57 protein-coding genes and 1 tRNA gene (1 of these 58 cut by a window edge) are annotated in these 55,045 nt (G+C 66.9%); 26 read left to right on the top strand and 32 right to left on the bottom strand.

Going from position 1 to position 55,045, the window contains the following annotated elements; genetic code table 11:
• A protein-coding gene (locus tag AC6H42_RS00305; protein WP_497547120.1) for an LpxL/LpxP family acyltransferase crosses the window boundary here: on the top strand, window positions 1-554 show its 3' portion. Its footprint begins 349 nt before the window's first position; the window shows 554 of its 903 coding nt (coding positions 350-903); its start codon lies beyond the left edge, outside the window; the stop codon is at window positions 552-554.
• Between the two features lie 33 nt (window positions 555-587).
• On the top strand, window positions 588-1,472 hold the full coding sequence (dapF, locus tag AC6H42_RS00300; protein ID WP_057158405.1) for a diaminopimelate epimerase: 885 nt from the start codon (window positions 588-590) through the stop codon (window positions 1,470-1,472).
• Here dapF and AC6H42_RS00295 read toward each other — a convergent pair.
• Window positions 1,469-3,109, bottom strand: a complete 1,641-nt coding sequence (locus tag AC6H42_RS00295; RefSeq protein ID WP_373888208.1) for a tetratricopeptide repeat protein — start codon at window positions 3,107-3,109, stop codon at window positions 1,469-1,471. The two genes, dapF and AC6H42_RS00295, sit on opposite strands and share 4 nt — an antisense overlap.
• A 485-nt stretch (window positions 3,110-3,594) precedes the next feature.
• On the opposite strand from AC6H42_RS00295, the gene AC6H42_RS00290 reads away from it, so the two are divergent.
• From AC6H42_RS00290 to AC6H42_RS00245, 10 genes are all read left to right on the top strand, one after another.
• Window positions 3,595-4,671 (top strand): porin, encoded by a 1,077-nt coding sequence (locus AC6H42_RS00290; protein WP_057158408.1) that lies wholly within the window; start codon window positions 3,595-3,597, stop codon window positions 4,669-4,671.
• A 207-nt stretch (window positions 4,672-4,878) separates the two neighbouring features.
• Entirely contained in the window at window positions 4,879-6,174 is a 1,296-nt protein-coding gene (locus tag AC6H42_RS00285; protein WP_497547119.1) for a porin, read from the top strand.
• A gap of 109 nt (window positions 6,175-6,283) precedes the next feature.
• Window positions 6,284-6,958 (top strand): DUF484 family protein, encoded by a 675-nt coding sequence (locus AC6H42_RS00280; RefSeq protein WP_057158410.1) that lies wholly within the window; start codon window positions 6,284-6,286, stop codon window positions 6,956-6,958.
• 7 nt (window positions 6,959-6,965) lie between these two features.
• Window positions 6,966-7,907 (top strand): tyrosine recombinase XerC, encoded by a 942-nt coding sequence (locus AC6H42_RS00275; RefSeq protein ID WP_057158411.1) that lies wholly within the window; start codon window positions 6,966-6,968, stop codon window positions 7,905-7,907.
• Between the two features lie 119 nt (window positions 7,908-8,026).
• On the top strand, window positions 8,027-9,082 hold the full coding sequence (locus AC6H42_RS00270; protein ID WP_497547118.1) for a CobW family GTP-binding protein: 1,056 nt from the start codon (window positions 8,027-8,029) through the stop codon (window positions 9,080-9,082).
• Window positions 9,083-9,207: 125 nt separating this feature from the next.
• Window positions 9,208-9,660 carry an RNA polymerase-binding protein DksA gene (gene dksA / locus AC6H42_RS00265; RefSeq protein ID WP_056401310.1) on the top strand — a complete coding sequence of 151 codons (453 nt, stop codon included), beginning with the start codon at window positions 9,208-9,210 and terminating at the stop codon, window positions 9,658-9,660.
• A 154-nt stretch (window positions 9,661-9,814) separates the two neighbouring features.
• Window positions 9,815-11,215: an STAS domain-containing protein gene (locus tag AC6H42_RS00260; protein ID WP_497547117.1), complete on the top strand. Its 1,401-nt coding sequence runs from the start codon at window positions 9,815-9,817 to the stop codon at window positions 11,213-11,215.
• A gap of 112 nt (window positions 11,216-11,327) precedes the next feature.
• Window positions 11,328-11,876: an ATP-dependent protease subunit HslV gene (gene hslV / locus AC6H42_RS00255; RefSeq protein WP_057158414.1), complete on the top strand. Its 549-nt coding sequence runs from the start codon at window positions 11,328-11,330 to the stop codon at window positions 11,874-11,876.
• Entirely contained in the window at window positions 11,873-13,210 is a 1,338-nt protein-coding gene (gene hslU / locus AC6H42_RS00250; protein WP_057158415.1) for an ATP-dependent protease ATPase subunit HslU, read from the top strand. The genes hslV and hslU overlap by 4 nt, the downstream gene beginning before the upstream one ends.
• A gap of 18 nt (window positions 13,211-13,228) precedes the next feature.
• Window positions 13,229-13,420 (top strand): hypothetical protein, encoded by a 192-nt coding sequence (locus tag AC6H42_RS00245; protein ID WP_057158416.1) that lies wholly within the window; start codon window positions 13,229-13,231, stop codon window positions 13,418-13,420.
• A 202-nt stretch (window positions 13,421-13,622) separates the two neighbouring features.
• Here the strand turns inward: AC6H42_RS00245 and AC6H42_RS00240 are convergent, their stop codons facing one another.
• The 17 genes from AC6H42_RS00240 to gpmA form a co-directional block, all read right to left on the bottom strand.
• Window positions 13,623-14,159, bottom strand: coding sequence for a type II secretion system protein N (locus tag AC6H42_RS00240; protein ID WP_157201182.1), 537 nt, complete (start codon window positions 14,157-14,159; stop codon window positions 13,623-13,625).
• Window position 14,160: 1 nt separating this feature from the next.
• Window positions 14,161-15,381: a type II secretion system inner membrane protein GspF gene (gene gspF / locus AC6H42_RS00235; RefSeq protein WP_057158418.1), complete on the bottom strand. Its 1,221-nt coding sequence runs from the start codon at window positions 15,379-15,381 to the stop codon at window positions 14,161-14,163.
• Window positions 15,382-15,386: 5 nt separating this feature from the next.
• Window positions 15,387-16,808, bottom strand: coding sequence for a type II secretion system ATPase GspE (gspE, locus tag AC6H42_RS00230; protein ID WP_057158419.1), 1,422 nt, complete (start codon window positions 16,806-16,808; stop codon window positions 15,387-15,389).
• Complete coding sequence (gspD, locus tag AC6H42_RS00225; protein WP_057158420.1) at window positions 16,808-19,009, bottom strand: type II secretion system secretin GspD; 2,202 nt, start codon at window positions 19,007-19,009, stop codon at window positions 16,808-16,810. The genes gspE and gspD overlap by 1 nt, the downstream gene beginning before the upstream one ends.
• Window positions 19,010-19,018: 9 nt before the next feature.
• Window positions 19,019-19,795 carry a type II secretion system protein N gene (locus tag AC6H42_RS00220; RefSeq protein WP_057158421.1) on the bottom strand — a complete coding sequence of 259 codons (777 nt, stop codon included), beginning with the start codon at window positions 19,793-19,795 and terminating at the stop codon, window positions 19,019-19,021.
• The gene (locus AC6H42_RS00215; RefSeq protein WP_057158422.1) at window positions 19,792-20,334 is read right to left on the bottom strand and encodes a type II secretion system protein M; all 543 of its coding nucleotides are present in this window, start codon (window positions 20,332-20,334) and stop codon (window positions 19,792-19,794) included. The genes AC6H42_RS00220 and AC6H42_RS00215 overlap by 4 nt, the downstream gene beginning before the upstream one ends.
• Window positions 20,331-21,596, bottom strand: a complete 1,266-nt coding sequence (gspL, locus tag AC6H42_RS00210) for a type II secretion system protein GspL (RefSeq protein WP_057158423.1) — start codon at window positions 21,594-21,596, stop codon at window positions 20,331-20,333. The genes AC6H42_RS00215 and gspL overlap by 4 nt, the downstream gene beginning before the upstream one ends.
• Window positions 21,597-21,662: 66 nt before the next feature.
• Entirely contained in the window at window positions 21,663-22,718 is a 1,056-nt protein-coding gene (gspK, locus tag AC6H42_RS00205; protein ID WP_497547116.1) for a type II secretion system minor pseudopilin GspK, read from the bottom strand.
• Complete coding sequence (locus AC6H42_RS00200; RefSeq protein ID WP_057158424.1) at window positions 22,718-23,368, bottom strand: PulJ/GspJ family protein; 651 nt, start codon at window positions 23,366-23,368, stop codon at window positions 22,718-22,720. Before AC6H42_RS00200 ends, gspK begins: the two co-directional genes overlap by 1 nt.
• Window positions 23,365-23,781, bottom strand: a complete 417-nt coding sequence (gene gspI / locus AC6H42_RS00195) for a type II secretion system minor pseudopilin GspI (protein WP_373888209.1) — start codon at window positions 23,779-23,781, stop codon at window positions 23,365-23,367. Before gspI ends, AC6H42_RS00200 begins: the two co-directional genes overlap by 4 nt.
• 1 nt (window position 23,782) lies before the next feature.
• Window positions 23,783-24,280 (bottom strand): type II secretion system minor pseudopilin GspH, encoded by a 498-nt coding sequence (gspH, locus tag AC6H42_RS00190; protein ID WP_057158425.1) that lies wholly within the window; start codon window positions 24,278-24,280, stop codon window positions 23,783-23,785.
• Between the two features lie 9 nt (window positions 24,281-24,289).
• Window positions 24,290-24,736, bottom strand: coding sequence for a type II secretion system major pseudopilin GspG (gene gspG / locus AC6H42_RS00185; protein ID WP_057158426.1), 447 nt, complete (start codon window positions 24,734-24,736; stop codon window positions 24,290-24,292).
• Between the two features lie 74 nt (window positions 24,737-24,810).
• Complete coding sequence (locus AC6H42_RS00180; protein ID WP_497547115.1) at window positions 24,811-26,970, bottom strand: amidohydrolase family protein; 2,160 nt, start codon at window positions 26,968-26,970, stop codon at window positions 24,811-24,813.
• A 13-nt stretch (window positions 26,971-26,983) separates the two neighbouring features.
• Window positions 26,984-27,748: a HesA/MoeB/ThiF family protein gene (locus tag AC6H42_RS00175; RefSeq protein ID WP_057158428.1), complete on the bottom strand. Its 765-nt coding sequence runs from the start codon at window positions 27,746-27,748 to the stop codon at window positions 26,984-26,986.
• 4 nt (window positions 27,749-27,752) lie between these two features.
• Entirely contained in the window at window positions 27,753-29,249 is a 1,497-nt protein-coding gene (locus AC6H42_RS00170) for a S41 family peptidase (RefSeq protein WP_057158429.1), read from the bottom strand.
• Between the two features lie 22 nt (window positions 29,250-29,271).
• Complete coding sequence (locus AC6H42_RS00165; protein WP_082552216.1) at window positions 29,272-30,837, bottom strand: murein hydrolase activator EnvC family protein; 1,566 nt, start codon at window positions 30,835-30,837, stop codon at window positions 29,272-29,274.
• Between the two features lie 7 nt (window positions 30,838-30,844).
• Window positions 30,845-31,591 (bottom strand): 2,3-diphosphoglycerate-dependent phosphoglycerate mutase, encoded by a 747-nt coding sequence (gene gpmA, locus AC6H42_RS00160; RefSeq protein WP_057158430.1) that lies wholly within the window; start codon window positions 31,589-31,591, stop codon window positions 30,845-30,847.
• Between the two features lie 105 nt (window positions 31,592-31,696).
• Here gpmA and AC6H42_RS00155 point away from each other — a divergent pair, with 105 nt between their 5' ends.
• The 8 genes from AC6H42_RS00155 to AC6H42_RS00120 all read left to right on the top strand — a co-directional run bounded on the left by AC6H42_RS00155 (window position 31,697) and on the right by AC6H42_RS00120 (window position 38,532).
• On the top strand, window positions 31,697-32,098 hold the full coding sequence (locus AC6H42_RS00155) for a rhodanese-like domain-containing protein (RefSeq protein WP_057158431.1): 402 nt from the start codon (window positions 31,697-31,699) through the stop codon (window positions 32,096-32,098).
• A 14-nt stretch (window positions 32,099-32,112) separates the two neighbouring features.
• Window positions 32,113-32,373: a glutaredoxin 3 gene (gene grxC, locus AC6H42_RS00150; protein ID WP_057158432.1), complete on the top strand. Its 261-nt coding sequence runs from the start codon at window positions 32,113-32,115 to the stop codon at window positions 32,371-32,373.
• 125 nt (window positions 32,374-32,498) lie between these two features.
• Window positions 32,499-32,975 carry a protein-export chaperone SecB gene (secB, locus tag AC6H42_RS00145; RefSeq protein ID WP_057158433.1) on the top strand — a complete coding sequence of 159 codons (477 nt, stop codon included), beginning with the start codon at window positions 32,499-32,501 and terminating at the stop codon, window positions 32,973-32,975.
• 112 nt (window positions 32,976-33,087) lie between these two features.
• Complete coding sequence (locus tag AC6H42_RS00140) at window positions 33,088-33,531, top strand: SH3 domain-containing protein (protein ID WP_057158434.1); 444 nt, start codon at window positions 33,088-33,090, stop codon at window positions 33,529-33,531.
• 10 nt (window positions 33,532-33,541) lie between these two features.
• The gene (locus tag AC6H42_RS00135) at window positions 33,542-34,570 is read left to right on the top strand and encodes an NAD(P)H-dependent glycerol-3-phosphate dehydrogenase (RefSeq protein WP_057158435.1); all 1,029 of its coding nucleotides are present in this window, start codon (window positions 33,542-33,544) and stop codon (window positions 34,568-34,570) included.
• A 174-nt stretch (window positions 34,571-34,744) separates the two neighbouring features.
• Window positions 34,745-35,221 (top strand): hypothetical protein, encoded by a 477-nt coding sequence (locus tag AC6H42_RS00130; RefSeq protein WP_497547114.1) that lies wholly within the window; start codon window positions 34,745-34,747, stop codon window positions 35,219-35,221.
• A gap of 12 nt (window positions 35,222-35,233) precedes the next feature.
• A complete protein-coding gene (locus tag AC6H42_RS00125; protein ID WP_497547113.1) occupies window positions 35,234-37,255 on the top strand; it encodes a hypothetical protein in 2,022 nt (673 codons plus the stop codon).
• A gap of 17 nt (window positions 37,256-37,272) precedes the next feature.
• Window positions 37,273-38,532: a hypothetical protein gene (locus AC6H42_RS00120; RefSeq protein WP_497547112.1), complete on the top strand. Its 1,260-nt coding sequence runs from the start codon at window positions 37,273-37,275 to the stop codon at window positions 38,530-38,532.
• A 37-nt stretch (window positions 38,533-38,569) separates the two neighbouring features.
• On the opposite strand, the gene AC6H42_RS00115 is transcribed toward AC6H42_RS00120, so the two are convergent.
• The 8 genes from AC6H42_RS00115 to petA all read right to left on the bottom strand — a co-directional run bounded on the left by AC6H42_RS00115 (window position 38,570) and on the right by petA (window position 44,004).
• Entirely contained in the window at window positions 38,570-39,112 is a 543-nt protein-coding gene (locus tag AC6H42_RS00115; RefSeq protein WP_497547111.1) for a hypothetical protein, read from the bottom strand.
• A 99-nt stretch (window positions 39,113-39,211) separates the two neighbouring features.
• Window positions 39,212-39,625, bottom strand: coding sequence for a cupin domain-containing protein (locus AC6H42_RS00110; protein ID WP_057158693.1), 414 nt, complete (start codon window positions 39,623-39,625; stop codon window positions 39,212-39,214).
• A 200-nt stretch (window positions 39,626-39,825) separates the two neighbouring features.
• Window positions 39,826-39,901: transfer RNA gene (locus tag AC6H42_RS00105), tRNA-Thr, on the bottom strand.
• A 19-nt stretch (window positions 39,902-39,920) separates the two neighbouring features.
• Entirely contained in the window at window positions 39,921-40,454 is a 534-nt protein-coding gene (locus AC6H42_RS00100; RefSeq protein ID WP_057158440.1) for a ClpXP protease specificity-enhancing factor, read from the bottom strand.
• Between the two features lie 2 nt (window positions 40,455-40,456).
• Window positions 40,457-41,068 (bottom strand): glutathione S-transferase N-terminal domain-containing protein, encoded by a 612-nt coding sequence (locus tag AC6H42_RS00095; RefSeq protein ID WP_050409980.1) that lies wholly within the window; start codon window positions 41,066-41,068, stop codon window positions 40,457-40,459.
• 116 nt (window positions 41,069-41,184) lie between these two features.
• A complete protein-coding gene (locus tag AC6H42_RS00090; protein ID WP_057158441.1) occupies window positions 41,185-41,949 on the bottom strand; it encodes a cytochrome c1 in 765 nt (254 codons plus the stop codon).
• 31 nt (window positions 41,950-41,980) lie between these two features.
• Window positions 41,981-43,393: a cytochrome b gene (locus tag AC6H42_RS00085; protein WP_057158442.1), complete on the bottom strand. Its 1,413-nt coding sequence runs from the start codon at window positions 43,391-43,393 to the stop codon at window positions 41,981-41,983.
• Between the two features lie 2 nt (window positions 43,394-43,395).
• Window positions 43,396-44,004, bottom strand: coding sequence for a ubiquinol-cytochrome c reductase iron-sulfur subunit (gene petA / locus AC6H42_RS00080; RefSeq protein ID WP_057158443.1), 609 nt, complete (start codon window positions 44,002-44,004; stop codon window positions 43,396-43,398).
• Between the two features lie 206 nt (window positions 44,005-44,210).
• On the opposite strand from petA, the gene mscL reads away from it, so the two are divergent.
• The 3 genes from mscL to AC6H42_RS00065 all read left to right on the top strand — a co-directional run bounded on the left by mscL (window position 44,211) and on the right by AC6H42_RS00065 (window position 46,582).
• A complete protein-coding gene (gene mscL / locus AC6H42_RS00075; protein ID WP_057158444.1) occupies window positions 44,211-44,630 on the top strand; it encodes a large conductance mechanosensitive channel protein MscL in 420 nt (139 codons plus the stop codon).
• A gap of 71 nt (window positions 44,631-44,701) precedes the next feature.
• Window positions 44,702-45,868 (top strand): S1C family serine protease, encoded by a 1,167-nt coding sequence (locus AC6H42_RS00070; protein WP_497547110.1) that lies wholly within the window; start codon window positions 44,702-44,704, stop codon window positions 45,866-45,868.
• Between the two features lie 21 nt (window positions 45,869-45,889).
• Window positions 45,890-46,582 carry a DUF2461 domain-containing protein gene (locus tag AC6H42_RS00065; protein ID WP_057158446.1) on the top strand — a complete coding sequence of 231 codons (693 nt, stop codon included), beginning with the start codon at window positions 45,890-45,892 and terminating at the stop codon, window positions 46,580-46,582.
• Here the strand turns inward: AC6H42_RS00065 and AC6H42_RS00060 are convergent.
• On the bottom strand, window positions 46,579-47,493 hold the full coding sequence (locus AC6H42_RS00060) for a LysR family transcriptional regulator (RefSeq protein ID WP_497547109.1): 915 nt from the start codon (window positions 47,491-47,493) through the stop codon (window positions 46,579-46,581). The genes AC6H42_RS00065 and AC6H42_RS00060 overlap by 4 nt on opposite strands.
• Before the next feature lie 85 nt (window positions 47,494-47,578).
• On the opposite strand from AC6H42_RS00060, the gene AC6H42_RS00055 reads away from it, so the two are divergent.
• From AC6H42_RS00055 to AC6H42_RS00045, 3 genes are all read left to right on the top strand, one after another.
• The gene (locus tag AC6H42_RS00055; RefSeq protein ID WP_497547108.1) at window positions 47,579-48,673 is read left to right on the top strand and encodes a tartrate dehydrogenase; all 1,095 of its coding nucleotides are present in this window, start codon (window positions 47,579-47,581) and stop codon (window positions 48,671-48,673) included.
• Window positions 48,674-48,840: 167 nt separating this feature from the next.
• Window positions 48,841-49,047, top strand: a complete 207-nt coding sequence (locus tag AC6H42_RS00050) for a hypothetical protein (RefSeq protein WP_057158449.1) — start codon at window positions 48,841-48,843, stop codon at window positions 49,045-49,047.
• A gap of 39 nt (window positions 49,048-49,086) precedes the next feature.
• Window positions 49,087-49,848 (top strand): GIN domain-containing protein, encoded by a 762-nt coding sequence (locus AC6H42_RS00045; RefSeq protein WP_057158450.1) that lies wholly within the window; start codon window positions 49,087-49,089, stop codon window positions 49,846-49,848.
• 10 nt (window positions 49,849-49,858) lie between these two features.
• Here the strand turns inward: AC6H42_RS00045 and AC6H42_RS00040 are convergent, their stop codons facing one another.
• The 5 genes from AC6H42_RS00040 to AC6H42_RS00020 all read right to left on the bottom strand — a co-directional run.
• Window positions 49,859-50,809 carry a type II secretion system F family protein gene (locus tag AC6H42_RS00040; RefSeq protein WP_057158451.1) on the bottom strand — a complete coding sequence of 317 codons (951 nt, stop codon included), beginning with the start codon at window positions 50,807-50,809 and terminating at the stop codon, window positions 49,859-49,861.
• Window positions 50,806-51,798 carry a type II secretion system F family protein gene (locus AC6H42_RS00035; RefSeq protein WP_057158452.1) on the bottom strand — a complete coding sequence of 331 codons (993 nt, stop codon included), beginning with the start codon at window positions 51,796-51,798 and terminating at the stop codon, window positions 50,806-50,808. The genes AC6H42_RS00040 and AC6H42_RS00035 overlap by 4 nt, the downstream gene beginning before the upstream one ends.
• Before the next feature lie 21 nt (window positions 51,799-51,819).
• Window positions 51,820-53,187 (bottom strand): TadA family conjugal transfer-associated ATPase, encoded by a 1,368-nt coding sequence (locus AC6H42_RS00030; protein WP_082552217.1) that lies wholly within the window; start codon window positions 53,185-53,187, stop codon window positions 51,820-51,822.
• A 22-nt stretch (window positions 53,188-53,209) separates the two neighbouring features.
• Complete coding sequence (locus AC6H42_RS00025; RefSeq protein ID WP_057158454.1) at window positions 53,210-54,385, bottom strand: CpaE/TadZ family protein; 1,176 nt, start codon at window positions 54,383-54,385, stop codon at window positions 53,210-53,212.
• 29 nt (window positions 54,386-54,414) lie between these two features.
• A partial coding sequence (locus AC6H42_RS00020) for a TadE/TadG family type IV pilus assembly protein (RefSeq protein ID WP_497547107.1) occupies window positions 54,415-55,045 on the bottom strand: 631 nt, incomplete at its 5' end.

The raw sequence follows: 55,045 nt of genomic DNA, 5'->3' as shown, positions 1-55,045 counted from the left end.
TGCTGTGCCCGCACTTCGTGTGCCTGGACGTGGCCGGCGCGGCGATCGCCATGCAGGCGTCGGCCTCGTCCATGTACGTGCAGCAGAAGAACGCCGTGTTCGACAAGGTGCTGCGCGACGGCCGCGCCCGCTTCAAGCCGGTGCGCCTGTTCACGCGCCTGGACGGCATCAAGCCCATCCTGCGCGCGCTGAAGGAAAAGCTGCCCTACTTCATGCTGCCGGACATGGATTTCGGCGAAAAGGACGCCGAGTTCGTGCCTTTCTTCGGCGTGCAGGCGGCCACCCTGTCGGCCACCGCGCGCATCGCGGCGGCCACCGGGGCCCAGGTCATGCCGGTGATCAGCACCTTCCTGCCCGATTATCAGGGCTGGCAGGTAAAATTCTACGCGCCGTGGGACAATTACCCGGGTCCGGACATGGTGGAAGCGACGCGCCGCATGAACGCCTTCATCGAGGACCGCGTGCGCGAGGCCCCGGCCGAATATTTCTGGACGCATAAGCGCTTCAAGACGCGTCCCAACGGCGAGCCCTCCTTTTACGGCAAGGCCCGCTAAGCCAACGACACAGAGCACTCACTAGAGCACCCCATGAAACTCAAATTCACCAAGATGCACGGCGCCGGCAACGACTTCGTGGTCATCGACGCCATCAGCCAGCCGATCGACTTCACGCCCGCGCAATGGAAACAGCTGGGCGACCGGCGCTTCGGCGTGGGCGCGGACCAGATGCTGGTGGTGGAGAAGCCGACCCAGCCGGGCTGCGACTTCCGCTACCGCATCTTCAACAGCGACGGCGGCGAGGTCGAGCAGTGCGGCAACGGCGCGCGCGCCTTCGCCAAGTTCGTGTCGCAAAAAGGGCTGACCGACAAGCGCAGCATTTCAGTGGAAACCATGGCCGGCATCATCGCGCCGCGCCTGGAAGAGAACGGCAGCGTGACGGTGGACATGGGCGCGCCGGTGCTGGAGCCGGCCCGCGTGCCGTTCGACGCGGACGGCCTGGACGGCGTGGCCGAGGGCCGCGACACGCTGTGGCCGCTGACCCTGGAACTGGGCGGCGAAAAAGAAACCGTGCTGGTATCGGTGGTGTCGATGGGCAATCCGCACGCGGTGCAGCTGGTGGCCGACGTGGACAGCGCGCCGGTGGAGCTGACCGGGCCGCTGATCGAGCACCATCCGCGCTTCCCGCGCCGGGTCAACGCCGGCTTCATGCAGCTGCTGACCCGCCAGCACGTGCGGCTGCGCGTGTTCGAGCGCGGCGTGGGCGAAACGCTGGCCTGCGGCACCGGCACCTGCGCGGCGGTGGTGGCCGGCATCCGGCGCGGCCTGCTCGATTCGCCGGTGACGGTGGAGGCGCGCGGCGGGCAGCTGTCGATCGCCTGGGCCGGCGAAGGCCAGCCGGTCTATCTGACCGGCCCGGCCGTGACCGTGTTCGAAGGCGAGATCGAGATCCAGGATCCCGCCGCGGGCGCCTAGAAACCGGGCGCCAGCCCGGCCGCCGCGCCGCCCTGGCCCGCCGCCTCCGCCTCCGGCAGCCAGGTCTTCAAGCGGTACAGGCGCTGGCGGTAATTGCCTTCCGGGCCGTCCAGGCCGGCGTCGACGTTGTCGAACAGGCGGCCGATGCGGTCCAGCGCGTGGCGCTGCTGGGCATTGCGCACCAGCACCAGGCGGCGCTTGCCGCGCCCGTAGCTGGCGCGGATATCGACCACCAGGCAATGGCCGCGGTCGGCCGCCTTCACATCCAGCAGCAGCGCCTCGGCCCGGCTCAGGCCGAACCATCCCGCCAGTTCCACGCGCGCCGCCAGCAAGGGCTGGCTGTTCAGCAATTCCCGGCTGACGCCCGGCAGGCTGGCGGCCCAGCCGCCACCGTCGGTCAGCGGCGCGATGCGGCGCAGCGCCGCCTGCGCTTCCCCGCTGCCCTGGGCGGCTGCCTTTTGCAGCCAGTACGCGGCGCGCACGTCGTTTTCCTCGCCGCCGCGCCGGGTGCGCCAGGCGTGGATGCCGCATTCGAGCTGCGCCGCGCTGTGGCCCATGTCGGCCGCGCGCTCCAGGCAGGCTTGCGCTTCGCTCACGCTGCGCTGCGAAAATTCCGGTTTGATATAGATGCGCGACAGCGCGAACCACGCGTCGGCCAGGCCCTGCTCGCCGGCCTGGGTCAGCCAGCGGATGGCGCGCTTGAAATTGACGGCCGGAATGCCCTCGCGCAGCCGCTCGCCTTCCCGGTTCATGCGCGCGAACCACAGGCCCAGCGCCAGCTGGGCGGTACGGTCGCCGCCGTGCGCGGCCAGCTCGCGGCAGTGCAGCTCGGTGCCGTCCGGCTCCAGGCCGGCGTCGGCGTCGGCGTAGGCGTCCAGCTGGCCCAGCGCCTGGGCGCAGCGCGCCAGCAGCTGCACCTGCTGCGGCGCGGCCTGCCAGCCGGCGTTGCGCGCGGCCTCGGCATCCGGCGGCGCCGCGCGCAGCAATTGGCGCACCAGCGGCAGCGCCTGCTCCAGGAAGGCGGCGCGCGACAGCTTGCCCCAGGCTTCGTCCAGCGCCACATAGGCCAGGCTGTTGACGGGGATGGGCGCCGCCGCCGGGACCGGGGCTGGCGGCTGGGCTGACGGCTGGGGGCGGGCTGGTGCGCCGGGGCCGGCCTGGGCCGGCGCCCTGGCCGCCTGCGCCGGCTGCTGCTGGGCCAGCAAGCGCAGCGCCTCCGGCAACCCGGCCCGCACCGCCGCGTCGAGTGCCTGCATGGCCTTGGCGCGCAGCGCGCCGTGGGCGCTGGCCGCCGCCACGCCAAGCGCGCCCAGCGCACCGAGCGCGCCGGCCGCATCGGACTCCCCGGGCGGCGCGCTCAGCACCAGCTGCGCCAGCACCAAGCCGGCCGGCACCACGCCGGCCTCCCAGGCGCGTTCATACCAGGGCAATACCGCTTCGCGGCTGTGCTGTGCGTATTCGTAGCCGACATGGCTGCCGATCAGCCGCCACGCTTCGTCGCGCCCCTGGATGGCGGCGCGGTGCAGCCAATGCAGGGCGGTGGGCGGGCTTTGCGGCAGGCTGGCGCCGCCGAACAGATACAGTTTCCCCAATGCCAGCTGGCACTGGGCGTCTCCCGCGCGCGCCCCTCGGATCATTACTAGTTCTTCACGATTTGCCATCGTTCCACTATTAATATGATTCATTCAAGAAAACGCAGCGTCTTTGCCGCGCCGGCCATAGACCGGGTGGCTTGCTATTTGGTTGATCTTGCCACATTCCAACAATCACAGTAAGGCCAAGTGTAGTTTTCATACCAATCGGATTTACAGCCAATTGCTAAGTATTTGATATTGCTCAACTATTGCGGGGCGGTTGCGCGTGTACGCTGAACCCCATGCCATTAACTAAACGAAAGGAAATCTTGCCGAAGCGCATGCAATGGACAGCTATTCAAGCGTTTCAAAAATACAACAAGAAACCACATTTTTTTGGCTTTCGACCAATACTAACCCTCATAATCGACCAATCCTTCACGGTAGGCGCAGCCAGCAATTAAGGTTTAGACCAGATGAGTGTCGAGTGCACTTCGCGATTTCGCTCTTTGATCGATGAACTAATAGTTAACTAAAAGGAAGAACAAATGAAAAAATCATTAGTGGCCCTGGCACTCATGGGCGCCTTCGCTGGAGCCCATGCGCAATCATCCGTCACTATTTACGGCACGCTGGATGCCGGCGTTTCAAAAACCACCGGCACCACCGCCCAGATCGGCAAACGCGACAACAACAAACTCGGTTTCCGCGGCGTGGAAGACCTCGGCAACGGCCTGAAGGCGCTGTTCCACCTGGAGATCCGCTACGAGCCGGACACCGGCACCATCGAGAACACCGCCGGCACCAACAGCCGTCCGCTGTTCCAGGGCCAGAGCCGGGTCGGCCTGCAAGGCGACTTCGGTACCGTGCGCCTGGGCCGCGGCCTGACCCCGTTCCAGGAAACGTCGACCGCTTTCGAACCATGGAGCGGCGTGCCTGCGGTGGCCGGCTACCAGACCAACCTGCAAGTGGCCGGCTACACCAGCGATCCGCTGGCGCCGCCGGGCTCGTCCGGCAACCGCTTCTCCAATGCGGTCTGGTACAACACCCCGGTGATGAACGGCTTCCAGCTGAACGTGGCGGTGGCCGCCAAGGAATCGCTGGGCAACACCACCGCCATCATCGGCCGCGGCACCGCGCTGGCGCCGCAGTACACCGTCAACTCGATGGCCTCGGCCAACCCCTTCGGCGCCAGCGCCACCTACACGCTGAACCAGTTCGCCGCCTACGCCGCGTATGAGCGCAACGCGATCGAAACCAAGCTGTGGTCGGTGGGCGCGTCGTACAAGCCGATGCCGGCCCTGAAGCTGATGGCCTCGTACCAGAAGCAGGACATGGACCACACCATCGTGGCCGGCGCGGCCAACCACGAAACCGACGCCTGGCTGGTGGGCGCCAACTACACCATGGGCCCGGGCAAGCTGCTGCTGGGCTATGGCCAGAAGTCGCCGGACCGCATCCTGAAGACCAAGCAGGCCTCGATCGGCTACGAGTACAACATCTCGACCCGCACCTATATCTACTTCGACCTGTCGAACCGCAAGATGCCGGTGCCGGCCGCCGTCACCACGCTGAACGACAGCTCGGTGAACCACTACTCGGTCGGTATCCACCACAACTTCTAATGCGCAAGCAAGCCCGTGCATAGCAACGAACGGACCTGGCAACAGGTCCGTTTTTTTTGCTTTGTGACTTTTTCGCAACTCCGGATCAATCAGCAACATAGCTTTCTGTACAAGGCTGGATAGCCGTGTCATATTGGTTGCACCTAATTAGTACGCACGTACTATTTTGAGAATAATAAAAAAACAACTCAATCTTTTGGAGACTGCATGAAAACTAAACTGCTCGCAGCGGGTATTGCCGCCTGTTTCGCCGTGCCTGCCATGGCCCAATCCTCGGTCACCATCTACGGTATCGCCGATGCCGGCGTGATGTACGTGAAGAACGGCGGCCAGGACGCCAAGACCAAGCTGGTCAGCGGTATCGCCGACGGCTCGCGCCTGGGCTTCCGCGGCATCGAGGACATGGGCGGCGGCTACAAGGCCATCTTCAACCTGGAAGCGCGCGTCGAGCTCGACACCGGCCGCCAGCAAACCGGCAACCTGAGCAGCAACCCCACCTTCGCGCTGACCGAAGGCCTGAACTTCACCGTGCCGGCAGCGGCCGGCGGCGCGGCCACGGCCGAGAAGCTGCGCGCCGGCGTGCAAGCCGCGCTGAACCCGGCCATCAACGTCAACATCAACGGCGCCCTGTTCGACCGCACCTCGATGGTCGGCCTGATCACGCCGGTGGGCGCAGTGCTGCTGGGCCGCATGTACACCCCGGGCTACGAAGTGCTGAACGCCGGCGACGTGTTCGAGTCGGGCACGGCGGCCGGCTGGGGCGGCATCGTGGGCGGCACCGGCGGCCTGCTGACGGCCGGTATCGCGATCCGTTCCGACAAGTCGATCCAGTACCGCATGGAACTGCCGAACGGCCTCAAGGCGTCGGCCATGTACGGCACCGAGAAATCGGGCTACATCGGCATGGACAAGCGCTCGTGGGGCGCCAACGTGCGCTACGTGGCCAACGGCTGGGACGTCGGCCTGGGCCACAACCACGGCACCGACCAGGTCGGCGCGCGCGGCCTGGTGACCACCACGCTGGCCGGCTCCTACGCCTTCGACAACTGGAAGCTGTTCCTGGGCACCCACAAGCAGAAGAACGAGAACTCGGTCATCATCCGCTACGCGGGCGACCTGCTGGCGCCGACCTTCGCCGCCTTCCCTGCTCCGCTGAGCACGCTGCTGGCCGGCCAGGCCAACGCCGCGCTCAAGCGCAACTTCCTGCTGGACGCGATCAGCTACCAGGTCGGTTTCCACTACAAGGTGGGCGCGGGCCGCATCATGGCGTCCGTGGTGCGCCAGGACGACAAGCGGGCCGACGCCAGCGACGCCACCCAGTACGGCATCGGCTACGACTACAACCTGTCCAAGCGCACCGACGTGTACCTGGTGGGCGCCTACATCAAGAACGAGAACGACGGCCAGTACGCGATCGGCGCGGCCAGCGCCTCGGGCGGCTTCACCTCGAAACCGGGCGAGTCGAGCAAGGGTATCCAGATCGGCATGCGCCACCGCTTCTAAGCGCGGCGGGGCCGCTGCACGCCACACCGAAAGACGCCTGCGGGCGTCTTTTTTATTGGCGCCTCGGTTAGAATGGCGCTTGCCTCTCCACCACACTTACGCTGAAACAATGGATTCCACCGCCGTACTGCAATACCTGACCGACCATCCGCACTTCTTCGAAGAGCACGCCAGCCTGCTGGGCGAGGTCAAGCTGTCCAGCCCGCTGACCGGGCGCGCCGTTTCGCTGCAGGAGCGCCAGATGGAAGTGATGCGCGACAAGTACAAGGCGCTGGAACTGCGCATGGCCGAACTGTCGCGCCACGCCAAGGAAAACGAGACCATCGCCGGCCGCTTCCACAGCTGGACCCAGGCCCTGCTGCAAGTGCGCCAGGACGGCGCCATGCCGCGCGTGCTGGCCGACAGCCTGAAGAGCAGCTTCCACGTGCCGCAGGCCACGCTGCGCCTGTGGGGCGCCAAGCCGGAATACGCGGACCAGTGGTTCACCAACGGCGCGTCGGATGACGCGCGCATCTTCGCCAACAGCCTGATGGCCCCGTACTGCGGCGCCAACAACGACTTCGAAGCGGTGCGCTGGCTGGAAGACGCGGGCCACGTGCAGTCCACCGTCATCATCCCGCTGCGCAAGCCGGGCGCGGCCGCGCCGGGCGGCAAGAGCGCCACCTTCGGCCTGCTGATCCTGGGCTCGCCAGATTCGGAGCGCTTCACCTCGCTGATGGCGACCGATTTCCTGGTCCACATCGGCGAAACGGCCAGCACCGCGCTGGCCCCGCTGCTGGCCTGAGGCCGCCATGGGCGAGCGCGGCAAGGCCGAGTGGGCGCACGCTTACCTCGAGCAGCTGCGCACCCAGCGCAAACTGTCGCCGCACACGCTGGACGCCTACCGGCGCGACCTGGCCGAGCTGGCCGCGCTCAGCGGCGAAACGGCGTGGAACGCGCTGGCGCAGGCCGACCTGCGCCGCTACGCCGCCCGCCTGCACGGCAAGGCGCTGGAGCCGCGCTCCATCGCCCGCAAGCTGTCCAGCTGGCGCGGCTTCTTCGACTGGCTGGCCGGGCAGACCGCGCTGGCCGCCAATCCCGTGCAGGGCGTACGCGCCCCCAAGCGCGCCAAGACGCTGCCCAAGGCGCTGTCGGTGGACGACGCGGTGCGCCTGGTGTCGGCGCCGGCGCGCCTGGCTTCCTCCGGGCCGGGCGCAGCGCCCGAACCGGCCGAGCTGTGCAACCGGGCCATGTTCGAGCTGCTGTATTCGAGCGGCTTGCGGGTGTCCGAACTGGCCGGACTGGACCTGCACTACAGCAAGGACGCGCTGGGCTGGCTGGAACAGGGCAACGCCGACGTGACCGTGCTGGGCAAGGGCGGCAAGCGCCGCACCGTGCCGGTGGGAAGCGCCGCCATGGCCGCCATCGCGGCCTGGCTGGCGGTGCGCCCGGCGCCGGCCGACGGCAGCGCCGCCCTGTTTACCAGCGCGCGCGGCAGCCGCGTGTCGGCGCGCGTGGTGCAGCTGCGCCTGAAGGCGCACGGCCTGGCCACCGGCGCGCCCTCGGCGGTGCACCCGCACATGCTGCGCCATTCCTTCGCCTCGCACGTGCTGCAGTCCTCCGGCGACCTGCGCGCGGTGCAGGACATGCTGGGCCACGCCACCATCGCTTCCACCCAGGTCTACACGGCGCTGGACTTCCAGCACCTGGCCCAGGTCTACGACCAGGCCCATCCGCGCGCCAAGATTAAATAGACTATGTAAAGTAAGCATGCGCTGCGTCAAGGACGGCGTTTGGCCGCTTTGACAAAATTCCGGCATAATCGCTCGATCCCGGCCCCCAGGGGCGCTCAACTACTGATCGGCAAGCTGACATGGCAATGATACCCACCACCATCCTCACCGGTTTCCTCGGCGCGGGCAAGACCACCCTGCTCAACCGTATCCTGCAGGAAAGCCACGGCATGCGCATTGCCGTCATCGAGAATGAATTCGGGCAGGAAAACATCGACAACGAGATCCTGGTGCAGGACAGCAAGGAACAAATCGTCGAGATGAACAACGGCTGCATCTGCTGCACCGTGCGCGGCGACCTGATCGTGGCGCTGTCGAACCTGGCGCAAAAGCGCGCCGCCGGCGAGCTGCACTTCGACCGCGTGGTGATTGAAACGACCGGCCTGGCCAACCCCGGCCCGGTGGCGCAGACCTTCTTTATCGACGACGAAGTGGGCAGCCACTACATGCTGGACGCCATCGTCACCGTGGTCGACGCGCGCCACGCCATGCAGCAGCTGGACGACAACGAAGAAGCGCAGCGCCAGGTGGGCTTTGCCGACAAGCTGCTGCTGTCCAAGACCGACCTGGTGGACCAGGCCGTGCTGGACCAGCTGCTGCCGCGCCTGAAGCGCATCAACCCGCGCGCGCCCATCAGCCAGTCCAACTTCGGCAGCGCGCCGATTTCCGAGGTGCTGGACCTGAAAGGCTTCAACCTGAACGAGAAGCTGGAACTGGACCCGGACTTCCTGGCCGCCGAAGAACATGACCACGACCACGGCCATGAGCACGACCACGAGCACGGCGAACACTGCAAGCACCCCAGCCACGCCCACGACCATCACCACAGCCACCACGCCGACGACATCGCTGCCTTCGTCTTCAAGAGCGCGCGCCCGTTCGACAGCGCCAAACTGGACGAATTCCTTGGCGGGCTGGTCGATGTGTACGGTCCTCGCATGTTGCGCTACAAAGGCGTATTGTTGATGCAGGGCGCCGAACGCAAGGTGGTATTCCAGGGCGTGCACCAGCTGATGGGCAGCGATCTGGGCGCAAAGTGGGCCGAAGGGGAAGAACGTGGCAGCAAAATGGTATTTATTGGCAAAAATCTACCGAAAGACATCTTTATTCGCGGATTGGAACAATGTTTGGTATAAACTAACCGGGTTTTGTGGGGTGCCGGTTAGCAACTAGGTAACGACTTAGGTGCCGGCGCGGTTGCCGAGTTCATCGCGCAACTGATAAATTTGAAAACTCTGTCGTATCGAAGGTAAGCGAAGTGATGACTAAAACTAATAAATCGACCCCCGCCGCTATCGAAGAAGTCCGCCTCCTCACGGAAGAAGAAATTCTGAAGATGGGCGAAGCAGACTACATGAACCCGGCGCAAATGGCATTTTTCAAGGCCAAGCTGCAAGCCCTTGAAAAAGAGCTGCTGAAGAATGCCGGCGAGACGACCGAACACCTGCGCGAAACCGTGCTGGTGCCGGACCCTGCCGACCGTGCCACCATCGAGGAAGAACACGCCCTGGAACTGCGCACCCGCGACCGCGAGCGCAAGCTGCTGAAGAAAGTGCAGCAATCCATCGTCGCCATCGATAACAACGAATATGGCTGGTGCGAAGAGACTGGCGAACCGATCGGCATTCCGCGCCTGATCGCCCGTCCGACCGCCACCCTGTCGCTGGAAGCACAGCAGCGCCGCGAACTGAAGCAGAAGCTGTACGGGGACTAAGCAACCGCCCGGCTGCCTCCGCAGCAGCCGCCCCGGCGCATGGGCGCAGGCGGACGGCTCACCTTAAAAAAAGCATGCAGGCAAGGCCGCATGCTTTTTTTGTTTGTGCCTTGCTCTTCGGCTACACTAGGAGACCAGCATAGCGAGGAATGCCGTGGGCCTGTTTTCCCTGTTCAAGAAAGGCAAGCCGGACGCCGCCGCCCCGGACGGCGACGACGATGCCGCGCGCCTGGCCGCCAACAGCGAAGCCCAGCGCGCCGCGGCCAACAGCCAGCTGCAGCGCGACATCGCACGCGCCACCGCGCTGAAGATCGACGCCATCGAAGCGGCCATGGAAGCGGACATCTTCAACATGCCGGAGCCGGCCTGGGGCAGCCGCCCGCCGCGCCCGGCCCTGTCCGCGCCGGCCGCCGCGCACCTGGCCGCCGGCGACGCCGACACCCCCGCCACCCTGCCCCTGCTGGACGCCAGCACCACCGAGCTGCTGGCCGACGACGAGATCCCGGCCCCGGTGGCGGCCGACGCCACCGCGCCGGTGGTGGAGGAAAGCGCCATCCTGTACGCCAACGGCCAGGCCGCCATCGCCGTGCAGATGCTGAACGGCGCGCTGGCCGAAGCGGCCGCGTCCGGCCAAGGCGCGCAGCAGGACCGCACCGTCTGGTGGCTGCTGTTCGACCTGTACCAGGCGCAAGGCCGGCAGGAACTGTTCGACAGCCTGTCGATCGACTATGCCAGCACCTTCGAAACCTCGCCGCCGGCGTGGCGCGGCGCGGCGGCCGGCGGCGAGGGCGGCAACGGTGCGGCGGCCGCCCGCGATGGCGCCGCCTATGCCGGCGTCACGCCCGCGCTGTCGTTCGGCCCGGCGCTGGACGGCAGCGCCGCCGCCATCCTCGCGCGCCTGCCGGCGCTGGACGCCGCCGCCCCCCTGCGGCTGGACTTGAGCCGCGTCGCCAGCGCCGACGCCGACGGTTGCGCGCTGCTGCTGGCGGCCCTGCAACACCTGCAGAAGCAGGGCCGCGAGCTGATCGTGGTGGCCGCCGCCGAGCTGGCCGCGCTGCTGCAGGCCGGCCTGCAGGTCGGCCGCCGGGAAGACGGCGCCGCGCCCTGGCTGCTGCTGCTGGAACTGCTGCAGCTGCTGAACCGCGAAAAGGACTTCGAGGAAAGCAGCATGGACTACTGCGTCACGTTCGAAGTGTCGCCGCCGCCGTACGCCCCGCCGGCGCCGCGCCAGGTGGCCACGGCCGCGCGCCAGGCCGCGCCGGCGGCCGCGGCGGCGTCCGACCGCTTCATGCTGCCGCCCGTGGTGGAGGCCAGCTGCGGCGCCCTGCTCGACGCCATCGGCGCCTATGCCGAACAGTACCCGGCGCTGATCTTCGACTGCTCGCGCCTGGCGCGGCTCGACTACGCCGCGGCCAACCAGCTGCTGGCGCGCCTGCAGCAACTCGCGCCGCACGGCAGAAGAGTAGAATTCCGGGAAGTGAACCATCTGGTGGCGGCGCTGCTGCGGCTGCTGGGCTACGCCGGGCTGGCGCGCATCTTCGCCCACAAGTACTAGGCCGCAGCCGCGTCCTTGACTGGACCGTCTTGCAATTGTCCGGCCAGACCCCATGTCAGGGGCTGGCGCCTTGCGCGCATTGAACGTCGAGCGTCATTACATTGAGGTCAACATGGAACAATTTCACGGCACCACCATCCTGTGCGTGCGGCGCGGCAGCCAGGTCGCACTGGGCGGGGACGGCCAGGTAACGCTGGGCAACATCGTCATGAAGGGCACGGCCCGCAAGGTGCGCAAGCTGTACCAGGGCAAAGTGCTGTGCGGCTTTGCCGGCGGCACCGCCGACGCCTTCACGCTGCTGGACCGCTTCGAAGCGAAGCTGGAAAAACACCAGGGCAACCTGCTGCGCGCCTCGGTCGAACTGGCCAAGGACTGGCGCACCGACCGCGTGCTGCGCCGCCTGGAAGCGATGCTGCTGGTGGCCGACGCCACCTCGACCCTGGTCATCACCGGCAACGGCGACGTGCTCGAGCCCGAGAAGGGCATCGGCGCCATCGGCTCCGGCGGCACCTATGCGCAGTCGGCCGCCCTGGCGCTGCAGGAAAACACCGAGCTCACGCCGGCCGAGATCGTGAAGAAATCGCTGACCATCGCCGGCGAGCTGTGCATCTACACGAATATGTCCCACATTATCGAAACGCTGGACGGGAAAGCAGAATGAATATGACTCCGCAAGAAATCGTCGGCGAACTCGACAAGCACGTGGTTGGCCAGGGCAAGGCCAAGCGCGCCGTGGCCATCGCGCTGCGCAACCGCTGGCGCCGGCAGCAGGTGGAAGAGCCGCTGCGCCATGAAATCACGCCGAAGAACATCCTGATGATAGGCCCGACCGGGGTCGGCAAGACCGAGATCGCGCGCCGCCTGGCCAAGCTGGCCGACGCGCCCTTCATCAAGATCGAGGCAACCAAGTTCACCGAGGTGGGCTATGTGGGGCGCGACGTCGACACCATCATCCGCGACCTGGTCGACATCGGCATCAAGCAGACCCGCTCGGCCGAGATGGCCAAGGTGCGCGCGCGCGCCGAGGACGCCGCCGAGGACCGCGTGCTGGACATCCTGCTGCCGCCGCCGCGCGATTTCGGCTTCGCCAACGCGGCCCCGGCCGAGGACGGCAAGCCCGACACCACGCGCCAGACCTTCCGCAAGCGCCTGCGGGAAGGCGAGCTGGACGACAAGGAAATCGAGATCGAGCTGGCCGACACGGCGCCGCAGATGGAAATCATGGCCCCGCCCGGCATGGAGGAAATGACCGAGCAGATCAAGAGCATGTTTTCCGGCATCGGCGGCGGGCGCAAGAAGGCGCGCAAGGTCAAGATCAAGGAAGCGATGAAGCTGCTGCTGGACGAAGAGGCGGCCAAGCTGGTCAACGAAGACGAGATGAAGCAGAAGGCGATCCAGAATGTGGAGCAGAACGGCATCGTGTTCCTGGACGAGATCGACAAGATCGCCTCGCGCTCGGAGATGGGCGGGGCCGACGTGTCGCGCGCCGGCGTGCAGCGCGATTTGCTGCCGCTGGTGGAGGGCACGACGGTGAACACCAAGTACGGCATGATACGCACCGACCACATCCTGTTCATTGCGTCGGGCGCCTTCCACCTGGCCAAGCCGTCGGACCTGATACCGGAGTTGCAGGGGCGCTTCCCGATCCGGGTCGAGCTTGAATCGCTGTCGATTGCCGACTTCGAGCGCATTTTGACGGCCACCGACGCCTGCCTGACCAAGCAATACGAAGCGCTGCTGGCCACCGAGGGCGTGACGCTGGCGTTCGCGCCGGACGGCATCACGCGGCTGGCCGAGATTGCCTACCAGGTCAACGAGCGCACCGAAAACATCGGCGCGCGGCGGCTGTACACGGTGATGGAAAAGCTGCTCGAGGAGATCTCGTTCAGTGCCAGCGAAGGCGGCGCGCAGACGCTGACGATAGACGCCGGCTATGTCAATGCGCGGCTGGACGCGCTGGCGGTCAACGAAGACCTGTCGCGCTACGTGCTGTAAGGCAAGAGGGGGGGAACGATGGCAAACAAGGCATTGGCGACGCGGCAGAAAATGCAATTCCGCGTCGAACCCTCGCAAAAGCCGCGCAACCCCTACGCGGCGCTGGCCAAGAACCGCGCCGCCGGCCCGCACGCCAAGCCGGTCTCGGCCCAGCGCCAGGCCGCCAAGGCCGCCCTCAAGAAAATCGACCCCGCCAAGTCCGACGACTAGCGACCTGAGCCGCATTACGCCTTACTTCGGGGTCAGACCCCGAAGAGGGTCGAATGCGGCTCAGGCCGCTTGGTGAAAACACCGGATTCCCACCTCGCCAACTTGCGCTAATGCATGGGGCGACTTGCTGTGCCCTATGGTGGAGCGGACTGAGCCGCACTCGGGGTCTGACCCCGAAGTTGGGGGATGCGGCTCAGCTTGCTTATCGGGTTCCGCTGACGGGGGTGGGCATTTGGGGGGGCGGCTGCGGCGCCGGGGGCGCGGGGGGCGGGACCGGCTGCAGTTGCTGTTGCACCGGCGGCATCGGCAGCGGGGCGGCGGTGGCGCTGGATGAGCTGGCGCTTTCCGGCGGCGGCAGGTCGAGCCGCTTCTGGATGCCGCCTTCGGACAGCACCACGTACAGGCCCTGCACTTCCTGCACCTTGACATTGCTGGCCACTTCGGCGCCCACCGGGTAGGCCTTGGCCGCTTGGCCGTCGACCGCGATGATGGCCACGCTGCCGCGCCCGTTGGCGGCAGCCACCACGCCGCGCAGCTGGTAGTTGCTGGCGGCGGCGACGGCGATGTCGCCGCCGAACAGGTTGCGCGCGGCCGCCACCGACGCCTCCGGCGGCGCCTGCATCGGCACGGCGGCGAGCGCGCGCTGCTCGGGTTTGAACAGCAGCATGCCCCAGTAGGCGCACGAGGCGGACACGGCCACCACGGCTACAAAACTTGCTACGACAGGCAATCGATTCATATCAGTGCACCAGCTGGTTAATTTCAATAATCGGCATCAGCACCGCCAACACGATCAGCAGCACCACCACGCCCATGGCCAGGATCAGCGCCGGTTCCAGCAGCCCGGCGATGGTCAGCGTGCGCCGCTCCAGGTCCGCTTCCTGCGCACTGGCTGCGCGGTTCAGCATGGCCGGCAGCTCGCCGGTGATTTCGCCGGCCCGTATCATGTGGATCAGCATCGGCGGGAAGTGCTTCTGCGCCGACAGCGCGCGCGCCAGGCTGACGCCCTCACGCACCGCGTCGCTCGCCTCTTCCACCAGCTGCTGCATGGCGACGTTGGTCAGCGTGTCGCGGCTGGTTTCCAGCGCGCGCAGGATCGGCACGCCGGAACCGGTGGTGATGGCCAGCGTGCTGGCAAAGCGCGCCGTGTTCAGGCTGCGCTCGAATTTGCCGTACAGCGGCGCGGTCAGCAGCCAGGTGTGCCAGCGCGTCTTGAGCGCGAGGTTCTGCAGCGCGCGCCGCCACGAGAACCAGGCGCCGATCAGCAGCACCAGCACGATCAGCCCGTAGTTGCGCACGAAGTCGGACACGGCCAGCATGAGCACCGTCAGCACCGGCAGCTTTTGCTTGGTGTTGGCGAACACGGAGACGATCTGCGGCACCACGTAGGTGAGCAGGAAGATCACGATCGAAAACGCCACCACGGTGACGATCGCCGGGTAGGTGAACGCCAGCTTGACCTTCTGCACCAGCGCGTTGCGGCGCTCGATGTAGTCGGCCAGGCGGGTGAGCACGCGCGACAGCTGGCCAATCTGCTCGCCCGAGGCCACCAGTGCGCGGTAGATTTCGGCGAAGTCGCGCGGATGGCGCGACAGCACTTCGGACAGCGCGGCGCCGCCGATCACTTCGGAGCGGATCGAGGCGATCAGGTCGCGCACGTAGGGCCGCTCGGCCTGCTCCAGCAGCGCCGAGAAGGCTTGCTCGAGCGGCAGGCCGGCTTCCAGCAGGCTGGCCAGCTGGCGCGTAAACAGCGCCAGCTCGGTGGTCGACAGGCGCTCGCCGAAGCCGCGCCGCGTGGTCTTGCCGCTGGCGTCGACCTGGGCCGAGATGGCTTCCACCTTGAGCGGCGTGAGGCCTTGCGCGCGCAGGTCGGAGCGGGCCGAGCGCGGGCTGTCGGCGTTGACCACGCCCTTCCTGGTGGCGCCGCCGGTGTCGACGGCTTCGTAGCGGAATGCGGGCATCGACGTCAGTCCTTCGCCACGCGCAGCAGTTCGGCCTGCGTGGTGGTGCCGTCGCGCAGCCAGCGTTCGCCGTCTTCGCGCATGGTCTTCATGCCGCCCGCCTGCGCGGCGGCGCGCACTTCGGCTTCCGAGGCGCGGTTGTGGATCTGGGCGCGGATTTCCTCGGTGGTGCGCAGCAGCTCGTAGATGCCGACCCGGCCCTGGTAGCCGGTATGGCCGCAGTGCTCGCAGCCCACCGCGTGCCATTGCGCGCCGTCGAAGGTCTTGCAGGACGGGCACAGCTTGCGCACCAGGCGCTGCGCCAGCACGCCGAGCAGCGACGACGACAGCAGGAACGGCTCGATGCCCATGTCCAGCAGCCGCGTGACGGCGGCCGAGGCGTCGTTGGTGTGCAAGGTAGCCAGCACCAGGTGGCCGGTGAGCGAGGCCTGCACCGCGATCTGCGCCGTTTCCAGGTCGCGGATCTCGCCGATCATGATCACGTCCGGGTCCTGGCGCAAGATGGCGCGCAGGGCCTTGGCGAAGGTCATGTCGATGCGCGGGTTGACCTGGGTCTGGCCCACGCCCTGCAGGTCGTATTCGATCGGGTCTTCCACCGTCAGGATGTTGGTGGTGGTGGAGTTCACGCGCGACAGCGCGGCGTACAAAGTGGTGGTCTTGCCCGAGCCGGTGGGGCCGGTCACCAGCACGATGCCGTGCGGCTGGGCGATCAGGCCGTCGAACTGCGGCAGCATGTCCTCGCTCATGCCCAGGTGCTGCAGGTCGAGCCGGCCGGCTTCCTTGTCCAGCAGACGCAGCACGGCGCGCTCGCCATGGCCGGTGGGCAGCGTGGAGACGCGCACGTCGACCGGCTTGCCGCCCACGCGCAGCGTGATGCGGCCGTCCTGCGGCAGGCGCTTCTCGGCGATGTCGAGCTGCGCCATGATCTTGATGCGCGAGATCAGCGAGCCGTGGATGGCCTTGCGCGGCTTGACCACGTCGCGCAGCGTGCCGTCCACGCGGAAGCGCACCACCGAGGTTTGCTCGAACGGTTCGATGTGGATGTCGGAGGCGCCTTCGCGCAGCGCCTGCGTGAGCAGCGCGTTGATCATGCGGATCACCGGCGCGTCGTCGCTCGATTCGAGCAGGTCCTCGATGGCCGGCACGTCCTGCAGCAGCTTGGTCAGGTCCAGGTCGGCGTCGAACTCGTCGGCCACCTGCGAGGCGTCGCCGCCGGCGCCGGCGTAGGCCTTGGCGATGGCTTCCTCCAGGTCGGCGCGGCCCAGGGTTTTCAGGTTGATGCGGCCGAAGCGGCGCGACACTTCGGCAATCGCGGCCGGCGCGGTGGCATTGGACACGTACAGGTCCACCGAGTGCTCGGCTTCCTGGCCCGGCTGGGCCAGCACCGAATAGTCGCGCGCGAAGGCGTAGGGCAGCAGGTTGCTCATTATTGCGGCTTGCCTTCAGACGGCGCGGGCGCCTGGTTCGGATTGAGCTGGCCCGGCACCAGCGGCGGCACGGGGCGCGCCATCTGGCCGCTGCCCGGGAGCGGCGTGCCGTCCTGCAGGCCCGGCAGCATGGGCTGGCCGAGGTTCTTCAGCAGCGGCGTGTCGTTCGGCTTCACGTCCTGCTGGGTGGCGCGCATGTAGTCGTAGCGGTCGGTCGCCAGGCTGGTGCTCTGGTCCTTGTTGCGGATCACCACCGGGCGCAGGAACACCATCAGGTTGGTCTTCTTGCGGCCGCGCTTCTGGTACTTGAACAGGTTGCCCAGGACGGGGATGTCGCCCAGGCCGCGCACCTTTTCCACGTTGTCGTTGGCGTCGTCCGAGATCAGGCCGCCCAGCACCACGATCTGGCCGTCGTCGGCGATGATGTTGGTCTCGATCACGCGCGTCTTGAGCACGATGCCGCTTTCGGAGGTGACGCTGGTGTCGATGCTGGAGCTCTCGTTGTAGATGGCCAGCTTGATGGTGCCGCCTTCGGAGATCTGCGGACGCACCTTCAGGGTCAGGCCGACGTCCTTGCGGTCGATGGTCTGGAACGGGTTGGTGCTGGTGCCGGAGGTGGTGGTGAACTGGCCGGTCAGGATCGGCACGTTCTGGCCGACGCGGATGGTGGCCAGCTCGTTGTCCAGCGTGAACACGTTGGGCGTGGACAGGATGTTGGTGCCGCCGTCCGCTTCCAGCGTGTGCGCCACCGCGCCCAGGCCCAGCTTGCCGTTCGCCAGCTGCTTGAAGATACCGATGGTCATGCCGGCGCCCGGCAGCACCTTGCCGTCGCCCGCCGCCAGGCTGAGCAGGTTGTTGGCGGTGCCGCTGGCAAACGAGGTGCCGCCGCCGACGCGGTAGGTGGAGTTGTCGTTGCCGCTCAGGCCCAGCCACTGCACGCCGAACTCGGAGGCCTTGTCGGCGCTCACTTCGACGATCAGCGATTCGATGTAGACCTGGGCGCGGCGCACGTCCAGCTGGTCGATCACGGCGCGCAGGTTGCGGTACACCGATTCGGGCGCGGTGATGATCAGGGTGTTGGTGGTGGCGTCGGCCTGGATGAAGCCGCCCGCGCCGCCGGCGGCCAGCTGGTTGTTGCTGCTGCCGGCGTTCAGCAGCGGATTGGTGGAACCGGTGGTGCCGGTGCCGCCCGTCATGCCGCTGCCGGTGCTGCCGGTCATGCCGCCGCCGCCGGCCGCGCCCTGCTGGTTGTTCAGCCCGGCCGCGCCGGTGGCCTGGCCGGTGACGCTGCTGTCGCCGGACATGACCGAGCGCAGCGTCTGCGCCAGCTTGGTCGCTTCGGCGTTCTTCAGGTAGACCACGTGCACATTGCCCAGCTGCGCGGTGGGCTGGTCCAGCTTGGCGATCAGCGACTTGGCCAGGTTGGCGCGCGCCACCGACGGCGCGCGCAGCACCAGCGAATTGGTGCGCGGGTCCGCCAGCACGCTGACGCGGCCCGAATCGGCGCCGCCGCCGGCGCCCGGCTCGAGCAGCTTGGTGAGCATGCTGGCCAGGTCGCTGGCGATGGCGTAGCGTACCGGGATCACGTCCATGTCGGTGCTGGAGGGCGCATCCAGCGCGGCGATCAGCTTGCCCAGGCGCTTGAGGTTGTCCGCGTAGTCGGTGATGACCAGGGTGTTGTTGCCCGGGTTGGCGTTGATGGTGTTGTTGGGCGTGATCAGCGGGCGCAGCACCGTCACCAGGTTGGCCGACGATTCATAGTTCAGGTGGAACACCTGGGTGGCGATCTGGTCGCCCTTGAGCGCGCCGCCGGCGCCGATCTGGGTCGGCGTGGCCTGCAGCTTGGCTTCCGCTTCCGGCACCACCTTGGCGTAGCCGTCGCCGCTGACGATGGCGAAGCCCTGCAGGCGCAGCGCGGAGGTCAGCAGCGCGAACGCCTGGGTCTTGCTCATCGGGCCCTCGGACACCAGCGTCAGGGTGCCCTTCACGCGCGGGTCGATCAGGAAGGTGATGTTGGTGTAGTGGCCCACCGCCTTGATCACCGACTCGATGTCGGCGCCGACGAAGTTAAGCGCGGCATCATCGCCGGGGGCGGCCCAGGCGGGTGCTTGCGCGGTCAGCGCGGCGCAGCACAGCATGGCGGCCGCGCTCAGCTGGCGCAGCGTTGGACGTTGGGACTTGCTTGCGGACTGTTTTTTCATTATCTGTACTTATCTGAACTCTAACGCGATGATGTTCTTGCCGCCCTGGTTGGGACGGCGCTGGCCCAGCAAATTCAATAGATTGTCCAGCGACTGCTCATAACCGTCGGCCGCCTGGGCCTGCCCGGAGAATTGCAGGCGGCCGTTCTGCAGGCTGCCTTTCCCGCTCAACAGCAGCGGGCCTTTCAAGGAACTCAAATCCAGCTGCGCCTGCTGGCCGCGCCAGTCCAGCGCCAGCTGGTAGCTGCCCAGCGGCTTGAGCGGCGACAGCCGCGACGACATGTCGGCCATCTCCAGCGTGGTGCGGCCGTTCACGTCCACCTGCTGCCCGGCCAGCGCCAGTTCCAGCGTGGTCCACGACAGCCGCAGGCGGCCGCTGAGGGCCAGCGTGTTGAGCGGCGCCCCCAGGCCGGCCAGGCCGTCGGCCGGCAGCAGCAAGGCCGACGGGCTCAGTTGCCACTGCTTCCAGCCGCCCTTGAAGCTGACCGGCTGCGCCAGCGCCTGCGCGTTCGACAATTCCATGTCCACCATGCCCAGCAGCGACAGCGGCGAGAGCTGCCACGCAAAGCGCCCCGGCAGCAGCGGCGTCACCGCGCCATTGCTGCTGGCCGCGCCGCCGATGAAGGCGGAGCCGCGCCACAGCGTACCTTGCGCATCGCCCAGCGTCAAACGGCCGCCGGTGCGGCTTTCCACCGCGTCCGCCACCCAGGCGGCGGGGAAGAACGCCAGCACCGCCAGCGACACGCCCAGCAGCGCCGCCAGCAACCATAACACGGCGCGCTTCATCGCCCCCCGCCGGCGTTGTTCGCGCCTGGGCCCGACGCCTGCCGCAGCGTGATGGTCGCATCCACCACCCCGGGCGTGGGCTGGCCGGTGACGACCGCTTCCTGCACCAGCACGGCACTGTCGCGGCGCTGCGCGTCCAGCCAGGTGACCAGCGCGGCGAACGGCACGCCCTTCACTTCCAGCTTGGCGTATTCGCCGGTGAGGTTGAGCGACTGCGGCTTGAGGCCGGCCGCGTTCAGGCTGGCGTTCAGCCCCTCGCGCGACATGGGCGGCGCCTGCACCGGCGGCCGCGCCGCCAGTTCGGCGGCCGTGCGGCCCATGGCCTTCAGCTCGGCCACGTCCTGCCGCAGCTGCGGCAGCGCCTTGGCCAGCCGCTCGCGCCCTTCCAGGGCGGGCGCCACCAGCACGCTGTAGACCAGCGCCAGCCCGACCACGGCGCCGCCGATGGCGAGCATGCGGCGTTCCTGTTCGCTGCGTTCATTCCAGAAGGCGGACACGCTGTCGCGCAATTGCTGGATCTTCATCGTTGCTTCGCTCATGCTTTGCTCCCGGTGCTGCCGCCAGCGCCGCTGCGGACCTGCCATACGCCGGCCGCCGTTTCCGACAGCGCCAGCCCGCGCGCCGACAGGGCGCCCTGCAGCTGCTGCAGGGTGGCCGCGTCGGCCGCGTTGGGCTTGAGCTTGATGACCAGGCTGCGCTCGCGGTACTCCATCGAGGCGATCAGGTCGCGCTTGCCGGTGGCGGCCAGCGCTTCGCCGAAGGCGGCGGCCATGGCGGTGAATTCGTCGGCATTGACTTCGCCGCTGCCAGCCTTGGCGGCGGCGATATTCATGCGCATCTGCGCGGCCGGGTCGCGGATCACGGTTTCCTTCGGATAGGCGGCGCGGAAGATCTGCACCATGGACTCGCGCAGTTCGCGTTCCTCGCGCTTCAGGCGCAGCCACTCGATATTCATGCCGGCCAGGTTGACCAGCAGCGCCAGCAACGCCAGGCGCAGCGGCCAGCGCCAGCGCTGCCAGGCGCGCGACTGCGCGCCGGTGGCGCCCAGGCCCGCGGCCAGGTCCGGCGCCGCGCCGCCCCTGGCGCTCTTGGCGGCGGACACCCAATGCTCCCAGCGGTCCGTGTCCAGCGCGACGTGGCTGACCGCGGCCGCCAGCGGCTGGTATTGCGGCAGCAGCGCGGCCGGCGCATACACCGTCAGCGGCGCGTCGCCGGCCAGCGCGCGCAGCATCTGCAGCGCCGCCTCCGGCTGCGGTCCCACGGTCAGGCCCATGCCGTCCTGCAGGCCTTTGCGCAGCGTCAGTTCCAGGCCGGCGTCGGTTTGCGCCAGCGCCGCCGATGCGCCGCCCGGCGCCAGCGGCAGGCACAGTTGCGCCGGCAGCGCGGACACCGATTGCGCGCCTTGCGCCACCAGCGTTTTCACCAGCACTTCCAGCCAGCTGCGCTGCACCACGGCCACGGTGCGGGTACTGCCGTCCTGCGTGGCGGTGGTTGGCGCCAGCGCCAGCACGCAGTCGGCCGGATCGCCCAGCACCTGGTCTTCCACCAGCGCCGGCAGCGCGGCCTTCAGGCGCGCGTTCGACAGCGGCGGCACCGGCACGTGCAGCAGGGTGACGTCGGCGGCGGCCAGCAGCAGCACCACGCGGCGCGCGGCAGCCACCGTGTCGGCCAGGTTACCGAGCGGCGAAGCGCCCTGCTGCATCACGTTGCCGCCGTCGCCCACCAGCGCGAAATGGCAGGCAGGCGCGGCGCCGCCGTCGGCGGCCGCCCTGGCTGGATACCGGATGTATAAAGTCGTCAAAGAAGAATCTCGCTTTCGTTCATGCTGCTTAGGTATCCAATTTCGCTGTCCAACAAGCTTTCCAAACTAAATTTCCCGCATCCACAGCAACACCGGGCTTTTGGGGCCGCGGTAAATCAGCGACTGCGCGTCCAGCGCCGCCCGGTCCAGCCGGACATGGCTCAGCACCAGGAAGTAATCGCTCTTCACCTCCACCTTCACCTCGGCCGGCAGCGTCTTGCCGGTCTGGCCCGCCAGGTAGTTGCCAAAGTCGGCCGCGGTATTGAACGCCGTGCGGCGCCGGAACTGCACTATCGTCGCCGCTTCCGACACCGAGCAGTCGGCCAGCGCCGCCAGCACTTCCGCCGGCGCCGTATTCACATTCACGTTGACCCCGGGCAGCAAGACGACGACGAACTCGCGCAACTTTTCTATCATGGGCTGCGTGAAGCCCGACACCGCCAGCAAGTCTTCCACCCGGATCAGCTCGAGCGGCTCGCGGCGCGTGCCGTTGCTGCTGCCCGCCAGCCCGCCGCCGGCGCCGCCCGCGCCACCGCCTCCTCCCGCCCCGCCAGTTCCACCCGTGCCCCCCGTTCCGCCGGCCCCGCCCGCATCGGCCGCGACCGGCTGGCTTAGCGCCAATTCCTCGGCCAGCGTTTGCGCCAGGCCGGGGTTCAAGCTCAGGCGCTGCAGCAGGCGGCGGAAAATCTGGACTTGCACCGGATCGGGCGCGCCCCTCTGCACCAGGTTGGCGAGATTGTAACGTGCTTGCGCGTCGGTAACCCGGCCGGACAGGGTGGCATCGAATTTTTCGTTGGCCACGCGCTCGCGTTCGACGTAGTCGTCCAGCCGCGTTTCGGCCAGCGGGGTGGCCCAGGGGCCGTTTTCGGAAGTGACCGTGGGGTTGGAACGGGCATCCTGCTGCAGGATCAGGCGCGCCCAGTCCAGCGCGCCGCGCATGATCCACTTGGTCTGCAGGTGCAGGCGCTGGTTCTCCATCGAGCGCACCTGCACCTGCTGCTGCCAGAACAGGCTGGCCACAATGGTGACCGCCAGGGTGGTCAGCAGCAGCGCGGTGATGACGGCCACGCCGGCCTGGCGCGCGCGCGGCACGGCATGGCGCCCCATCGGATGGCGGCGCATCACTTCTCCCCCATCAGGAATACTTTCACCAGCGGGGCGGCCTGGCCGTGCAGTTGCACCGTCAGTTCCAGGCCGTCGAAGTCCTGCTCGCCGGAGCTGCCCGCTGCGGCCTCCGCGGACTGGCCGCCCTGCACGCCGCGCACCGGCTGCCAGGCGCTGTCGCGCCAGCCGCGCACGGCCATGCTGTCCACCCCGCTCTGCAGGGCCACGGCCGGCGCGTTGTCGCTGTCGCTGACGGCCGCCGCCCACAGCGCGTCGAGCTGCGCCAGGTCGCGCGTGGCACGCGATTCGCGCCGCGTGAGCACGCCGTCGCGGATGCGGTAAGTCACCACCTGCAGGCGCGACGGCTCGCCCTCGGCCAGCACGGTGCGCACGAAGAGCATGCGGTCCGCGTCCGCCGCCAGCGTTTCGCGCGCGCGCAGCTGCTTGCGCAGGGCGCGCTGCTCCATGTCGCTTTGCATCTGCGCAAACGCCAGCTGGATGCCGCGCGTCTGCTCCATCTGCTCGGTGAGGGCCTGGCGCGAGCGGACGATGCCGTCCAGGCCGCGCCAGCCCAGCACGGCAACTATCGCCAGCACGGCGATCGCCACCAGCAGCTCCACCAGGGTGAAGCCGCGCGAGCGGAACGGATTGGGCGTGGCGGCCATCATTCCTGCAGCTTCAGTTGCACCAGCTTGATGATCAGGCGCTCGGGCTGCTTCTCGTCGAACACGCTCACCTCGACCCGGCGCAGGCGCGGGTTGGGACTGGCGATCACCTCTTCCTGGCACACCAGTTTCAGGTCGCCCTGCGGGCAGTCGAAGGAAGTCTTGCCCACGGAGGGGAACTGCTTGTTCAGGCTCAGGTGCACCAGCCGGTTTTCGGCCGACCAGGTGGCCATCATGGCGGCGCGCAGGCCGTCGCTGTTTTGCGTCAGGCTGCCGACCGCGCGCAGCGAGGCGCCCAGCGCGGTGCCGACGATGACCAGCGCCACCAGCACTTCCAGCAGGGTAAAGCCGCGCGCGCGGCGGGCCGCGGCGTGCGTGCAGTTGGCGTGCATGGTGGCGGGCAAATTGGCGTGCATATCAGTCCACCGTGAAGTGGCCGATGCCGTCGGCGCGGATGACGACACTGACGTCGCCGCTGGCCATGGTCAGCGCGAAGGGTTTATCCACCGGCTCGCGGCCGAAGGTGATGCGCAGGGTGTCGCCGGGCACGGTCGAAGCCGGCTCCAGCAGCAGCGTGACGGGGCTGTTCTTGAACTGGCGTTCGCGCAGCAGGTCGTCCTGCCGGTCCTGCGTGGTGATGGGCTCCCACACGCGCTGCTCGTTGCGCACCAGGAAGCGGTAGCTTTCCGGCCCCGCCTCGAAGGCCACCAGGCGGTTGCGCACGATGGCTTCGTCGCGCGCCAGCTGCAGCAGCAGCGCCACGCGCTGCGCTTCCTGCTGCATGCCCTGGCGCCGGCTGGGCGCCGCGTTGAGCGACACCAGCCCCACCGTGATGCCGGCGATGACCAGCACCACCAGCAGCTCGATCAGCGTAAAGCCGCGCTGCGATTGGTGAAAGCGCGCGGCGGCCGCCATGACGGTAGCCTAGTTGTCCCAGGAGCCGATGTCGGCATCGTCGCCGCTGCCGCCGGGCTGGCCGTCGGCGCCCAGCGAGAACACGTCCACTTCGCCCTTCAGGCCGGGCGAGAGCAGCTGGTAGGGGTTGCCCCACGGGTCCTTGGGCATCTTTTCCAGGTAGCCGCCCGCCTTCCAGCCGTTGGCGGCCGGGCCGGTGGTGGGCTTGGTGAGCAGCGCCTGCAGGCCCTGTTCGGTGGTCGGGTAGCGCTGGTTATCCAGCTTGTACAGTTTCAGCGCCTGCATCACGGTGGCGATATCGACCTTGGCGGCGGCGACTTTCGACTCGCCGGTGCGGGCCAGCAGCTTCGGCACGACCAGCGCGGCCAGCACGCCCATGATGACCACCACCACCATGATCTCGATCAGGGTGAAACCGCGCGCGCGGCGCTTGGCAGGGAATGTAACGTTTTGCATAAACAAGGACACTTTCCAGGTGAGAGTGCGAAGTATAAGGCCTAATTGTGACGATCAGGTTGTGACGATAAGCTCTAATCGTGGCGATGGGCGGAAACGCCGATGCGCTGCAGGGCGCCTTCGTTGCCGCCGCCGGCGATGTTGCTCGACACCGGCGCCAGTTTCTTCAGCGCCGGGGCCGCCGTGACGAAAGGCCGGATGCCCAGCGCGCTGTCGACCTCATGCGGATAGACCAGGAAGCCGCGCGTGATGACGGCGGCCACCTTGCGCACGTCGCCGATATTCTTGGTCGGCTCGCCATCCACCAGCACCAGGTCGGCCAGCTTGCCCGGCGCGATGCTGCCGCGCTCGTGGCTGGTGCGCGTGTACAGCGCGCCGTTGCGGGTGGCCACCTGCAGCGCCTGCGACGGCGTCAGGCCGGCCTGCACCAGCAATTCCAGTTCGGCCTGCAGCGTGAAGCCCGCCAGCTCGTCGGTGCCGGCCACGATGGGCACGCCGGCCCGGTACAGGCGGCCCACGAAGTCCACCATGTGGGCGTAGGACTGCTGGTAGCGCTTCAGGGTGGCGTCGTCGGCGATCTTCATGGTGCCGACGCGAAAGCCGCGCTGCAGGTCCGGCGGCATGTGCGGGGCGATGGCGGCGAACGGCGTGTTCATGTCGCCGTCCTTCTGCTTGAGGAAGGCGAAGGTGGCCAGCGTGGGGTCGATCACGGTCTTCTGCCGGGCCAGGCGGGCGATGAAGTCCTTGACCTGCCTGGAATCGAACTTCAGCGCGGCGCTCTTCTCGGCCGGCAGCACGAAGCGCTCCAGGGTGCGGGTTTCGGTCTGCGGCGTGGCCAGGAAGTTCAGCATCACCTGGTTGATGTGCTGGATCTCGTCGAAGCCCATGTCCAGCGCCTCGAAGGCGCGCAGCCCGGCCGGGATGTGGCCGGACACGCGCATGCCGCGGCTGTGCGCGTACGCCACCGTGTCTTTCAGGATGGCTCGGGGGAAGGAGTTGTAGATCTTCAGCTGCGGGTAGCCGTGCTCGGCGTACCAGTCGATGGCGCTTTTCGCCTGCGGCAGCGTCTTGACCACGAAGCCCAGGTTGGCCGAGTACGGGCTTTCCCCTTCCAGGAAGCCGGACGGCACCACCTGCGGCGAGAGCAGCTTGCCGGCCGCCGTTTCGTCCATGATCTGCTGCAGCTGGGCATTGTCGTTGCCCATGTCGCGCACCGAAGTCACGCCGGCGGCGATATGCAGGCCGCCTTCCCAGCGGCCCACATGGCCGTGCATGTCGAACAGGCCGGGCAGCAGCACGCGGCCATCGGCGTCGATCTCGTTGACGGCGCCGCGCACCGGCGAGCCGGCCGGCAGCACGGCGGTGATGCGGCCGCGCAGCACGTACACGTCCGAGGCCGGTCCCAGCTTGGCTTTCTCGCTGTCGAACACGCGCGCGTTCTTCACCACGGTCAGGCCGTTCAGCGGATGCTGCAGGGTCGATGCCAGCTCGGCCAGCATCTTCTGCTCGGCGTCCTTCTGCAGCGCGGCCAGCGCCGGGCCGTTCGCTTCCCAGCCTTGCTCGATGGCGGTGAAGGCGCCCGGGATCACCACCGCGAACAGGCGCGGCCTGGTTGCGGCAGCGCCAGCGGCAGCGTTGCCCATGGTGGCCCAGTAGAACTGGGGCGACAGGCCCAGGCCCGTCTGCGCCAGCAACTGCACCTGCTGGCTCTGGCCATTCAGCGTCACCTGCGCTTCGGCCAGCTTGCGCTGGGTCAGCGTGCCCGAGGGCAACAGCGCCAGCTTGCCGCCCGGGGCGGCGGCCAGCGCGGCGATGGCGGCCGACGCCACCTCGAAGGAGTTGTTCAGCGGGACGTACATGGCCGGGCCGTTCAGCGCCTGCTCGCCGCGCTCGGTGGTGGACTGCCAGGCGGCCTTGCCATTCTGGATGGCGAACTGTTCGTTGACCACCGCGCCGTAAGTGGAGTTGCCCTGCACGGCGTAGCTGGCCATGGTGCCGTCGGCGTTGTAGCGGATCTGCTCGGTCAGCTCGGGGCCGCGGCCGTTGTTCTTGTAGATGAAGCGCACCTTGGTCAGGCCATCGTCGCCGCGCTCGACCACCTGTTCGCCGGCCTGCTTGCCGTTCTCGGTGATGAGCACATAGCGCAGGGTTTCGGCCGCGATGGCGGAGGCGGGGGCGTAAGCGGCAAATGCCGAGGCAATCGCCACGGCCATGACGGCGGAAAGTCGCTTCATCGGGGTCGGTCTCCTAGGGTTGTGCGCACACCGGGCACGCGTCGTTGCGGCCGATTTTGATACAGGTCCAGTCCATGCGCAAGCCGTCCAGCAGCAGCAGGCGGCCGGCCAGCGGCTCGCCTATGCCCATCAGCAGCTTGAGCGCTTCGGCCGCCTGCATGGCGCCGACCACGCCCACCAGCGGCGCGAACACGCCCATGGTGGAGCAGGCCACGTCCTCGAAGGGCTGGTCCTGCGGGAACAGGCAGGAGTAGCACGGCAGGTCCGCGCTGCGGCCGGCCCCGCCGCGCGGATCGAACACGCTGACCTGGCCGTCGAAGCGGATCACCGCGCCCGACACCAGCGGCACGCCGTGCGCCACGCAGGCGCGGTTGACGGCGTGGCGGGTGGCGAAGTTGTCGGTGCAGTCAAGCACCACGTCGGCCCGGCTCACCAGTTCGGCCAGGCGCGCGTCGTCCGCACGCTCGACCAGCGCCTCGATCTGTATGGCGGGATTGATGGCGGCCAGCGTGGCGCGCGCCGATTCGGCCTTGGGCAGGCCCACGCGCGCCATGTTGTGGGCGATCTGGCGCTGCAGGTTGGTCAGGTCGACCGTGTCGTTGTCGACAATGGTGAGCCGGCCCACGCCGGCCGAGGCCAGGTACATGGCGGCCGGCGAGCCGAGGCCGCCGGCGCCGATCACCAGCGCGCGCGCGTCCAGCAGCTTCTGCTGGCCTTCGATGCCGATTTCGTCAAGCAGGATGTGGCGCGAGTAGCGCAGCAGCTGGCTGTCGTCCATCGCCTTACTTCTTCAGGGGCTGGGCGGGCGCGTCCTGCTTGACGGGGGCGTCCGGCTTGGCGGGTTTGGCGGACGCTTCCACCTCCAGGTCGCGCGCCTTCTCGGTCTTGGACAGCTGCACCGGCAGGCCCTTGAAGTGGTTCAGCGCCTGCGCCAGCTGGAAGTCGTCCTTGCTGCCGAATTCCACCGGCTTGCGCGTCCTGGACAAGGCCAGCAGGCGCTGCTCTTCTTCCAGTTCGTCGTGCAAAGGCTGCGGCACGGCGGACGGCAGTTCCTTGTCGTCCTTGTTGTTCAGGTGCTTGACCAGGTCGGCCTCGCGCAGGCGCATGCTGTTCAGGCCGTCGCCTTCGGCGGTTTCGTCGACCAGCATGTCCGGCACGATGCCGCGCGCCTGGATCGAGCGGCCATGCGGCGTGTAATAGCGCGCGGTGGTCAGCTTGACGGCGGTGTCGGCGGTGAGCTGGCGCAGGGTCTGCACCGAGCCCTTGCCGAAGGTTTGCGTGCCCATGACCACGGCGCGCTTGTAGTCCTGCAGCGCGCCGGCCACGATTTCGGAGGCCGAGGCGGAACCGGAATTGACCAGCACCACCATCGGCACGCTCTTCAGCGCGGCCGGCAGCTTGGCCAGCGGATCGCTGTTGGCGCGGCCGGAATAATATTCTGGGCGGGCATAGAAAGTCTGCTTGGAGTCGGCCAGCTGGCCGTTGGTGGACACCACCACCGCGTCCTTGGGCAGGAAGGCGGCCGAGACGCCGATGGCGCCCGGCACCACGCCGCCCGGGTCGTTGCGCAGATCGAGCACCAGGCCCTTGATGCCCGGGTTCTGCGCATACAGGCTGGCCAGCTTGCGCGCCATGTCGTCCACCGTGGGCTCCTGGAACTGCGACACGCGCAGCCAGGCGTAGCCCGGTTCGATCATCTTGGCTTTCACGCTCTGCACGCGGATCTCTTCGCGCACGATGGGCACGATGATGGGCTTGTCCTCGCCCTTGCGCGACAGGGTCAGCACGATTTTCGAGTGCGGCTCGCCGCGCATTTTCTTGATCGCCTCATCCAGCGACAGGCCGCGGATGGGCGTGTTGTCGAGCCGGGTGATCAGGTCGCCGGCCTTGATGCCGGCCTTGAAGGCGGGCGAATCCTCGATCGGCGACACCACCTTGACGTAACCGTCCTCGATGCCCACCTCGATGCCGATGCCGACGAACTTGCCCAGCATGGACTCGCGCATCTCCTTGAAGGCCTTCTTGTCCAGGTAGACCGAGTGCGGATCGAGCGAGGCCACCATGCCGGAAATGGCTTCGGTGACCAGCTTTTTCTCGTCCACGTCTTCCACGTAGTCGGACTTGATCAGGCCGAACACGTCCGACAGCTGGCGCAACTCCTCCAGCGGCAGCGGCATGGCCGGCGCTTTCTGTGCCACAGCGGAAAACTGCAGGGAAGCGGCCACCCCGGCCACCATGCCCAGGCCGATCAGGCCGAAATTCTTGAACTTGTTACCCATGATTGTTCCGCTGTGTTGGACTTCAGAATTTGACCCAGCTGGCCGGATCGAATTCCTTGCCCTTGTGCCTGAGCTCAAAGTATAAACCCGATTCTTCGTTACCGCCGGTGTTTCCGGCCGCCGCGATGACGTCGCCGGCCTTCACCACTTCGCCCACGCGCCGCAGCAGCGACTGGTTGTTGGCGTACAAGCTCCAGTACTGGCCGCCGTGATCGACAATGATCAGGTTGCCGAAGCCGCGCAGCCAGCTGGCGTGCACCACGCGGCCGCTGGCCACCGTGTGCACGTCGGCCCCTTCGGCGGCGCGGATGAACATGCCCTTCCAGCTCGGGCCGTCGCCGCGCTTGCTGCCGTAGCGCGCGGCCACCTTGCCCGCCACCGGCGCACGCAGCTGGCCCTTCAGCGCGGCGAAGGCGCCGTCCGGCATGGCCGGGGCCAGCGCGATGTCGGCCTTGCGCGCCGGCGGCTCTTCCTTCACGGCCGCCACTTTGGTTTCATCGACTTCGATCGGCTCCAGCTTGCCGCCCTCGCCAGCCGGGGCCGGCGGGACGGTCTGGGCAGTCTGCGGCGGCGCCGGCGGCGTCACCGCAGCCGGCGGCAGCGGCAGCGGCGCCGGTTTCGGCTTGCCCTCGGCCTTGGCGATGCGCTCGCGCTCGGCCTGCGCGGCGCGGGCCTTGGCCAGCGCCTCGGCGCGCACCCTGGCCTGCTCGCGCGCCCTGGCCTGCGCCAGCGCCCTGGCCTCCGCGTCAGCCTTGGCCTTGGCGGCCTTGGCGGCGGCCACGCGCTCCAGGCGCGCCTTCTCGGCGGCGGCGGCCCTGGCCTGTTCTTCGATCAGCTTGCCCAGCTTGTCGACCAGGCCCGCCATGCGCTGCTCGTCCTGCGCCAGCTTGCCCGCCTCCTTGCGCTGCGCCACCAGGCGCTGCGACAGGCCGGCCAGCACGGCGGCGCGCTTGGCTTTTTCCTTGACCAGCAGCGCTTTCTGCTGCTGTTCTTCCTGCGCAATCTCTTCCAGTTCGTCGCGCGCGTTCTGCGCGTCGGCCTGGTTCGCTTCCACCGCGCGCAAGTTGGCGCGCAGCGATTCCAGCAGCCGCGCCTGCGCCTGCGACACATAGGCCATCAGTTGCAGGTCGCGGTTGATGCGGTTCGGGTTGTCCCCGGACAGCAGCAGTTTGATGCGGTCTTCATTGCCCGCCACGTATTGCTCGCGCAGCAGCTTGGCCAGCTGCTGCTTTTGCAACTCCACCGTGGCCTGCAGGCGCGCGCGTTCCGCGCCCAGCGCTTGCAGCCGGACGTTGGTCTGGGTTTGCTCCTCGGACAGCTCGCGCAGGCTGCGGTTGGCGTTCGAGATCGCCTCCTCGGACTCGGCCAGCGTGTCGGCCGCGTCCTCGCGGGCGCTCTCGGTCTTGCCGATATCGCGCTTGAGCTCGTTGAGCTTTTGCTGCAGGCCGGCGCGCTCGGCTTCGGCTTGCAGCTTCTGCTTGCTGCGCTCGGTGGGCTTGGCAGGGGCGGCGTGCGCCGCCCCGGACATCAGGAGCGGCAGCGACAATAGCAGCGCGCCCGCAGCGCGGGTGGTAGAAGACCAGGACATCAACTACTTACTTGGCCTTGCCCTGGTTGGCCACCGCAGCTTGCGCGGCAGCAATTGCGGCCGGATCGCCCAGGTAATAGTGGCGGATCGGTTTCAGCTCGGCGTCCAGCTCGTACACCAGCGGCTGGCCGTTGGGGATGTTCAGGCCGACGATGTCGCTGTCGCTGATGCCGTCGAGCATCTTGATCAGCGCACGCAGGCTGTTGCCGTGCGCCGAAATGATGATTTTCTTGCCGGCGCGGATGGCCGGGGCGATGTCCTCTTCCCAGGCCGGCATCACGCGCGCCACGGTATCCTTCAGGCATTCGGTCAGCGGGATGCTGTCCTTCGGCAGCCCGGCGTAGCGCGGGTCGTTGAAGGAAGTGCGGTCGTCGCCTTCGGCCAGCGGCGGCGGCGGCGTGTCGTAGCTGCGGCGCCATACCAGCACCTGCTCGTCGCCGTACTTGGCGGCGGTTTCGCCCTTGTCCAGGCCCTGCAGCGCACCGTAGTGGCGCTCGTTCAGGCGCCAGTCGTGCTTGATCGGCAGGTACATCATGTCCATTTCGTCCAGCGACAGCCACAGGGTGCGGATGGCGCGCTTGAGCACCGAGGTGTACGCCAGGTCGAAGGTGTAGCCTTCCTGTTTCAGCACCTGGCCGGCGGCCTTGGCCTCGGCTATGCCCTTTTCAGTCAGATCCACATCGGTCCAGCCGGTGAAGCGGTTTTCGAGGTTCCAGGTGGACTCGCCGTGACGCATGAAGACAATTTTGTACATGGGAACTATCTATAAAGTGTGAAAAAATCTGCGGGAGGCAGCGTTTCAGCCTCTGTTCAGCTTCTATTTTATAATGCGCGCATAACCTATAACCATTGGAACACCGTGAAATTCCTTATTGATCAGATTTTTCTTATTGGTATCGTCGCCCTGTCGGGTGGCGCACTGCTGTGGCCGGTACTCACCCAGCGCGGCAAAAAGGTCAGCCCGTCCGAGGCCGTGCAGTTGATAAATCGCGGCAAGACCACCATCTTGGACGTGCGCGAGGCCAAAGAATACGCCGAGGGCCACCTGCCGGACGCCAAGCATATCCCGGCCGGCGAACTGAAGCAGCGCCTCGCTGAACTGGACAAATTCAAGAACCGCACTGTCGTCGTGGTGTGCCAGAAGGGCGGCCGCGCGTTCGGCGCCGCCAAGCTGCTGGGCGGCGCCGGCTTCGACAACGTGGTCGTGCTCGATGGCGGCCAGGCCGCCTGGCAGACCGCCGGCTTGCCGCTGGCCAAATAACGGAGGATAGCACCATGACAGCCAACGTAACCCTGTACAGCACTGCGGTGTGCCCGTATTGCGTGCGCGCCGAGCGCCTGCTGGAAGCCAAGGGCGTGACCGGCATCAACAAGATCCGCGTCGACCTCGACCCCGAGCAGCGCGTGCTGATGATGCAAAAAACCGGCCGCCGCACCGTGCCGCAAATCTACATCGGCGACACCCATGTCGGCGGTTTCGACGATTTGTATGCGCTCGATCAAGCCGGCGGCCTGGACCCCTTGTTAAAAGGCTGACCGCCCTCAAATTGGTTTTGCTACAATTGCTGCGCATTTGCGCGCCCGCCCTACCGGGACGGGCCGCGCGGGTACCCTAACAGCGAGCGGTTCTGCCGCTCTTTTCCTACATAAGAAAGCGCACCATGTCTGACGAAAATCTGCAACCAGTCTTCCAAATCCAACGCGTCTACCTGAAAGACATGTCGCTGGAACAGCCGAACTCCCCAGCCATTTTCCTGGAACAGGAAGCGCCTGCGATCGAAGTCGCGCTGGACGTGGCTGCCGAGCCGCTGGCGGAAGGCATCTTCGAGTCGACCGTCACCATCACCGTGACGGCCAAGATCAAAGATAAAGTGGCTTTCCTGGTTGAAGGCAAGCAAGCCGGTATCTTCGAAGCGCGCAACATCCCTGCCGACCAGCTGGATCCGCTGCTGGGCATCGGTTGCCCGAACATCGTGTACCCTTACCTGCGCGCAAACATCGCCGACATGATCACCCGCGCCGGCTTCCCGCCAGTGCACCTGGCCGAGATCAACTTCGAAGTGTTCTACCAGCAGCGCCTGCAAGCGCTGGCCGAGCAGCAAGCTGCCGCAGCACCTGCCGAAGGTGCGGCACACTAATTGCATTCGCAATGAGGATGCAGTCCGGCGGTGCGCCTTGCGCGCCGCCCTTTCAAAGGCCGGCAGCGGCCTTTGCGTTTTTCCACTCCCGAATTCTGATCAGAGGCCCGGTATGACACTCTTCCGATGGATCGCAGGCGCAGCACTGCTGCTGGCCGCTACGGCCGGGCACGCGCTCGACTTCAAATCGGTGGGCGCGGCCCCGGCCATCCTGTACGACGCCCCCTCCACCAAAGGCGGCAAGCTGTTCGTGGCGCCGCGCGGCATGCCGCTGGAAGTGGTGCTGAGCTACGGCGAATGGGTCAAGGTGCGCGACGCCAACGGCGACCTGGCCTGGACCGAAGCGAAAAGCCTGAGCCCCAAGCGCACCCTGGTGGTGCGCGCGGCCAACACCAAGGTGCGCGCCGCCGCCGACGACAATGCCGCCACGGTGTTCCTGGCCGACAAGGGCGTGCTGCTGGAACTGGCCGAATCGGCCGGCAACGGCTGGATCAAGGTGCGCCACCGCGACGGCCTGAGCGGCTACGTAAAGAGCAGCGACATCTGGGGCATTTAAGCACACCGCCATGCATAACCATCAACCTGCCGCCGGCGCGCGCCGGATCAGCGTGCTCGGCGCCGGCGCCTGGGGCACCGCCGTGGCCATGGCGCTGGCCGCACGCCACGACGTCTTGTTGTGGGGCCGCAACAGTTCTGCCATGCAGGAAATGGCGGCCGCGCGCGACAATCTCCACTATCTGCCTGGCCATCCCTTCCCGCCCGGCTTGCGCGTCGGCGCCGATTTCGACGCCGCGCTGGCCCACGGCAGCGACCTGCTGATCGCGGCCTGCCCGGTGGCCGGCCTGCGCCCGCTGCTGGAACAGCTGAAGGGGCGCGCCCTCCCCAACCTGGTCTGGCTATGCAAAGGCTTTGAGTACGGCAGCGGCCTGCTGCCGCACCAGATCATGCGCGAGGTGCTGGGCGACAGCGTGCCCGGCGGTGCGCTGTCCGGCCCCTCGTTCGCGCAGGAAGTGGCGCGCGGCCTGCCGTGCGCGCTGACCATCGCCTCCACGTCCGCGCCGCTGCGCGACCGCGTGGTGGCGGCCATGCACGGCGGCAATATCCGGGTCTACAGCAGCGCCGACCTGGTGGGCGTGGAAGTGGGCGGCGCGGTCAAGAACGTGCTGGCCATCGCCACCGGCGTGGCCGACGGCCTGGGCCTGGGCCTGAACGCGCGCGCCGCCCTGATCACGCGCGGCCTGGCTGAAATCACCCGCCTGGGCACCGCGCTGGGCGGCCAGGTGGAAACCTTCATGGGCCTGACCGGAATGGGCGACCTCATCCTCACCTGCACCGGCGACCTGTCGCGCAATCGCCGCGTCGGCCTCGGACTGGCGCAGGGCAAGGCGCTGGACCTCATCGTCAACGAGCTCGGCCATGTGGCCGAAGGCGTGCCGTGCGCCAAGGCCGTGCGCGAACTGGCCGCCCGCCTCGGCGTGGACATGCCGATCACCAACGCGGTGGCCGGCGTGCTGTTCGACGGCGACCAGCCGCAGGCCCTGGTGGCGCAGTTGCTGGCGCGCGATCCGCGCGGCGAAAATGGCTTGCTTATATGAAACTGCTAGTATTCAAAAGTTAAATAATGTTCCGTCAATTGTCATTTTGCCGAACAAAATAAATGCGGCGCACATTTGAAACCGACGCGAATTTGCCTCAATTTTGTGCGAAACTAGTTGTCATGCAGGGCGGCAACGTCCCACTCTTCCCTTATTTTCAGAAGATCATTGGCAATGAAATATTCTCTTGAGTCCAGCGGACCATCCAGCGACAACAACCCGGCAAAACAGCGCCGCCGCTTCATCCAGCTGATGTCGGCCAGCGCCGCCACCATGGCGCTGCAGGCGTGCGGCGGCGGTGGCAGTGCCGAAGCCGGCACCAGCCTGGCCGGCCCCGCGCTGGCCGATCCGGTGTTGCCGCCAAGCACCGCTTCCGGCGGCGCCAGCGGCCCGTCTGCCCTGGTGCCGGCCGGCGCGCCGCCGATCTGGACCGTAGTGCCCACCTTGACCTTTACGCAAGGCGTGGCCAGCACCATTTCCATTTCAAAATACGTCAAGAGCGCCAGCGGCGGCCCGCTGGCCATCGCCCTAAACGGCTTGGCGCTGCCGCCCGGCGTGACCTACAACGCCAGGACCTTGTCCTTCGTCTACGACGGCATCGGCGCAGTCGGCAGTACCGACGGCCACGTGCTGACCGCCAGCGATATTTGACAGGCTGACCTTATGGCACAGTCCTCCTCGAACCCCTTCATCATCCAGGTGCAGGCGCCTGCGGCATCGTTCGCCAGCTTCACGCTGAGCTCGGCGGCTGGCGGCGCCAACCTGCCATTCACCCTGGGCCAGGCCTTCCGCCAAGGCCAGGTGCCGGCAGGCAAATTCGTCGGCAGCAGCCTGCCCGGCCTGCAGGTGACGGCCAAGAACCACTGGCCGGACGGCTCGCTCAAGTTCGCCACCCTGTCCGGACGCGCCACGCTGGCGGCTAACACGCCGCAGAGCTACACGCTGAACGCCAGCGGCACGGCCAGCACCGCCGCCGCGCTCAGCACGGCTGCGCTGCGCGCCGTCAACCTTGCCGCCGCCGTCGGCGCCGGCAGCTTCGGCATGGCCAGCTGGTCCGGCGCCGACTGGGACGCGCCTTTCATGGCCTGGGTGGCCGGCCCGGCCATGAGTTCCTGGATCTACCGTAAGCCCATCGGCAGCGACGCGCACCTAGTGGCGTGGCTGGAAGTGCGGCTGTACGCGGGCGGCGCGGTGGAAGTGCTGCCGTGGGTGGAAAACGGCTACCTGAAAGTGGCCGGCCCCACCAACAAGAGCGCCACCTACACCTTCACGCTGGGCGGCACGCAGCGCTTCAGCGCGGCCATCGACCTGCCGCACCATTGCCGCACCGTGCTGCTGCAGGGCGCCACGCACGGCCACTGGCTGGGCAGCGACCCGCAGATCACGCCCAGCCACGACAAGGCATACTTGCAAGCGTCGCGCCTGGTGCCGGCCTACCGCGGCGCGGTGCCGTCCACCGCCACGGCATTCAACGGCCTGGCGACCACGTACACGCCTTTGCAGCAAGGGAATTACGCGAACGCCATGGGCCAGACCGGCTATCACGGCGCGATCGGCCTGATTCCCGAATGGGACGCGCTCTACCTGACCAGCAGCGATGCGCGCGCCTACGCCGCCGTGCTGGTGAACGCCTACGGCGCGGGCCGCTACGGCATCCACTTCCGCGACGAGACCACGCAGCGGCCGCTGCGCTTTTCCAGCTACCCCAACCTGGTGGCGCACGGCAGCAGCTCGGTCAGCGGCGTGGGCGGTTCGAGCAAGGGCCAGACCACGGCAGCGGCCACCGGCACCGTGGCGCCGGTGTGGGACACGCCGCACCATCCGTCCATCGGCTACACCGCCTACCTGCTGACGGGGCGCTTCTACTTCATGGAGGAAGTCCAGTTCTCGGCCACCTTGGGCTACCTGAAGAATCCGGACAACCACCGCAGCTATGCGGCCGGCGTGTTCCTGTCCAATTCCGGCTCCAACACCACGCGCGGCGCGGCATGGTCGCTGCGCACGCTGGCGCAGGCGCTGTGCGTGACGCCCGACAGCGACACCGCGCTGCGCGGCGAGTTCACGGCCTCGCTGGCCGCCAACGTGGAGCATTACCACGCCACCTATGTGGCCAAGTCCAACAACAAATTCGGCTTCGTGGTGCCTTACACCAACTATACGCAGGGCTACGGCGTGCAGTCCGAAGCCACCTGGCAGCAGGACTTCTTCACCGCCGCCATCGGCTATGCGATCGACCTGCAGCCGCCGCTGGCGGCCGCCGTGCTCGGCAAGCTGAACGCGTTCTTTGCGTGGAAGGCGCAAAGCATCATCGGCCGCCTGGGCGGCACCGCCGACAGCGACTATCTGTACCGCGACGCGGCCCAGTACTACATGCCGGTGGCCCCGGTCGAGCGCGCCGACTTCGAAGGCGGCACCGGCCCGTGGTACGCCAGCTGGGGCGACCTGTATTTCGCGGCCCAGGCCATGCGCAACCCCGGCGTTGCCGGCCCCCTGCGGGGCGGCAACTTCCCAGACGCCACCGGCTACTGGGGCAACCTGCAGCCTGCCATCGCCTATGCCGTGCAGCACGGCGTGCCCGGCGCGCAAGCCGCCTACAACCGCATGATCAGCGCCAGCAACTGGAACGAACTGGCCGCCGGCTGGAACAAATCGCCCGGATGGGGCGTGCAGCCGCGCACCAGCTAACTCCGCCAAGGAAAATTATGAGCCAAGCATCATCCAATGTCTTCACCATCACCGTGGCGGCCAATCCCGTCACGCGGCCGGTACTGCCGGCCTGGGTCCCCCCGGCCGGCTTTTTCGCCGACGTGCCGATGTCCAACACGCCGATGAGCGTGACGCCGTCGATCTACAAGGCCGACAACTACCTGATGAACACGCCGTTCGTGATCTGGGGCGGCAGCGCCATCCTGCGCGACTACGGCACCTACGGCGCGCAAGTGTATTACTCGGCCGGCCACGAATCGTCGCCTGGCCTTCCGAATCTGCAGTTCACGCTGATCTGCGACTTCACCACGCTAACATGGAAAACCGCCAACGTGCCGCTGCAAAGCAACGCCTCCGGCAGCTTCACCAACGGCTACGCGGCCGACGGCACGCCCTACAACCCGCACAGCTACCTCGGTTTGCAGGAATTGCCGACCGCCTGGGGCGGCGGGCCGAAAGGCACGCTGGTGTCCTTCTTCTGGGCCGGCTCGCGCCTGCCCAACCGCCTCAAACTGATGGACGTGTCACGCCCGCAACTGGGCTACAGCCAGCTGGCCACGCGCCAGCCGCAAAACGCGGCCCCGGACGAGATCCGCTTCTCGGCCGCGGCCACGGGCGGCAATTACCCGACCACGGTGATCGACGAGCAGCGCCAAGGCTGGTGGGCAGCCGTGAACGGCAAGGTCGATTACACGCTGTTCATCAGCAAGAGCGGCGACGTCACGCAATACCCGGCGCTGGGCGGCAACCTGCAGAACGGCGTGCTGGCGCTATGCCCCAAGCTGAACCTGCTGGTGGCGGTGGACGGCGGCTACATCAACGGCGCCTATGCCAACGGCTCATTCCGCGCGCTCTACATCCGCAATCTTGCTACCGGCGCCGTCACGCGCAACACCACGCTGGGCACAGTGCCGGCGCTGCTGGGCGGTTACGACGGCGGCGGCCTGAACTTCCACCGCCCGGACACCATGGGCCTGGAGTGGGTGGACGAGCTGGGCGCGATGTACGGGCTGGACCAGTCGGTGACGCCGCCAGAGCTGGTGAAACTGACGCCGCCGGCCACCAATCCGGCCACCAATCCATGGACCTGGAGCAAGGTGGCGGTGCAGCACTGGGACAAGGACGTGGGCGGTCAAGCCCAACTGCAGGCGGCCGAGAACGGCGCTTGGTCCAAGTTCCGCTGGTCCAAGCAGCTGCAGGGCTTCGTCTTCTGCTCCCACCAGGCGCGCAAGCCGCAGATTATCAAGCTGACCTGAGCCTCAAGTTGGCCTGAACCTTAAGGCGACCTGGGCCTCAGGCCAGCCTGACGCCTGGCAGGAAGGCCATGCAGGTCAGCAGCACGGCCAACACTAGCAGGGCCAGCCGCCGCCACAGGCGGCGCCGGGGCCGGATATAGCCCTGCAGCGCCGCCTCGTGCTGCGCCAGCAGGCTGCCGATGCTGTGCCAGCCGTGCAGCGACACGCGCGACAGGCCGGCTTTGGTGCGCTGCTCGGTCAGGTCCTCGGCCCGGTCCTGCAGCGCGACGGTGTCGGGGGTGGTGGTCAGGATGATGAGCTCGTGCACCGGGTGCGGGAAACCGTCGATCTCGCGCACCGCAGCATCCAGGTTGGCGATGCTGAGCGACTTGCCGAAGCTGCGGCTGCGGCCTTTGCACTGCAGCAGCAGCACCTTGCCGTCAGGCAGCTTGGCCCAGGCGTCGGCGCCGTGCTCCCTGCGGTCCAACGGCCCCCAGCGCTCGAACTGCACGCCATGGACCGCCGACATCAGGCCACGGCCCAGGCGGTCAAAGTCCTGCCAGCTGGCAGGTTTCGGAAATTCAGCTGCCCTGCGTCCCATGCTCATCCCTCGATAACGATGTAATTTTTATCATATAAAAATGACATCTTTCTGGGGGAAAGTCAAGTATTGGCTGGGTCAGGCTGGCAGCAGCGTCGCTTATTTGGCAAAGCTCGCCAGCGGCTTGCCCTTCTGCACCAGATAGGTCGCCAGTTCTGCCGCGTTGCCGGTGCCGACGTTCTTGGCCACGTGCATGGCGCCGGCCGGGATGAAGACCGCGTCGCCTACTTTCAGCGTAACCGGCGGGCGGCCGTCGATCCGGTATTCCAGCGTGCCTTCAAGCACGAAGGCGATTTCCTCGCCCGGGTGGGCGTGCTTGGGCGACTCGCTGCCTTCTTCGAAGTCGACGCGCACCTGCAGCACTTCGCGGCCTGGCACGCTGAAGTCGCTCTTCAGGATGTCGGTGCGCTTCAGGCCCTGCATCTGCATCGGCATCTGCGCGTGTGCCGCCTGGGCCAGCAGGGCGCTGCCGGCGATCACTACTGCTGCCATCATGGTGGGTACGGTTTTCATCTGGACGTCCTTTTCTGCGTTGACCGGATCGGATATCGATTCCGTACCGCCATTAGACCGGCGGCGCGTATCGGCCATGTGTCGTGACAAGGCTGCGGAGAAGTCGCCATGTATCCGGCGCGGACTTGATACACGGGGATACAAGAAGATGTTCTGGAAATGCAAAAAGCCCAGCCATATAGGCTGGGCTTTTCCGTATCTGGTGCCGACTGCCGGTTTCGAACTGGCCACCTGATGATTACAAATCAACTGCTCTACCAAATGAGCTAAGTCGGCGTTGCGCGAAGATTATACGCTATTTGATACGCGTGAGGGTGGGGCGTCCGCCGCCTTTTTTGGGCGGCTCGCCGCCGCCGTCCGGGCCATCCGGACCGCCCTGCTCGTCCTCGCCGTCGCTGCCGGCCGGGCGCGCTTGCGGCGCCGGGGTCGGCACCGGGGCCAGGGTGGGCGTGCTGGACACCGGCGCCAGCGGAGCCGGGGCCGGCGCCGAGGCGACCGGCGCGTCGTCGTAGCCGCCCAGTTGCGGCTCGAACGCCATGCCCTGCCCGTTTTCGTTGGCGTAGATGGCCATCACGTTGTTGACCGGCACGTAGATCTCGCGCGACACGCCGCCAAAGCGGGCGTGGAAGCGGATGCTGTCATTGTCCATCTTCAGCCCGGAAGTGGCGCCGAAGCTGATGTTGAGCACGATCTCGCCCTTCTTGACGTATTCCATCGGCACCGTGGTGGCGGCGTCGACTTTCACGGCCAGGTAGGGCGTGTAGCCGCTGTCGGTGCACCATTCGTAAATGGCGCGCAGCATGTAGGGCTTGGTGGAAATCTCGGACATGATCAGCGGCGCATGACCTTCTCGGACGGCGTCAGCGCTTCGATGTAGGCCGGACGCGAGAAGATGCGCTCGGCGTATTTCATCAGCGGCGCGGCGGTCTTCGACAGCTCGATGCCGTAATGGTCCAGGCGCCACAGCAGCGGGGCCACGGCCACGTCCAGCATGGAGAACTCGTCGCCCAGCATGTACTTGTTCTTCAGGAACAGCGGCGCCAGCGTGGTCAGGCGGTCGCGGATTTCCGCGCGCGCCTTGTCGTGGCTCTTGTCGTTGGCCTTGGCGCGCTCGCTTTCCAGCGTGTGCACGTGCACGAACAGTTCTTTTTCGAAGTTGAACAGCATCAGGCGCGCACGGGCGCGCATCAGCGGGTCGGCCGGCATCAGCTGCGGGTGCGGGAAGCGCTCGTCGATGTACTCGTTGATGATGTTCGATTCGTACAGGATCAGTTCGCGCTCGACCAGGATGGGCACCTGGCCGTACGGGTTCATGGTGGAAATGTCTTCCGGCTTGTTGAACAGGTCGACGTCGCGCACTTCAAAGTCCATGCCTTTTTCAAACAGGACCAGGCGGCAGCGTTGCGAGAATGGGCAGGTTGTACCCGAATAGAGAACCATCATTTTTGTAGTTCCTTAGAAACAAAATGGGATGCAGCCGCGAACGGCTCACCCCAGAACGCGCCCGCCACGCGGGCGACGCACAAAACAACATGGCCGGCCTAGGCCGGCATGCTCACTTATTTGACCTCTTTCCAGTACGATGCGTTCAGACGCCAGGCCAGCAGCGCGAAGCAGGTCAGGAACAGCAGCACCCACACGCCAAGGCGCTTGCGGGTCTGCGCGGCAGGTTCGGCCATCCACTCCATGTAGCCGACCAGGTCCGCCACATTGGTGTCGAACTCCAGCTTGCTCATGGTGCCCGGCTTGACCTGCTCGAAGCCGACGAATTTATGCACGCTCTTGCTTGGATCGTGCGGATCTTTCTCTTCGGCAAACTTGGCCACTTGCACGCCTTGCAGTTCATGCAACACGTGCGGCATGGCCACGTTCGCCACCATCAGGTTGTTCCAGCCGTTCGGGCGGGTGTCATCCTTGTAGAAGGTGCGCAGATAGGTGTACAGATAGTCGCCGCCGGTGCCGCCGGGGCCCGACTTGGCGCGCGAAATCACCGACAAGTCCGGCGGCACCACGCCGAACCAGGCTTTGGCGTCCTTGGCCGGCATGGCCGTGGTCATCATTTCGCCCACTTTTTCGCCGGTAAACAACAGGTTGTTCTTGATCTGCTCTTCCGTCAGGCCCAGGTCCTTGAGGCGGTTAAAACGCATCGAAGACGCATTATGGCAGTTCAGGCAGTAGTTCACAAACAACTTGGCGCCATTTTGCAGCGCGGCCATGTTGGTGGAGCGGTCCGGCGCCTTGTCCAGCGGGTGGCTGCTTTCGCTTGCCAGGGCCAGGCCTGGCAGCAGCGCCAGGATCGCAAGCAGTTTCTTTGCAAAATTCATATTCTTGTCCTTTTGAGCTGTGGTCGGCGGATCAGTGCGGATGGAAAGTCACGCGGGATGGCACAGGTTTGAACTGGCCCATCGCGCTCCACCACGGCATCAGCAGGAAGAAGAAGAAGTAATACAGCGTGCACACTTGCGACACGATGGTGCCGATGGTGCTTGGCGCCTGGGTGCCCAGGTAACCCAGCGTCAGGAACGACAGGCCGAACACGGCGTACACATATTTGTGCCAGTCCGGGCGGTAGCGGATCGACTTCACCGGCGAATGGTCCAGCCACGGCAGGAAGGCCAGGATCACGACGGAACCGCCGAAGAACACCACGCCCCAGAATTTCGCGTCCAGCACCGACGGCAGCATGCCGACGATGGCCACCAGCGCCACCACGGCGATGGCCGCCTTGGTGGTGAAGGCCAGGCGCGATTTCAGCCACAGGAAGGCCACGTAGGCAGCCACGGCCACCATCAGTACCCACATGAAGTCGGCGGTGGTGGCGCGCAGCACCGAGTAGAACGGCGTGAAGTACCAGGTTGGCGCGATGTGCAGCGGGGTCTTCAGCGAATCGCCCGGCAGGAAGTTGTTGTATTCCAGGAAGTAGCCGCCCATTTCAGGCGCGAAGAACACCACGGTGCTGAAGATCAGCAGGAACACCGACACGCCGAACAGGTCGTGCACGGTGTAGTACGGGTGCGACGGGATCGAGTCGACCGGATGGCCGTCCGGGCCCAGGTTCTCTTTGACTTCGATGCCGTCCGGATTGGACGAGCCGACTTCGTGCAGTGCGATCAGGTGGGCGGCAACCAGGCCCAGCAGCACCAGCGGGATGGCGATCACGTGGAAGGCGAAGAAGCGGTTCAGGGTGGCGTCGGACACCACGTAGTCGCCGCGGATCCACAGCGACAGGTCGGGGCCGATCAGCGGGATGGCGCCGAACAGGTTGACGATCACCTGGGCGCCCCAGTACGACATCTGGCCCCATGGCAGCAGGTAGCCGAAGAACGCTTCGGCCATCAGGCACAGGAAGATGGCGAAGCCGAACAGCCAGATCAGTTCACGTGGCTTGCGGTAGGAACCGTACAGCAGGCCGCGCGTCATGTGCAGGTAGACGATGATGAAGAAGGCCGAGGCGCCGGTCGAGTGCATATAGCGCACCAGCCAGCCCCACGGCACTTCGCGCATGATGTATTCCACCGAGCCGAAGGCCAGGTTGGCGTCCGGCTTGTAGTGCATGGTCAGGAAGATGCCGGTGACGATCTGCAGCACCAGCACCAGCATGGCCAGCGAGCCGAAGATGTACCAGAAATTGAAGTTTTTCGGGGCGTAGTACTTGCCCCACTGGTCGTTCCACAGCTTGGTCAGCGGGAAGCGGTCGTCGACCCAGCCCAGCGCTTTTTGCGCCACCGGGGCATTGGCGGGGAGTTTCGTCTCTTTAAAAGCAGCCATGTTTATGCCTCGCCTTTCTCGTCTTTGCCGATCACCAGCTTGGTGTCGCCCAGATACATATGACGCGGAACCTGCAGGTTGTCCGGCGCAGGCTTGTTCTTGTAGACGCGGCCGGCCATGTCAAAGGTGGAGCCGTGGCATGGGCACAGGAAGCCGCCTTCCCAGTCGTCCGGCAGCGACGGCTGCGGTCCCGGGGTGAATTTCGACGATGGCGAGCAGCCGAGGTGGGTGCAGATGCCCACCGCGACCAGGATTTCAGGTTTGATGGAGCGGTTCTGGTTGCGGCAGTATTCCGGGGTGTACTCGTCCGGGTTGCGCTTGGAGTCGGCGTCGGCCACCTTGCCTTCGGTCTTTTTCAGCGAGGCAACCATTTCCGGCGTGCGCTTGAGGATCCAGACCGGCTTGCCGCGCCATTCGACAGTGCGCATTTCGCCCGGCTGCAGCGTGGAGATATCGACTTCGACAGGTGCGCCGGCCGCTTTCGCTCGCTCGGACGGCTGGAAGGTGCTTACCAGGACACCGGCGGTGGACAGTCCAACTACGCCACCTGCCGCGCATGTTGCGGCGATCAAGCCACGACGGCCAGAATCGACCTGCTTATCGTTACTCATACCAAACCCCAATCATCAAATTGCGAAATAGTTATTATGCGTTAACCAAGCTTCCAGCAACCTTAGATTATAGGTGAAGCCAAAACCGTTTTAAAGCGAAACGTTGCATTTGTCTAAATTCTGCCCCATCCCGATCGTCGCAGACTATCGCCCAGTTGCTAAAAAACACGCTATGATCGGCTATACAACATAGCAAGGAGGTCACAATGGGCATGATGCAAGAGTTCAAAGAATTTGCCATGAAGGGCAACGTGGTCGACCTGGCGGTCGGCGTGATCGTCGGCGCGGCCTTCAGCAAGATCGTCGATTCGCTGGTGCAGGACATCATCATGCCGCCGATCGGCAGGCTGATCGGCGGCCTGGATTTCGCCAACTATTACCTGCCACTGAACGGCCAGGCCGCCAATCTGAGCCTGGTGGAAGCGAAGAAGCTGGGCGCGGTACTGGCGTACGGCAACTTCCTGACCATCCTGTTAAACTTCATCATCCTCGCGTTCATCATCTTCCAGATGGTGCGCATGCTGCAGAAGGCCCGCAAAGCCGAGCCTGCTCCGACGGAGACGCCGGCGCCGACCGCCGAGGACATCCTGCTGCTGCGTGAAATCCGCGACGCACTGAAAAAATAAGCCTGGCGGCACGCGCAGCGCCCGGCGGCAAAGTTAGGACGCCAAGCTGGGCGCCCGGTTAGGACGGCATCATGCGACGACTATGGTTATTGTTTGCACAAGCGGTGACCGTGGTCCTGGCGCTGTACTTCGTCTACAGCGCCATGCGGCCGGACTGGCAAGGCTTGCCGGGCGTGCCCGGGCTGGGCGCCGCGCCGTCCACGCCGGCGGGCGCGGCCCGCAGCGCCCTGCTGGGCGGCCATGCGTCCCCCTCGCCGGGCTCGTACCGGGCGGCGGCGGCGCAAGCCATGCCGGCCGTGGTCAACGTGCTCACCACCAAGGCGCCGCGCCGCAAGCATCCGCTCACGCGCGATCCCTTCTTCAAGAAATTCTTCGGCGACCGCGACCGTGACGGCGACGAGGACGACCAGTCCAGCCTCGGCTCGGGCGTGATCGTCAGCCCGCAAGGCTACATCCTGACCAACAACCACGTGGTCGACGCCGCCGACGAGATCCAGGTGGTGCTGGCCGACGGCCGCAAGGCCGCCGCCAGGGTGGTGGGCACCGACCCCGAAACCGACCTGGCCGTGATCAAGGTGGACCTGGACAAGCTGCCGGTGATCGTGCTGGGCCACGCCGAGCAGGCCAAGGTGGGCGACGTGGTATTGGCCATCGGCAACCCCTTCGGCGTGGGACAGACCGTCACCATGGGCATCATTTCCGCGCTGGGCCGCAATAATTTACATATCAACAACTTCGAAAACTTTATCCAGACCGACGCCGCCATCAACTTCGGCAACTCGGGCGGCGCGCTGATCGACACCAGTGGCAACCTGCTGGGCATCAACTCGGCCATCTACTCGCAGACCGGCGGCTCGGTGGGCATCGGCTTCGCCATTCCCGTGTCCACCGCCAAGACCGTGATGGAATCGATCATCAGCTCGGGCCACGTGGTGCGCGGCTGGATCGGCGTGGAATCGCAGGAAATCACGCCCGAGCTGGCCGAGAGCTTCGGCCTCAAGGTGCAAAGCGGCGCCATCATCGCCGGCGTGGTGCGCAACGGCCCGGCCGACAAGGGCGGCATGAAGCCGGGCGACATCCTGCTGCAGGTCGAGGGCAAGGCGGTCAACGACACCAACGACATGCTCAATCTGATCGCCCAACTGCCGCCGGGGGAAAAAGCTACAATGCGGGTGCTGCGCAAGAGCCGCGAGACGGACCTTGCCATTACCGTGGGCAAGCGCCCGATTTCACGATAAAACACCCGCCCCCGATCCGACATGCACCTGCGCGACCTGAAGAACTACCTCACCGAACTGGCCGACAACAACAACCGCCCCTGGTTCATCATGAACAAGCCGCGCTACGACATCCTGCGCGAAGAATTCCTGGAACTGGTCACGCAAGTGATCGCCGAGCTGGGCAAATTCGACCCGGCGGTGAAGTTCTGCAATCCGAAGAAGGCCATGTTCCGCATCAACCGCGACGTGCGCTTCGCCCACGACAAGAGCCCGTACAAGACGCGCTTCTCGGCCGCCATCGCGCCCAACGACATGCGCCGCCCGTCCAAGGCCGGCGGCCCCACCTACTATTTCCAGCTGGACGGCGAAGGCCGGCTGCTGTTCGGCGCCGGCGAGTACATGCCGCCGCCGGAGCGCACCAGGGCGCTGCGCAAGCACATGGTGGAAGACGCGGCCGGCTTTTCCAAGGCCCTGAAGAACAAGGCACTGAAGGCGCGCTACGGCACCATCCAGGACGAGGGCAAGCTGCAGCGCCCGCCCAAGGGCTTCGATGCGGACCATGAACACATCGAGTTCATCAAGCTGAAGAGCTTCTTCGTGTGGACCGAGATGAAGCTGGACCTGAACAAGCCGGACCTGCTGCTGCCACTGATCGCCAACGGCCTGAAGGACGCCTACCCGCTGGTGACCTGGATGCGCTCGGCCAAGGTGGAAGAAGTAGCGGAAGACTAAGCCGTCTCCCCCGCCAGCCACTGCTCGATAAACTCGACGCACACCCGCACCTTGGCCGAGGTGGACAGCCGCGACGTGTAGACCGCCCACACGTCGGCCGGCTGGGCATAGGCCGGCAGCACCCGCTGCAGCGCGCCGCGCGCCAGCGCAGGCCCCACATCCCAGATCGAACGCAAGATGATGCCGTGGCCGTCCAGCGCCCACTGGTGGACGATTTCGCCATTGCTGGCCGATAGCGGCCCGGCCACCTTCACCGACTCCATGCCGGCCGGCCCGGTCAGCAGCCAGCGGCCCGCGCTATGGTCGTGCCCCTGGTCGCGCTCGCGGACCACGATGCAGCGGTGCTGCGCCAGCTCGGCCAGGGTGGCCGGCGCGCCATGCCGGGCCAGGTAGGACGGCGCCGCGCACAGCACCCGCTGGTTGGCGGCGATGCGGCGCGACATCAGGTGCGGCTCGTGCGCCTCGCCCACCCGGATGTCCAGGTGGAAGCCTTCGCCTATCAGGTCGACCGGGCGGTCCAGCAGCTCCAGCTGGATTTCCATCGCCGGATAGCGCAGCGCCAGCGCCGAGATGGCCGGCGCCACCCGGTTGCGGCCGAAGCCGGAACTGGTGCAGAGGCGCAGCAGGCCGCTGGGCGCGCGCTGCCCGGTCGACACCGCGTCCCGCATCTGGTCCACGTCCTCCAGTATCCGCTGCGCCCACTGGTGCACCAGGGCGCCCTGCTCCGTCACCGTCACGCTGCGCGTGGTCCGGTGCAACAGCTTCACCTGCAGCGACTGCTCCAGCAGCGCGATGCGCTTGCTGACATAGGCATTGGACACGCCCAGCGCGCGCGCGGCGGCGGCAAAACCGCGTTCGCGCACCAGGGTGCAGAACAGCCGCAGGTCGGCCAGCAAAGGTTGATCATTCACGATATGTGCATGCCGCAATTACGAATCAGCCGATTATAGCGCTGGCGATTAACGCTATGCTAAAAGCTCATTCACAGGAGGACGCATGAAAACGCATCGCATCGCAGTCATCGCCGGCGACGGCATCGGCCAGGAAGTCATGCCGGAGGGCCTGCGCGCCGTCCAGGCGGCAGCGCGCAAACACGCGCTGGCGCTGGAATTCACCCGCTTCGACTGGGCCGACTGCAACTACTACGCCAGCCACGGCAAGATGATGCCGGACGACTGGTTCGCGCAGCTGAAGGATTACGACGCGATCTACTTCGGCGCCGTCGGCTGGCCGGACACGGTGCCCGACCACGTATCGCTGTGGGGCTCGCTGATCAAGTTCCGGCGCGCATTCGACCAGTATGTGAACCTGCGCCCGGTGCGCCTGATGCCCGGCGTGCCCTGCCCGCTGGCCAACAAGCAGCCGGGCGATATCGACTTCTTCGTGGTGCGCGAGAACACCGAGGGCGAGTACTCGTCGGTGGGCGGGCGCATCTTTGAAGGCACGGAGCGCGAAACGGTGCTGCAGGAAGCCGTGTTTACGCGCAAGGGCGTGGACCGCATCCTGAAGTACGCCTTCGAGCTGGCGCACAGCCGCCCCAAGCAGCACCTGACCTCGGCCACCAAGTCGAACGGCATCGCCATCAGCATGCCGTACTGGGACGAGCGCGTGAAGCGGATGGCGGACGGCTACCCGGACGTGCGCTGGGACCAGTACCACGTCGACATCCTGGCGGCCCGCTTCGTGCTCAGCCCGGAGCGATTCGACGTGGTGGTGGCGTCCAACCTGTTCGGCGACATCCTGTCCGACCTGGGCCCGGCCTGCACCGGCACCATCGGCATCGCGCCCTCCGCCAACCTGAACCCGGAGCGCGTATTCCCCTCGCTGTTCGAACCGGTGCACGGCTCGGCGCCCGACATCGCGGGCAAGAACATTGCCAACCCGGTGGCCATGATCTGGTCCGGCGCGCTGATGCTGGAGTTCCTCGGCCAGGGCCTGGCGGATGCTGCGCAGCAGGCCGCCTTCAAGAGCGCGCACGACGACATCATGCGCGCCATAGAAACCGTGCTGGTGCAGGGCCCGCGCACGCCCGACATGGGTGGCAGCGCCAGCACCACCGGCATGGGAGAGGCGATCGCCGCGCTGATCTGATGTCGGGCCGCGCCGGGCGCGCTCAGGCTCTCCTATTTGCAGTTCATGTCGCCGAATTCGCAGTTCGTCGCACTCCGGTGGAGTGGTGCGTTGGGTTTATCTATAGTTCACTCAACGCAAACGCAAACACCAACGCAGCACGAACCGAACTCACAAGGAGAAACATCATGAACATCGCTAAAAACATGGAAGCCATCTTCATCGCCGCCGTTGTCCTGGCCGGCGCCGCCAGCATCGCCACTGCCGCCGTGCCGGCAGCACCGGCCACCGTCGCCAAGGCCGTCAAGGCTGCCCCCGCCGCGACCGCCATGCCGGTGGTGACGATTACCGCAAAACGGCTGAGCGCAGCTGAAAAAGCCGCGCTCGCCAACTAAGCGCAGCACATGCCGCACACCACTCGCCCGGAGCACGCAATGAACAACTTTATCAGCGCAACGATGATGGCCGTCACCCTGTACGCGACGCACGGCGCCGTGATCGCCCAGGAACTGGCCAGCGAAAGCCGCAGCATCGATGCGCGTGCCGTGAAAGTGGTGCTGGATGGCGTCATCAGCCTGAATATCAAGCAGGGCCCGACCGCCTCGCTGGTGGTCAGCGGCGACAAGCGCTACCTGCCCAAAGTGACCGTGGTGCAAACCGGCGACACGCTGCGCATCGGCACCGAGCTGCGCGGCGTGCAAATGCACAGCAATAACCTGCACGCGGAACTGACCCTGCCCAATCTGCGCGAACTGGTGTCGGCCGGCGTGGGGTCGACCGAAGTGAGCGGCTTCTCCGGCGACGAAATGCGCCTGGCACTGGAAGGCGCGGGCGCGGTCAGCCTGACCTCGCGCTACCGCACCTTGAACGCCAAGCTGACCGGCGTAGGCAGCATGCATGTGAACGCCGGCGAGGCCGACTCGGTGGGCCTGGACCTGCGCGGCGCCGGGCAGATGGTGGTCAGCGGCCAAAGCAAAAACCTGAACGTGAAACTGGGCGGCATCGGCAGCCTGGACGCGCAGCAGCTGCGCGCCGACAGCGTGGACGTCGACCTCAGCGGCCTGGGCGGCGCCACCGTCTACGCCAGGACCAGCGCCAAGCTGCGCCTGAGCGGACTCGGTTCGGCCACCGTGTACGGCAAGCCCGCCAACCGCAGCGCCAGCGCGCGCGGCCTGGGCAGCGTGGCCTGGAACTGAGCGCGGATCTCTAGCGCGCCCCCACGGCCGGCAGCAGCACCCTGGACATTTGCAGCATGGCCGGTCCTAGCAGCACCATCATCAGCGTCGGGAAGATGCAGAAGATCAGCGGGAACAGCAGCTTGAGCGCGATCTTGGCCGCCGCTTCCTCGGCCATCATGCTGCGCTTGCTGCGCAGGTTCTCCGCATGCACCCTCAGCGACTCGCCCATGCTGGTGCCGAAACGCTCCGACTGGATCAGCATCGCCACCAGGGTGTCGACGTCCTCCACGCCGCTGCGCAGCGCCAGGTTGCGCAAGGCCTTCTCCTTGCTGAAGCCGGCCCGCATCTCCATCAGCACCAGCTGCAGCTCCTGCGCCAGCACCACGCTCTTCAGATGCACTTCGCCGGCCACCTTGGCCAGCGCGCGCTCCAGGCTCAGGCCCGCCTCCACGCACACGGTGAGCAGGTCCAGCGCGTCCGGCAGATGCTCGAAGATGTCGCGCTGGCGGCGCGCCGCCGTGCGCGCCAGCAGCGCGTTGGGCAGGTAGTAGCCCACCGCCGCAGCGCCGAGCAGGAAGTACAGCCAGCCCCCGCCCACGGCGCCGCGCTTCAGGCCGGCGGCCAGCGCCGCCAGCAGCGCCGGCAGCAGCAGCGCCAGCACGCTCTTGCCGGCGAAATAGAACGTGGGCGCGGACGCGTGGCGCCAGCCCGCCGTCATGAAGCGCGTACGCAGCGGCGAACGTTCCCAGCCTTCCTCCGGCAGCGACAGCCGCACGAATGGCTGCGCCACCTTGGCCGCCCGCTCCACCCAGCCGGACGGCGGCTCGGCCGCGCCCTCGGGCAGCGCATGCGCGGCCAGGCGCTGGCGCAGCGCGCCTGGCGCGAACAGCAGCATGGCCGCCAGCGCCACCAGCGCCACCACCACGAACACCACCAGCAGGAACAACAGGTGGCCGGACTCCAACTGCAGGGCGCTCATAGGCGGATCCGTATCAGCTGGCGCATCCACAGCAGCCCGCCCAGCATGGCGGCCGCGCCGTACCACAGCAAGGTCACGCCGGCCGGATCGGTCCACAGCAGGCTGATGTACTTGTAGCTGGTGAGCGACATCAGCGCCATGGCCGCCAGCGGCAGCAGGCCCAGTATCCAGGCCGACATGCGGCCCTCGGCCGACAGCACGCGGATCTGCGCCAGCAGGCGCAGGCGGGCGCGCACCATGCGCGAGATATTGCCCAGCAATTCGGCCAGGTTGCCGCCCGATTCGCGCTGGATCAGCACCGCGATCACCAGGTAGCGCAAATCCGTCAGCGGAATGCGCGCGCCCAGGTTGTGCAAGGCCTCGTTCATCGGCACGCCATAGTTGATCTCCTCATAGGCGATGCGGAATTCTCTGCCGATGGGCTCGGGCATTTCATTGCCCACCATGTGCAGCACGTTGGCGAAGGAATGGCCGGCGCGCAGCGCGCGGCTGAGGAAATCGGCCACCTCCGGCAGTTGTTCCTGCAGCTTGGCCAGGCGCGCGCTGCGGGCCCGGTACAGCAGCAGCGCCGGCGCCAGCACGGCCGCCGCCAGGGACAGCAAGTGCGCCGGGCGCGGCAAGCCGGCCAGCGGCGGCAGCGCGGCGGCCGCCATCAGCAGCGCTGCCTGCACGCCCAGCAGGCGCGCCACGCTCAAGCCCAGGCCGGACTGCAGCAGCAGCCGGTCCAGCCGCGCCGCCAGCGGCAACAGCGGCGCGCGCCGCAGCAGCTGCTCCAGCCACGGCGCGCCGCTGTAGCGGCGCTGCTTGAGGATGGTGACGCGCGGCGCCATGCCGCCGTCGTCGCCGCGCGCGGCCATCAGTTCCAGCCGCCGGGCAATGCGCCGCGCGCCGCCGCCGTGGGTGCCGGACCACCACAGCCAGGCGCCCTCGATCAACAGGATCACGGCAGCGAACAGCAGCACCGCGAAGCACGTGAAGACCAGATCCATAAGCTTCTCCCGTAGCTGTCCCTATTCGTAGATCTTGTCCGGATCGAACGCGCTGTCCGGCACGGCGGCGCCGAACAGGCGCAGGCGCTCGGCGAAGCGCGGCCGCACGCCGGTGGCGCGGAACTGGCCCTGCACCCGGCCCTCGGCGTCCACCCCGGTCTGCTCGTAGCGGAAGATCTCGTGCATGGCGATCATGTCGCCTTCCATGCCGGTGATCTCCTGCAGGCTGACCAGCTTGCGCGCGCCGTCCGTCAGGCGCGACACTTGCATCACCACCGTGATGGCCGAGCAGATCTGCTGGCGCGTGGCGCGAGGCGTCAGCGTCAGTCCGGCCATGCCCACCATGTTCTCCAGCCGCGACAGGGCGTCGCGCGGGGTGTTCGAGTGGATGGTGGCCAGCGAACCCTCGTGGCCGGTGTTCATGGCCTGCAGCATGTCGACCGCCTCGGCCCCGCGCACCTCGCCCAGGATGATGCGGTCGGGACGCATGCGCAGCGCGTTGCGCACCAGCGCGCGCTGCGTCACCTCGCCCTTGCCTTCGATATTCGGCGGGCGCGTTTCCAGGCGCACCACGTGCGGCTGGCGCAGTTGCAGCTCGGCCGCGTCCTCGATGGTGACCACGCGCTCGCTGCCGGGAATGAAGCCGGACAGCACATTGAGCAAGGTGGTCTTGCCGCTGCCGGTGCCGCCCGAAATCAGGATGTTGATCTTGGCGTGGCCCAGCGCCTCCAGCACCTGCACCATGGGCGGCGTGACGCTCTTGTAGGCCAGCAGGTTGGCCACCGTCAGCGGCTGCACCGCGAAACGGCGAATCGACAGCATGGGGCCGTCGATCGCCAGCGGCGGGATGATGGCGTTCACGCGCGAGCCGTCCGGCAGGCGCGCATCCACCATCGGGCTGGACTCGTCGATGCGGCGGCCCACGCGCGAGACGATCTTCTCGATGATCTTCATCAGGTGCGCGTTGTCGTGGAAGGTGATGCCGCTCAGCTCCAGCCGCCCGGCGCGCTCCACATAGACCTTGCACCAGGTGTTGACCAGGATGTCGGACACGCCGGCGTCGGCCAGCAGCGGCTCGAGCGGGCCGAAGCCCAGCATCTCGTGCTGGATGTCGAGCACCAGGCGGTGCCGCTCCTGCTGGTTCAGCACGATGCGCTCGTCCTCGATCACGCGCTGCACCAGCAGCGCCAGCTCGTGCTTGAACTGCTCCGGCGTGAGACGCTTCAGGCGCTCCAGGTCGATGCGGTCCAGGATGGTCTGGTGCATGGTCTTGCGCAGCTCCTGGTAGGACGCGTCCGGCAGGCTGCCCATCAGCCCCGGCTGCAAGCCCATCACGTTGACGGCCCCCCTGGTTTCATCGCCACTGGCAAGGCGTTCCCGCAAACTCATGTCGCTCTCCTCGGATGGACCTTCACAATTCCGCATCGCTGCGGCCAAACAGGCGGTCGAACAGGCCCTTGCTTTCCGGGACCCGGCGCGCCGTCACCATTTCCACCAGCTCGGCCAGGCTGCGCGCCACCGGGCTGCTGCGCGACAGCTGCAGCAGCGGCACGCCCTGGTTCACCGAATCGGTGGCCGACAGGTAGTCGTTCGGCACCGTGTGCATCACCTCCGCGCCCAGCGCCTGCTCCAGGTCGGCCAGGCGCAGCTTGCCGCCACGCTCGTAGCGGTTGACGATCAGGCGGATGCGTTCGCCCGGGTAGCCGAGCGAGCGGAAAATGTCGAGCAGGCGGCGGCCGTCGCGGATGTCGGGCAGCGCCAGCTGCAGCACCGGGTAGATCGCGTCGGCGCCGTCCAGCGCGCGCAGCGAGATGGCGTCGATCTGGCGCCCCACGTCCAGCACGATGTAGTCGTAGTGCTGGCGCGCCACGCGCAGGATGGCGTCCATGTGGTCGGGCTTCATGTCCGACACCTGGTGCGGATCGTCGGCCGCCGCCAGCACGCCGAAGTTGGGCGTCACGTGCACCAGGCAGGAATCGAGGAAGGCGCCGTCCATGCGGCCGATCTGGGCGCAGATGTCGGACAGCGTCATGGCCGGCTTCTGGTCCGACACGTACAGCGTGGCGTCGCCGAACTGGCCGTGCAGGTCGATCAGCAGCACTTTGCGCTCGGCCAGCACCGCCAGCGCATAGCCGAAATTGGTGGCCAGGAAAGTGGCCCCGCTGCCGCCCTTGCAGGAAATGAAGGCCAGCGCCTTGCCGTCGCGCATATGGGTGACGCCGGTCTCGATTTCGATGCGGTCCATGGCCTCGTGGAAGGCGCGGTGCACCAGCGGCAGCGGCAGCACCTCGCGCATGCCGGCGCGCATGGCGCGGATCAGCAGGTCCTGCTGCGGCTCGCGCGTGAGCATCATGTAGGAGGCGCGCGGATAGTGCTTGCCGAGGCGTTCGACCAGCTCGGCCTCCCCCGGCGCCATGTCGCTGGCGTCAAAGATCACCAGTTCGGGCGGCTCGGCCAGCACCCGCTCGACCGCGTCGCGCAATCCCTGGCGCGTGGCCACCAGCTGCACCGCCGGCATGCGCGCCGATCCCTGCGCCGCCACCTCGGCGTGCAGCAGGCTGTCCCGGCTTATCATCAAGGCTTTCATGGGTCTTCCCTCTCAAAGAGCGCGCCGTGTCAGGGAGGCGGCGGGGCAGGCGCGGCGCACAGCGCGCTGCCCGGCTGATATCCCAGCGCCTCGGCGCGCGCGGTGGTGGCCGAAGCCGGCAGCGCAAGGCCCTGCCAGTTCAGCTGCGGCAGCGGCAGCAGGGCCTGGAACGGCACCGGCTGGCAGCTGGCCGCATCGGCCGGGTCGCACACGCTGACGCGCACATGGCGGATGCAATCGCTGCCATTCGGATTGCGCAGGCAGTACAGCCGGTTCAGCGCCGGGCACGGCGCACGCGCCGCGGCGGCCACCGGCTGCAGCGCGCCGGCCGCGTCCTGCCACAAGTACTCGATGCGCAAATGGCCCGGGCCGAACGACGGCGCCATCGGCAAGGAGCCGCCGCCGGGCCGGAACAGCGCGCGCCGGCGTAGCGCCGCCATGGCCGCCGGGTCGGTGTAGTCGGCCATGGCGGCTGCGCGCGCGGCGCTGCGCGTGACTTCCTGCAGCGTGTTCCACAAATAGATCAGGCGCGCGCATTCCAGCAGGCCGTACATGAACAGCAGGAAGAGCGGCAGCGCCAGCGCCAGTTCGATCAGCAGCACGCCGGCGGCCGGACGCCGAAGAGTACGTCTGCGGCCATGTTCAACGCAGTGTCTAGTT

This window comes from Massilia sp. NBRC 108631, assembly GCF_059704565.1.
Note: the sequence above shows the minus strand (reverse complement) of the source record. Positions and strands in the feature narration are given on the sequence as shown.

What these genes read in the sequence shown, in the direction of transcription:
- dapF (WP_057158405.1), top strand. Translation starts at nt 588, where the DNA reads ATGAAACTCAAATTCACCAAGATGCACGGCGCCGGCAACGACTTCGTG.
- AC6H42_RS00295 (WP_373888208.1), bottom strand. Translation starts at nt 3,109, where the DNA reads ATGATCCGAGGGGCGCGCGCGGGAGACGCCCAGTGCCAGCTGGCATTG.
- AC6H42_RS00290 (WP_057158408.1), top strand. Translation starts at nt 3,595, where the DNA reads ATGAAAAAATCATTAGTGGCCCTGGCACTCATGGGCGCCTTCGCTGGA.
- AC6H42_RS00285 (WP_497547119.1), top strand. Translation starts at nt 4,879, where the DNA reads ATGAAAACTAAACTGCTCGCAGCGGGTATTGCCGCCTGTTTCGCCGTG.
- AC6H42_RS00280 (WP_057158410.1), top strand. Translation starts at nt 6,284, where the DNA reads ATGGATTCCACCGCCGTACTGCAATACCTGACCGACCATCCGCACTTC.
- AC6H42_RS00275 (WP_057158411.1), top strand. Translation starts at nt 6,966, where the DNA reads ATGGGCGAGCGCGGCAAGGCCGAGTGGGCGCACGCTTACCTCGAGCAG.
- AC6H42_RS00270 (WP_497547118.1), top strand. Translation starts at nt 8,027, where the DNA reads ATGGCAATGATACCCACCACCATCCTCACCGGTTTCCTCGGCGCGGGC.
- dksA (WP_056401310.1), top strand. Translation starts at nt 9,208, where the DNA reads ATGACTAAAACTAATAAATCGACCCCCGCCGCTATCGAAGAAGTCCGC.
- hslV (WP_057158414.1), top strand. Translation starts at nt 11,328, where the DNA reads ATGGAACAATTTCACGGCACCACCATCCTGTGCGTGCGGCGCGGCAGC.
- hslU (WP_057158415.1), top strand. Translation starts at nt 11,873, where the DNA reads ATGAATATGACTCCGCAAGAAATCGTCGGCGAACTCGACAAGCACGTG.
- AC6H42_RS00245 (WP_057158416.1), top strand. Translation starts at nt 13,229, where the DNA reads ATGGCAAACAAGGCATTGGCGACGCGGCAGAAAATGCAATTCCGCGTC.
- AC6H42_RS00240 (WP_157201182.1), bottom strand. Translation starts at nt 14,159, where the DNA reads ATGAATCGATTGCCTGTCGTAGCAAGTTTTGTAGCCGTGGTGGCCGTG.
- gspF (WP_057158418.1), bottom strand. Translation starts at nt 15,381, where the DNA reads ATGCCCGCATTCCGCTACGAAGCCGTCGACACCGGCGGCGCCACCAGG.
- gspE (WP_057158419.1), bottom strand. Translation starts at nt 16,808, where the DNA reads ATGAGCAACCTGCTGCCCTACGCCTTCGCGCGCGACTATTCGGTGCTG.
- gspD (WP_057158420.1), bottom strand. Translation starts at nt 19,009, where the DNA reads ATGAAAAAACAGTCCGCAAGCAAGTCCCAACGTCCAACGCTGCGCCAG.
- AC6H42_RS00220 (WP_057158421.1), bottom strand. Translation starts at nt 19,795, where the DNA reads ATGAAGCGCGCCGTGTTATGGTTGCTGGCGGCGCTGCTGGGCGTGTCG.
- AC6H42_RS00215 (WP_057158422.1), bottom strand. Translation starts at nt 20,334, where the DNA reads ATGAGCGAAGCAACGATGAAGATCCAGCAATTGCGCGACAGCGTGTCC.
- gspK (WP_497547116.1), bottom strand. Translation starts at nt 22,718, where the DNA reads ATGCGCCGCCATCCGATGGGGCGCCATGCCGTGCCGCGCGCGCGCCAG.
- AC6H42_RS00200 (WP_057158424.1), bottom strand. Translation starts at nt 23,368, where the DNA reads ATGATGGCCGCCACGCCCAATCCGTTCCGCTCGCGCGGCTTCACCCTG.
- gspI (WP_373888209.1), bottom strand. Translation starts at nt 23,781, where the DNA reads ATGCACGCCAATTTGCCCGCCACCATGCACGCCAACTGCACGCACGCC.
- gspH (WP_057158425.1), bottom strand. Translation starts at nt 24,280, where the DNA reads ATGGCGGCCGCCGCGCGCTTTCACCAATCGCAGCGCGGCTTTACGCTG.
- gspG (WP_057158426.1), bottom strand. Translation starts at nt 24,736, where the DNA reads ATGCAAAACGTTACATTCCCTGCCAAGCGCCGCGCGCGCGGTTTCACC.
- AC6H42_RS00180 (WP_497547115.1), bottom strand. Translation starts at nt 26,970, where the DNA reads ATGAAGCGACTTTCCGCCGTCATGGCCGTGGCGATTGCCTCGGCATTT.
- AC6H42_RS00175 (WP_057158428.1), bottom strand. Translation starts at nt 27,748, where the DNA reads ATGGACGACAGCCAGCTGCTGCGCTACTCGCGCCACATCCTGCTTGAC.
- AC6H42_RS00170 (WP_057158429.1), bottom strand. Translation starts at nt 29,249, where the DNA reads ATGGGTAACAAGTTCAAGAATTTCGGCCTGATCGGCCTGGGCATGGTG.
- AC6H42_RS00165 (WP_082552216.1), bottom strand. Translation starts at nt 30,837, where the DNA reads ATGTCCTGGTCTTCTACCACCCGCGCTGCGGGCGCGCTGCTATTGTCG.
- gpmA (WP_057158430.1), bottom strand. Translation starts at nt 31,591, where the DNA reads ATGTACAAAATTGTCTTCATGCGTCACGGCGAGTCCACCTGGAACCTC.
- grxC (WP_057158432.1), top strand. Translation starts at nt 32,113, where the DNA reads ATGACAGCCAACGTAACCCTGTACAGCACTGCGGTGTGCCCGTATTGC.
- secB (WP_057158433.1), top strand. Translation starts at nt 32,499, where the DNA reads ATGTCTGACGAAAATCTGCAACCAGTCTTCCAAATCCAACGCGTCTAC.
- AC6H42_RS00140 (WP_057158434.1), top strand. Translation starts at nt 33,088, where the DNA reads ATGACACTCTTCCGATGGATCGCAGGCGCAGCACTGCTGCTGGCCGCT.
- AC6H42_RS00135 (WP_057158435.1), top strand. Translation starts at nt 33,542, where the DNA reads ATGCATAACCATCAACCTGCCGCCGGCGCGCGCCGGATCAGCGTGCTC.
- AC6H42_RS00130 (WP_497547114.1), top strand. Translation starts at nt 34,745, where the DNA reads ATGAAATATTCTCTTGAGTCCAGCGGACCATCCAGCGACAACAACCCG.
- AC6H42_RS00125 (WP_497547113.1), top strand. Translation starts at nt 35,234, where the DNA reads ATGGCACAGTCCTCCTCGAACCCCTTCATCATCCAGGTGCAGGCGCCT.
- AC6H42_RS00120 (WP_497547112.1), top strand. Translation starts at nt 37,273, where the DNA reads ATGAGCCAAGCATCATCCAATGTCTTCACCATCACCGTGGCGGCCAAT.
- AC6H42_RS00115 (WP_497547111.1), bottom strand. Translation starts at nt 39,112, where the DNA reads ATGGGACGCAGGGCAGCTGAATTTCCGAAACCTGCCAGCTGGCAGGAC.
- AC6H42_RS00110 (WP_057158693.1), bottom strand. Translation starts at nt 39,625, where the DNA reads ATGAAAACCGTACCCACCATGATGGCAGCAGTAGTGATCGCCGGCAGC.
- AC6H42_RS00100 (WP_057158440.1), bottom strand. Translation starts at nt 40,454, where the DNA reads ATGTCCGAGATTTCCACCAAGCCCTACATGCTGCGCGCCATTTACGAA.
- AC6H42_RS00095 (WP_050409980.1), bottom strand. Translation starts at nt 41,068, where the DNA reads ATGATGGTTCTCTATTCGGGTACAACCTGCCCATTCTCGCAACGCTGC.
- AC6H42_RS00090 (WP_057158441.1), bottom strand. Translation starts at nt 41,949, where the DNA reads ATGAATTTTGCAAAGAAACTGCTTGCGATCCTGGCGCTGCTGCCAGGC.
- AC6H42_RS00085 (WP_057158442.1), bottom strand. Translation starts at nt 43,393, where the DNA reads ATGGCTGCTTTTAAAGAGACGAAACTCCCCGCCAATGCCCCGGTGGCG.
- petA (WP_057158443.1), bottom strand. Translation starts at nt 44,004, where the DNA reads ATGAGTAACGATAAGCAGGTCGATTCTGGCCGTCGTGGCTTGATCGCC.
- mscL (WP_057158444.1), top strand. Translation starts at nt 44,211, where the DNA reads ATGGGCATGATGCAAGAGTTCAAAGAATTTGCCATGAAGGGCAACGTG.
- AC6H42_RS00070 (WP_497547110.1), top strand. Translation starts at nt 44,702, where the DNA reads ATGCGACGACTATGGTTATTGTTTGCACAAGCGGTGACCGTGGTCCTG.
- AC6H42_RS00065 (WP_057158446.1), top strand. Translation starts at nt 45,890, where the DNA reads ATGCACCTGCGCGACCTGAAGAACTACCTCACCGAACTGGCCGACAAC.
- AC6H42_RS00055 (WP_497547108.1), top strand. Translation starts at nt 47,579, where the DNA reads ATGAAAACGCATCGCATCGCAGTCATCGCCGGCGACGGCATCGGCCAG.
- AC6H42_RS00050 (WP_057158449.1), top strand. Translation starts at nt 48,841, where the DNA reads ATGAACATCGCTAAAAACATGGAAGCCATCTTCATCGCCGCCGTTGTC.
- AC6H42_RS00045 (WP_057158450.1), top strand. Translation starts at nt 49,087, where the DNA reads ATGAACAACTTTATCAGCGCAACGATGATGGCCGTCACCCTGTACGCG.
- AC6H42_RS00040 (WP_057158451.1), bottom strand. Translation starts at nt 50,809, where the DNA reads ATGAGCGCCCTGCAGTTGGAGTCCGGCCACCTGTTGTTCCTGCTGGTG.
- AC6H42_RS00035 (WP_057158452.1), bottom strand. Translation starts at nt 51,798, where the DNA reads ATGGATCTGGTCTTCACGTGCTTCGCGGTGCTGCTGTTCGCTGCCGTG.
- AC6H42_RS00030 (WP_082552217.1), bottom strand. Translation starts at nt 53,187, where the DNA reads ATGAGTTTGCGGGAACGCCTTGCCAGTGGCGATGAAACCAGGGGGGCC.
- AC6H42_RS00025 (WP_057158454.1), bottom strand. Translation starts at nt 54,385, where the DNA reads ATGAAAGCCTTGATGATAAGCCGGGACAGCCTGCTGCACGCCGAGGTG.